At 58.0% G+C, this 57671-nt stretch carries 44 protein-coding genes and 2 pseudogenes (1 of these 46 running past the window's edge); 26 read left to right on the top strand and 20 right to left on the bottom strand.

Annotated elements, in window-relative coordinates; all coding sequences use genetic code 11:
- Window positions 1-2824 carry the 5' portion of an Ig-like domain-containing protein gene (locus GOW56_RS10235; protein WP_254447198.1) on the bottom strand. 1088 nt of this gene lie to the left of the window's left edge, so the window shows 2824 of its 3912 coding nt (coding positions 1-2824); its start codon is at window positions 2822-2824; its stop codon lies off the left edge, out of view.
- A gap of 160 nt (window positions 2825-2984) precedes the next feature.
- Between GOW56_RS10235 and GOW56_RS10230 the strand changes: the two genes are divergently transcribed.
- From GOW56_RS10230 to rfbA, 5 genes are all read left to right on the top strand, one after another.
- On the top strand, window positions 2985-5033 hold the full coding sequence (locus tag GOW56_RS10230; RefSeq protein WP_254447197.1) for a dockerin type I domain-containing protein: 2049 nt from the start codon (window positions 2985-2987) through the stop codon (window positions 5031-5033).
- 377 nt (window positions 5034-5410) lie between these two features.
- Window positions 5411-5980, top strand: coding sequence for a dTDP-4-dehydrorhamnose 3,5-epimerase (gene rfbC / locus GOW56_RS10225; RefSeq protein WP_171169900.1), 570 nt, complete (start codon window positions 5411-5413; stop codon window positions 5978-5980).
- Window positions 5977-7017 (top strand): dTDP-glucose 4,6-dehydratase, encoded by a 1041-nt coding sequence (rfbB, locus tag GOW56_RS10220; protein ID WP_171205800.1) that lies wholly within the window; start codon window positions 5977-5979, stop codon window positions 7015-7017. The genes rfbC and rfbB overlap by 4 nt, the downstream gene beginning before the upstream one ends.
- Window positions 7014-7877: a dTDP-4-dehydrorhamnose reductase gene (gene rfbD / locus GOW56_RS10215; protein ID WP_171205799.1), complete on the top strand. Its 864-nt coding sequence runs from the start codon at window positions 7014-7016 to the stop codon at window positions 7875-7877. The genes rfbB and rfbD overlap by 4 nt, the downstream gene beginning before the upstream one ends.
- Before the next feature lie 18 nt (window positions 7878-7895).
- Window positions 7896-8762: a glucose-1-phosphate thymidylyltransferase RfbA gene (gene rfbA / locus GOW56_RS10210; protein WP_171205798.1), complete on the top strand. Its 867-nt coding sequence runs from the start codon at window positions 7896-7898 to the stop codon at window positions 8760-8762.
- Between the two features lie 107 nt (window positions 8763-8869).
- Here the strand turns inward: rfbA and GOW56_RS10205 are convergent, their stop codons facing one another.
- The gene (locus GOW56_RS10205; RefSeq protein ID WP_171205797.1) at window positions 8870-9721 is read right to left on the bottom strand and encodes a glycosyltransferase family 2 protein; all 852 of its coding nucleotides are present in this window, start codon (window positions 9719-9721) and stop codon (window positions 8870-8872) included.
- 302 nt (window positions 9722-10023) lie between these two features.
- Window positions 10024-11373, bottom strand: a pseudogene (locus GOW56_RS10200) (IS3 family transposase).
- A gap of 283 nt (window positions 11374-11656) precedes the next feature.
- Here GOW56_RS10200 and GOW56_RS10190 point away from each other — a divergent pair.
- Entirely contained in the window at window positions 11657-12727 is a 1071-nt protein-coding gene (locus GOW56_RS10190; protein ID WP_217358817.1) for a glycoside hydrolase family 99-like domain-containing protein, read from the top strand.
- A gap of 81 nt (window positions 12728-12808) precedes the next feature.
- On the opposite strand, the gene GOW56_RS10185 is transcribed toward GOW56_RS10190, so the two are convergent.
- Entirely contained in the window at window positions 12809-13744 is a 936-nt protein-coding gene (locus GOW56_RS10185) for a LysR family transcriptional regulator (protein WP_171205795.1), read from the bottom strand.
- A gap of 103 nt (window positions 13745-13847) precedes the next feature.
- Here GOW56_RS10185 and GOW56_RS10180 point away from each other — a divergent pair, with 103 nt between their 5' ends.
- Complete coding sequence (locus GOW56_RS10180; RefSeq protein ID WP_171117974.1) at window positions 13848-14882, top strand: phosphotransferase family protein; 1035 nt, start codon at window positions 13848-13850, stop codon at window positions 14880-14882.
- Window positions 14883-14893: 11 nt separating this feature from the next.
- Entirely contained in the window at window positions 14894-16135 is a 1242-nt protein-coding gene (locus GOW56_RS10175; protein WP_171205794.1) for an acyl-CoA dehydrogenase family protein, read from the top strand.
- Between the two features lie 87 nt (window positions 16136-16222).
- Here the strand turns inward: GOW56_RS10175 and GOW56_RS10170 are convergent, their stop codons facing one another.
- Window positions 16223-17818, bottom strand: a complete 1596-nt coding sequence (locus GOW56_RS10170) for a GMC family oxidoreductase (protein WP_171205793.1) — start codon at window positions 17816-17818, stop codon at window positions 16223-16225.
- A 109-nt stretch (window positions 17819-17927) separates the two neighbouring features.
- Between GOW56_RS10170 and GOW56_RS10165 the strand changes: the two genes are divergently transcribed.
- The 4 genes from GOW56_RS10165 to GOW56_RS10150 all read left to right on the top strand — a co-directional run bounded on the left by GOW56_RS10165 (window position 17928) and on the right by GOW56_RS10150 (window position 22045).
- Window positions 17928-19166 (top strand): TRAP transporter substrate-binding protein, encoded by a 1239-nt coding sequence (locus tag GOW56_RS10165; RefSeq protein ID WP_152460475.1) that lies wholly within the window; start codon window positions 17928-17930, stop codon window positions 19164-19166.
- Between the two features lie 64 nt (window positions 19167-19230).
- Window positions 19231-19896: a TRAP transporter small permease gene (locus tag GOW56_RS10160; RefSeq protein WP_171205792.1), complete on the top strand. Its 666-nt coding sequence runs from the start codon at window positions 19231-19233 to the stop codon at window positions 19894-19896.
- Complete coding sequence (locus GOW56_RS10155) at window positions 19896-21254, top strand: TRAP transporter large permease (RefSeq protein WP_171205791.1); 1359 nt, start codon at window positions 19896-19898, stop codon at window positions 21252-21254. Before GOW56_RS10160 ends, GOW56_RS10155 begins: the two co-directional genes overlap by 1 nt.
- Before the next feature lie 11 nt (window positions 21255-21265).
- The gene (locus GOW56_RS10150) at window positions 21266-22045 is read left to right on the top strand and encodes an IclR family transcriptional regulator (protein ID WP_171117966.1); all 780 of its coding nucleotides are present in this window, start codon (window positions 21266-21268) and stop codon (window positions 22043-22045) included.
- A gap of 306 nt (window positions 22046-22351) precedes the next feature.
- On the opposite strand, the gene GOW56_RS10145 is transcribed toward GOW56_RS10150, so the two are convergent.
- The 6 genes from GOW56_RS10145 to GOW56_RS10120 all read right to left on the bottom strand — a co-directional run bounded on the left by GOW56_RS10145 (window position 22352) and on the right by GOW56_RS10120 (window position 30971).
- On the bottom strand, window positions 22352-24088 hold the full coding sequence (locus tag GOW56_RS10145) for a Mur ligase family protein (protein ID WP_171205790.1): 1737 nt from the start codon (window positions 24086-24088) through the stop codon (window positions 22352-22354).
- 14 nt (window positions 24089-24102) lie between these two features.
- Window positions 24103-26904 carry a cyanophycin synthetase gene (gene cphA / locus GOW56_RS10140; protein WP_171205789.1) on the bottom strand — a complete coding sequence of 934 codons (2802 nt, stop codon included), beginning with the start codon at window positions 26902-26904 and terminating at the stop codon, window positions 24103-24105.
- A gap of 15 nt (window positions 26905-26919) precedes the next feature.
- Window positions 26920-27813, bottom strand: coding sequence for a cyanophycinase (locus GOW56_RS10135; RefSeq protein WP_171205788.1), 894 nt, complete (start codon window positions 27811-27813; stop codon window positions 26920-26922).
- A gap of 94 nt (window positions 27814-27907) precedes the next feature.
- On the bottom strand, window positions 27908-28075 hold the full coding sequence (locus GOW56_RS10130; RefSeq protein ID WP_171117957.1) for a hypothetical protein: 168 nt from the start codon (window positions 28073-28075) through the stop codon (window positions 27908-27910).
- 274 nt (window positions 28076-28349) lie between these two features.
- Complete coding sequence (locus GOW56_RS10125) at window positions 28350-29846, bottom strand: aldehyde dehydrogenase family protein (RefSeq protein WP_171205965.1); 1497 nt, start codon at window positions 29844-29846, stop codon at window positions 28350-28352.
- 18 nt (window positions 29847-29864) lie between these two features.
- On the bottom strand, window positions 29865-30971 hold the full coding sequence (locus GOW56_RS10120; protein WP_171205787.1) for a saccharopine dehydrogenase family protein: 1107 nt from the start codon (window positions 30969-30971) through the stop codon (window positions 29865-29867).
- 640 nt (window positions 30972-31611) lie between these two features.
- Between GOW56_RS10120 and GOW56_RS10115 the strand changes: the two genes are divergently transcribed.
- From GOW56_RS10115 to GOW56_RS10105, 3 genes are all read left to right on the top strand, one after another.
- A complete protein-coding gene (locus GOW56_RS10115; protein ID WP_171205786.1) occupies window positions 31612-34086 on the top strand; it encodes a CoA transferase in 2475 nt (824 codons plus the stop codon).
- Window positions 34087-34327: 241 nt separating this feature from the next.
- Window positions 34328-35578 (top strand): aminotransferase class V-fold PLP-dependent enzyme, encoded by a 1251-nt coding sequence (locus GOW56_RS10110; protein WP_171205785.1) that lies wholly within the window; start codon window positions 34328-34330, stop codon window positions 35576-35578.
- 28 nt (window positions 35579-35606) lie between these two features.
- Window positions 35607-38024, top strand: coding sequence for an FAD-dependent oxidoreductase (locus tag GOW56_RS10105; protein ID WP_171205784.1), 2418 nt, complete (start codon window positions 35607-35609; stop codon window positions 38022-38024).
- A gap of 61 nt (window positions 38025-38085) precedes the next feature.
- On the opposite strand, the gene GOW56_RS10100 is transcribed toward GOW56_RS10105, so the two are convergent.
- Both GOW56_RS10100 and GOW56_RS10095 read right to left on the bottom strand, forming a co-directional pair.
- Window positions 38086-38703 carry a UbiX family flavin prenyltransferase gene (locus GOW56_RS10100; protein ID WP_152460462.1) on the bottom strand — a complete coding sequence of 206 codons (618 nt, stop codon included), beginning with the start codon at window positions 38701-38703 and terminating at the stop codon, window positions 38086-38088.
- Complete coding sequence (locus GOW56_RS10095; protein ID WP_171205964.1) at window positions 38700-40208, bottom strand: UbiD family decarboxylase; 1509 nt, start codon at window positions 40206-40208, stop codon at window positions 38700-38702. The genes GOW56_RS10100 and GOW56_RS10095 overlap by 4 nt, the downstream gene beginning before the upstream one ends.
- 137 nt (window positions 40209-40345) lie before the next feature.
- On the opposite strand from GOW56_RS10095, the gene GOW56_RS10090 reads away from it, so the two are divergent.
- Genes GOW56_RS10090 through GOW56_RS10080 form a run of 3 tightly spaced genes read left to right on the top strand, consistent with a single transcriptional unit; the run spans window position 40346 to window position 42787 of the window.
- Complete coding sequence (locus GOW56_RS10090; RefSeq protein WP_371807896.1) at window positions 40346-40888, top strand: SCP2 domain-containing protein; 543 nt, start codon at window positions 40346-40348, stop codon at window positions 40886-40888.
- Window positions 40888-41865 carry a peptidase U32 family protein gene (locus GOW56_RS10085; protein ID WP_171205963.1) on the top strand — a complete coding sequence of 326 codons (978 nt, stop codon included), beginning with the start codon at window positions 40888-40890 and terminating at the stop codon, window positions 41863-41865. The genes GOW56_RS10090 and GOW56_RS10085 overlap by 1 nt, the downstream gene beginning before the upstream one ends.
- 4 nt (window positions 41866-41869) lie before the next feature.
- Entirely contained in the window at window positions 41870-42787 is a 918-nt protein-coding gene (locus tag GOW56_RS10080) for a U32 family peptidase (RefSeq protein ID WP_171205782.1), read from the top strand.
- Window positions 42788-42835: 48 nt separating this feature from the next.
- Here the strand turns inward: GOW56_RS10080 and GOW56_RS10075 are convergent, their stop codons facing one another.
- From GOW56_RS10075 to GOW56_RS10065, 3 genes are all read right to left on the bottom strand, one after another.
- Window positions 42836-44104, bottom strand: coding sequence for an MFS transporter (locus tag GOW56_RS10075; protein ID WP_171169859.1), 1269 nt, complete (start codon window positions 44102-44104; stop codon window positions 42836-42838).
- Between the two features lie 178 nt (window positions 44105-44282).
- Entirely contained in the window at window positions 44283-45455 is a 1173-nt protein-coding gene (locus tag GOW56_RS10070) for a diaminopropionate ammonia-lyase (RefSeq protein WP_171205781.1), read from the bottom strand.
- A 14-nt stretch (window positions 45456-45469) separates the two neighbouring features.
- A complete protein-coding gene (locus GOW56_RS10065; RefSeq protein WP_171205780.1) occupies window positions 45470-46612 on the bottom strand; it encodes an amidohydrolase in 1143 nt (380 codons plus the stop codon).
- 109 nt (window positions 46613-46721) lie between these two features.
- On the opposite strand from GOW56_RS10065, the gene GOW56_RS10060 reads away from it, so the two are divergent.
- Window positions 46722-47183 (top strand): Lrp/AsnC family transcriptional regulator, encoded by a 462-nt coding sequence (locus GOW56_RS10060; RefSeq protein WP_171205962.1) that lies wholly within the window; start codon window positions 46722-46724, stop codon window positions 47181-47183.
- A 131-nt stretch (window positions 47184-47314) separates the two neighbouring features.
- Here GOW56_RS10060 and GOW56_RS10055 read toward each other — a convergent pair whose 3' ends face one another.
- From GOW56_RS10055 to GOW56_RS10045, 3 genes and pseudogenes are all read right to left on the bottom strand, one after another.
- Window positions 47315-47779 carry a hypothetical protein gene (locus tag GOW56_RS10055; RefSeq protein ID WP_171205779.1) on the bottom strand — a complete coding sequence of 155 codons (465 nt, stop codon included), beginning with the start codon at window positions 47777-47779 and terminating at the stop codon, window positions 47315-47317.
- 3 nt (window positions 47780-47782) lie between these two features.
- Window positions 47783-48418, bottom strand: a complete 636-nt coding sequence (locus GOW56_RS10050; RefSeq protein ID WP_171205778.1) for a CocE/NonD family hydrolase C-terminal non-catalytic domain-containing protein — start codon at window positions 48416-48418, stop codon at window positions 47783-47785.
- A gap of 140 nt (window positions 48419-48558) precedes the next feature.
- A pseudogene (locus GOW56_RS10045) lies at window positions 48559-50277 on the bottom strand (N-methylproline demethylase).
- Between the two features lie 425 nt (window positions 50278-50702).
- On the opposite strand from GOW56_RS10045, the gene GOW56_RS10035 reads away from it, so the two are divergent.
- Window positions 50703-51047 (top strand): RidA family protein, encoded by a 345-nt coding sequence (locus tag GOW56_RS10035; protein WP_171117928.1) that lies wholly within the window; start codon window positions 50703-50705, stop codon window positions 51045-51047.
- An 80-nt stretch (window positions 51048-51127) separates the two neighbouring features.
- Here the strand turns inward: GOW56_RS10035 and GOW56_RS10030 are convergent, their stop codons facing one another.
- A complete protein-coding gene (locus GOW56_RS10030; protein WP_171205777.1) occupies window positions 51128-52054 on the bottom strand; it encodes a LysR family transcriptional regulator in 927 nt (308 codons plus the stop codon).
- A 157-nt stretch (window positions 52055-52211) separates the two neighbouring features.
- Between GOW56_RS10030 and GOW56_RS10025 the strand changes: the two genes are divergently transcribed.
- The 6 genes from GOW56_RS10025 to GOW56_RS10000 all read left to right on the top strand — a co-directional run bounded on the left by GOW56_RS10025 (window position 52212) and on the right by GOW56_RS10000 (window position 57556).
- Entirely contained in the window at window positions 52212-53228 is a 1017-nt protein-coding gene (locus tag GOW56_RS10025; protein ID WP_171205776.1) for a TRAP transporter substrate-binding protein, read from the top strand.
- A gap of 67 nt (window positions 53229-53295) precedes the next feature.
- The gene (locus GOW56_RS10020; RefSeq protein WP_170347177.1) at window positions 53296-53832 is read left to right on the top strand and encodes a TRAP transporter small permease; all 537 of its coding nucleotides are present in this window, start codon (window positions 53296-53298) and stop codon (window positions 53830-53832) included.
- Window positions 53833-53849: 17 nt separating this feature from the next.
- The gene (locus GOW56_RS10015) at window positions 53850-55190 is read left to right on the top strand and encodes a TRAP transporter large permease (RefSeq protein WP_171205775.1); all 1341 of its coding nucleotides are present in this window, start codon (window positions 53850-53852) and stop codon (window positions 55188-55190) included.
- A gap of 17 nt (window positions 55191-55207) precedes the next feature.
- Window positions 55208-55702: a universal stress protein gene (locus GOW56_RS10010; RefSeq protein ID WP_152460448.1), complete on the top strand. Its 495-nt coding sequence runs from the start codon at window positions 55208-55210 to the stop codon at window positions 55700-55702.
- Window positions 55703-55728: 26 nt separating this feature from the next.
- Window positions 55729-56115 (top strand): nuclear transport factor 2 family protein, encoded by a 387-nt coding sequence (locus GOW56_RS10005; protein WP_217358816.1) that lies wholly within the window; start codon window positions 55729-55731, stop codon window positions 56113-56115.
- A 37-nt stretch (window positions 56116-56152) separates the two neighbouring features.
- A complete protein-coding gene (locus GOW56_RS10000) occupies window positions 56153-57556 on the top strand; it encodes an FAD-binding oxidoreductase (protein WP_171205774.1) in 1404 nt (467 codons plus the stop codon).
- The last annotated feature ends 115 nt before the right edge of the window (window positions 57557-57671 follow it).

Here is a 57671-nt window from a genome sequence, read left to right as displayed (position 1 = left end):
CATCCACCGACTGGCCGATTGACAATCCGGTCGATGACCCGCCGAGAGTAATTCCGGAAGCTTTGGCATCGGCAAGACCAATCGAATTGTTGACCCCGACATCGTTCAACGTCAACAGGGGGCGAAAATCTGTGGAAAGTGAGCTGTTCGCCGCGGCCGAGCTGTTTCCTGCAAGATCGTCAACAGTGGCGGAAATGGTATAGCTCGTTCCGTCAGAGAGCATTCCAAGATCACTTGCTGGAACGGTAACTGCCCACGAACCATTTGATGCAACGCCTGTATAGGTTTGCCCGCCGAATGTGACCGAAACGGGCTGGCCATCTTCAGCCGTGGTCGTGCCTGAGATTGCAAGATCCACGCCCCTCTCGGTCACGTCCAACACGGCACCCACAGGCAGACTGTTTATGGTTATCGAAGGTGCTGTGAAGTCAGTGGCAAAGCTTGTCGTGGTTTGATTGTTGTTTCCCGCCGCGTCCGAGATCGACGCATTGATATTGTAAGTCTCGTTGTCTTGCAGGGCAGACAAATCTGTCACAGTTGCCGTATAGGTCCAAGTGCCCCCGGTTACCGTTGCCGTTCCGGTGATGTCCGTAGTGCCGTCAGCGCGCGTGATTTCGACGGTAACAACTGTTCCTTCCGGCGCATCGGAAGTTCCTGACACCGTCAGGTCGGTTCCTTGTTCAACGGCGTTCATGACGGCCCCGTCGGATACGGTTGAAATTCCGATCGTCGGTGGCGTGAAATCGGTGGTAAAGCTGTTGTTCGCTTGCAGAGCCGGATTCCCGGCAGCGTCCGAGACATCCGCGGTCACGGTGACCGTCGACGCGTCAGATAGACCTGTCAGATCCGAAGCAGGTACAGTTACGCTCCAATTGCCGCCGGAAACCATTGCGCTATGGGACTGCCCGTTCAGACTGACGGTTACGATTTGTCCGTCTTCAGCTGTCGTACTGCCCGAGATGGAAAGATCCGTGGCCCGCTCGGCTGCATTCATGACAGCTCCGTCCGAGAAACTGTCGATGCTGAGCGTCGGCGCGGTCACATCCTTGGAAAATGTCACTCCGGCCTGCGGTGCCGTCACGCCACTGGCGTCGTCGACATCTGCGGTAACAGAGAAGTTGCCTCCATCCGACAAGGACGCCAGATCCCCAGCTGGCACAGTCACGTTCCAGGCCCCGCCGGATACTGTTCCGGAATATGTTTGACCATCGAGGGTTACGGTAACTTGCTGACCTTCCTCAACGTTTGACGTCAGCCCGCTGATGGTCAAGTCGGATCCGGCTTCGGTTGCGTTCAGTACGGAACCAACAGGAAGCGGTGTTATCGAAATGGAAGGACCGGTCAGGTCTACGGGAACCGATACTAGAAGCGGCACTGCCGGATTGCCCGACACGTCCTCGACGGCTACCAGAACAGATGCAGGTACTCCGGTGGAAAGACTGCTCAGATCGGAATTGGGGATCGTTACACTCCAGCTTCCGCCAGAAGCGGTGCCTGTATGCACTTGTCCGTTGAACGTGACGATGATGGTCTGACCATCCTCTGCCGTGGTGGAACCGGTCAAGGCCAGGTCGCCGGCTACGTCGATCAGTTCTATCGAGCCGCCAGCCACGGGATCCAGAGATACAGTTGGTGCAGTGAAATCAGTATCAAAGCTTCCGCTCGCCTGTGGTGCGGGATTTCCCGCCGCGTCGGCAATATCCGCTGTAACGGCAATCGTCGCGCCATCAGGAAGGGCCGAGAGGTCTGCCGCCGGAACGGTGACGCTCCATTGTCCATTGGATACCGTGCCCGAATAGTTTTGCCCGTTCATTGAGACGGTAACGGTCTGCCCGTCTTCTGCATCGGTTGTTCCGGTGACCGTCAGATCCGTTGCCTGTTCGATCGAATTCAAAACAGCGCCATCGGAAAACCCGGTGATCGACAGGGTTGGAGGAATTGTATCAATATCGAACTTGACGGATTCGCTGGACAGTTCCGTGCCTGAATCGTCCAGATGTCTGACTGTCACCGTAGAGACGCCTTGCGGAAGCACATTTGCTTCGGCCGCAGTGAGAGAAATGCTCCAACTGCCGTCATCGTTGGGTGTTACGGTTTTGACCAGCGAACCTATCGTGACCTCGACTGTCGATGTTCCTTCGGGTGCGGCGGCATTGGTAATGGCACTGTTCAATGCCGTTGCCTGAAGTTCGGCCAGGTTCAGGCTGGTATAGCTCGGTTCCGGTTGGGGTTGGGGTTTAGGCGCTGGCGCGACAGGTTCCGGGGAATCGCCGCTGCCGCCACCGCCTCCGCCCGCAGCGGCAGCTGCGCCGGCCAGCCCGAGGCCGCCCAATGCAGCCCCGGCGCCGCTGATTCCGCCAGCTGCTGCGCTGGCTTCAGCTGCGCTGAACTGGGCGATTTCAGCAACCGCCTCTTCCGCGATCATGATTGCGCCGCTGTCCAGGACCTGCACGTTATCCGCCGCCACGATCATCGTCCGACCGTCCGCCATTTTCAGAAGAACATCGCCGTTTTTCAGCAACTTGGCGGAGCGTACACCCGGAATTGTCTCTGCGAACTGGAAGGCGTAAAGCTCTTCGATGGTTGCTTGTGACAAGGCAGGCAAGGCCATCAATGTGGACATGAGGCCGCCAGCCGCGCCGCGACCCGCCCAACGACCAAGCTTACCATTGATCCATTGTTGAACTTGAGATTTGCGATCTCCGTCCGTCGAGTCAGCCGCCGGACGATTGTTGGCCTCAGGTGCTTTGGTCATCTTGCCCTCGCATGTGGTGTCCGCGATCATCGCAACAGGAAAGGATGTGCTGTTTGGCGTTTTGCTCATCTGTCATTCCCATTTGTTGCCGTTGCGATCGGACCTGAAAAAATTGAGTTAAACTGAAACCGAACTTCTCGTTTTCACCACAATTCTGCTTCGGTTTCGGTCTGCTCATCTGGTCATCTTGCCGTAACTGCCAGGGGTGGCGCGGGAGGTGATGGCTGTGATGCTTCAGTTCGAAAGTGTAGTGGCAACGGGGAGCGCGGCGCTCGACTCAGGTATCGGCGATACGGCTTTAAAAACGTTTAACGGGAATACGTATCTCTACACGGTGACCGGCCCGGGTGGCGGCGTCGCGGTCTGGCGGCTGGTCGACGGTGCCCTGCCGCAGCTGGTTGATACCGAGTATTACAGCGGTTCGATCACCTTCCAGGTGGGGCGCAGTGCCACGTCGATAACGCTGGCGGGAACCGAGCAGATTGCGCTCGACATCAACACTGCCACGGGCCTGGTCGGGTATGACGTGAACGCGGACGGAACGATCGGTAACCTGAAGGAAACGGGTGTGCTCAACGGAGGCGGAGATATCTCAGCCATCGTACAGTTTTCACTTGGGTCTTCGGGTGTCCTTGCGATGGCGCATGAGGATACAGGCAATATCGGAACCTACCATGTGAACGCGAACGGGACGCTCAGTCTTGCGGGTTTGATTGCCGGCACAGCGGATGCCATGCAGACGTTGCGGTCGGGTTCGGAACATTTTCTGATCTCAAGTGACGCGGCAACAAACTCTGTCTCGACATATCGCATCGATTCCGGCACCGGCACTTTAACCGAGATCAACAATGATTCGGCGCTCGGAACCCTTGGTGTTTCTACTCCAACGGATGTCGAGACCGTAGAGGCATATGGTAAATCCTGGGTCGTGGTGGCGGGGTCCGGCAGCAACTCTCTCAGTGTTCTTCAATTGAACAGCGATGGTAGTTTGAAGGCGACGGACCATGTGCTTGATACGCTTCATACGCGGTTTGAATCGGTTCAGGATCTGGAGGTCATAGACGTGAACGGTCGGGTCTTTGTGGTTGCAGGCGGCGGCGATGATGGCCTGTCTCTGTTCACTTTGACACCCGAAGGTCAACTTGTTCATATGGACAGTTTCGAGGATACGCTGGCCAGTGGATTGCAGAATGTCGAATCGCTGGCGGTTGCACATGTGGGCGACGAGCTGCAAATTCTCGTGACGTCACAACAGGATGCCGGGGTGAACGTCCTGACGGTCCCGGTCGATGATCTGGGTGTGGTGCGCAAGGGGTTCGGTACCGTGAACGGGAGCGCGTCGGACGATATCCTCAGCGGCGGTATTCTGCACACGACCCTTCTGGGGGGCGCCGGAGACGACATTCTCATCGCGGGGAAGGGTGCGACGACGATGTCGGGTGGTGCAGGGGCCGACATCTTCGTGATGCAGTCCGGTAGTGGTCTGACCACAATAACCGATTTTCAGGCGGGCGTGGATCGTCTGGATATGTTCGACTACCTGCTGTTGCGGTCGCCTCAGCAACTGACCTTTACCAGCACGGCAAACGGGGCTCAGATCGAATATCGTGGCGAGGTCGTGCAGGTCCAATCCGCCTCGGGCGGCGCTTTGACAAGCACGGATATCTTTGGCGCAGGCTTCGCCGGACCGGATCACATCCCGGTAGATTTCGGGGACCTGGGCGGGCAGACACCGGGCAGCTCTGGTGGATTGGTCGGGCAGATTACGGTGGACAGCGAGGCTGCGAATCCGGGGCTGACGGATGCGGAAATCCGGTTCACGCCGGACGGCGGGGGCACGGTATCCGGCACCGCAGATGATCAGGGGCGGTTCGATCTGGAATTGCCCGATGGCACCTTTCCCGGAGTGCTGGACATCACCAAACACTATTCCACGGCGAGCGGAAAGATTGACGCGCTGGACGCCTTGCAAGTGTTGCGCATCTCGGTTGGTCTCGACCCGACATGGGGTCCCGCGACCGCGGAAAACCTGATAGCCGCAGACGTCAACAGGGATGGCACTGTGAACGCCCTGGATGCGCTTGCAATTTTGCAAGTCGCCGTTGGGCAGTCCACGGCCCATGACCCTGAATGGGTATTTCTGGATGAGAACGCGGACCTTTCAGGGATTACCAGGGACAATGTAACCTATCAGACGGGTGTCGACGTCGTGGCGGTGGATGGGGTCATCAACGTGGACATGACCTCCATCCTGTTGGGAAATCTCGAAGCGGCCTGAGCGCCGAAAGATATCTCGGCCAAAGCAGGCTTGTACCTTTTTAAGCAGTAAGGTGTGGATCGGCTTTTGCGGCCAAATTGACACGTCCCAGCCTCAGCGCTCGAATACCGCCCCATGTCGCGGTGCTTTTGGTTTCGACCCAAGCGTTGGCGCGCCTGCGGCTTCACTATCTGTTACATCCCTGTGTTTTCATGCAGAGATGGTCCAATAATTTCAATGAATTCTACCAGAATCGCAACTTGCCTGCGATAATCGCCCGACCTTCGGAACCGATAAGCCGCTCAAATTGCTGATCAGACAACATAGGTCTTGGCGTCGGTGGAGCAAATGTGACATAGCAGGCCGAGACATCAACACATAGATGAAAATTAGTAACAATGGAAATATTGGCGCTTTCCATTCCGGAAGTGAAACTGATCACCCCGAAGCGTTTTGGCGATCATCGCGGGTTTTTTGAGGAAACCTACAATGGCGACAGTTTTGCGGCACAAGGAATTCATACGCAATTCGTTCAGGACAATCATTCCCTTTCGAGCACGGTGAACACGGTACGCGGATTGCATTTTCAGGCTCCGCCAAGGGCGCAGGCCAAGCTGGTGCGCTGCGGTCGTGGGCGGCTGTTTGATGTCGCGGTCGATATCCGCAAAGGCTCGCCCACCTATGGTCGCTGGGTCGGTGAAGAACTGAGTTTCGAAAACGGGCGGATGCTGTTGGTTCCTGCGGGGTTCGCGCATGGGTTCGTGACGTTGGAGCCGGAGACTGAGATCGTCTACAAGTGTTCTGACACTTACGCGCCGGAAACTGAAGGCGCGGTTCGTTGGGACGATCCCGATATCGGCATTGAATGGCCACAGAGCAATTCAGAACCCCAGCTGTCCGAGAAAGATCGGATCGCACCACTTCTGCGCGAAATTGAATCTCCTTTCGTATTCGAGGACACACAATGAAAATTCTGGTTACGGGCGGGGCGGGCTTTATCGGCTCTGCCGTTATCCGTCGCGCGATTGCCGATGGGCATTCGGTCGTCAATGTCGATGCCCTGACCTACGCGGCCTGTCTGGACAATGTTGCCTCTGTCGCGGATGCGCCGGGATACTTTTTTGAACATGCGGATATCCGGGATGCCGCCGCCATGTCGGCGATACTGGACAGGCACCAGCCAGACGCGATCATGCATCTGGCCGCTGAAAGCCATGTTGACCGCTCGATCGATGGCCCGGCTGCGTTCATCGACACGAACCTGACCGGGACCTATGTATTGCTGGAAGCAGCACGCGCCTATTGGCTGGGTGCCGGCCGGCCCGAGCATTTCCGGTTTCATCACATATCAACCGACGAGGTCTTTGGGTCCTTGGGAAAAACCGGGTTTTTCACCGAATACAGCCCATACCAGCCGAACTCACCCTATTCTGCCTCGAAAGCGGGATCGGATCATCTCGTGCGGGCGTGGCGTGAAACATACGGCCTGCCAGTGGTTCTTACAAATTGCTCCAACAACTACGGCCCTTACCAGTTTCCGGAAAAACTGATCCCCGTTGTCATCCTCAGCGCGCTGGCAGGCAAACCGATCCCGATTTACGGGAAAGGCGATAACGTTCGCGACTGGCTGCATGTCGATGACCATGCCGAAGCCCTGTTACTGGTGCTCGAAAAGGGTGAACTGGGCCGCAGCTACAATATCGGTGGCGAGAATGAGATGACCAATCTTGATCTTGTCAGAATGCTGTGTTCGATCCTGGATCGCCTCAAGCCGGGTGAAACGCCCTATGCGGATTTGATCACGTTCGTCGCTGACCGCCCCGGTCACGATCAGCGTTATGCCATCGATCCGACTCGGATTCGCACCGAACTGAACTGGCGTCCTTCCTACACGCCTGAAACCGGGCTGGAACAGACGGTTCAGTGGTATCGGGACAACAGCGCATGGTTGAACGCCTTGCAGGCCCGCAGTGGCGTGGGTGAGCGGCTGGGTGTTGCCAAATGAAGGCGCTGGTGTTCGGCCACGGGGGGCAGGTGGCGACCGAGTTGCGACGTCGCGGACAGGCGCATGGTGTCCTGGTTGAAGCTCTGGATCGCACCGCGGCGGACCTGTCTGACCCGTCGCAATGTGCAGACGCCATCCGGCATACGGATGCGGACGTGATCATCAATGCGGCCGCCTATACGGCGGTGGACCAGGCCGAAGAGGAAAGCGACCTGGCGCAACGGATCAACGGAGATTCACCCGGTGCAATGGCGCGTGCCGCCGCGGCCCGTGACCTGCCTTTTCTGCATGTTTCCACGGATTACGTTTTTGACGGCTCTGGTACGACCCCCTGGAACATCGATGACCCGACCGGGCCCTTGGGGGCCTATGGTCGAACCAAGCTGGACGGCGAACACCAGATCGCAGAGCCTGGCGGTCACTATGCCATTTTGCGCACAAGCTGGGTGTTTTCGGCCCACGGAAAGAACTTTGCAAAGACCATTCTCCGACTGGCAGAAACCCGTGACAAGCTGACCATCGTCGCAGATCAGATCGGTGGGCCAACACCTGCTGCCGACATCGCCGAAACCTTGCTGAAAATGGCCAAGGCTGGCTTCGAAGCCAAAGGGGGGGTGTTTCACTATTCCGGTGTACCCGACGCCAGCTGGGCGGATTTCGCCCGTGAAATTGTTTCTCAATCCGGCTTGTCGGTCGAAATCGAGGATATTCCAACCGAGGCTTACCCAACGCCGGCGCCGCGCCCGCTGAACTCACGTATGGACTGTTCGCGGCTAGAAAATGTGTTCGGAATCCAGAGACCCGACTGGAAAGCCGGACTGGCTGAGATATTGAGCGAGTTGAAGTCAGCGACCAGCTGAACCTTGAAAGGACAGATTATGCAGCGCAAAGGCATTATTCTTGCCGGTGGGTCCGGAACCCGGCTTTACCCGATCACCATGGCGATATCGAAGCAATTGCTGCCGATCTACGACAAGCCGATGATCTTTTACCCGCTGAGTGTTTTGATGCTGTCGCAGATCCGCGAAATCGCGATCATCACCACCCCCCAGGATCAGGATCAGTTTCAGCGCCTGTTGGGAGATGGCAGTCAATACGGTTTGTCCTTGACATGGATCGTACAACCGTCTCCTGACGGTCTGGCGCAGGCTTATACTCTGGCCGAGGATTTTCTGGACGGTGCCCCGTCTGCGTTGATTCTGGGTGACAACATCTTCTTCGGACATGGCCTTACGGACCTGCTGCTCGAGGCGGATCAACTGAAGCGCGGCGGTACGGTTTTTGCGTATCGGGTCGCTGATCCAGAACGCTACGGCGTTGTGGATTTCCAAGGGAACAAAGCCCGCGCGATCGTCGAAAAACCCAAGGTGCCTCCGTCGAACTACGCGGTGACGGGTCTTTATTTTCTGGATGGCGACGCTCCGGCCCGCGCGCATGAGGTCAAACCGTCAGATCGCGGCGAGCTGGAAATCACGTCACTGCTGGAAATGTATCTGGACGAAGGTTTGCTGGATGTGCAGACCATGGGGCGCGGTCTTGCCTGGCTGGATACCGGCACGCACGGGTCTTTGCTGGATGCGGGAAACTTCGTGCGAACGATCACGGAACGTCAGGGTATGCAGACCGGCAGCCTGGATGAAATCGCATGGGCAAATGGCTGGATCGACGACGAGGCTCTTGATATGCGCGCGCGCCTATTCGCCAAGTCCACGTACGGCACCTATCTTAAAGGGCTTCTGAGCTAGGCCGCGAACTGTCTCATGGTTGCGTGTTTAGGCTGGAATTTGCGTGGGCTGTAAGCTGCTTCACGCTTTGTGATCAAGGTCTGAACGGGGCTGGGCGGGCATTCCGGTCATGCCAAAACGCCACGCAAGAAGGCCCATTGTTTGGCGCGTTTTCTCGCTGAAAACAACATAGCCGGAGACATCATTTGCAGTAGCGCCGATGCCAGGGCACGACCAAAGGCCATCGGGACTTCATGCTTGCGGGCGACGTAAACGCGCGATTGCCCCCTATACCAGCCCTTCAGGCCAGCGATGGCTGGGCTTCCTGGCGAGGATTTGCCTCTGGCATGGCGCATCTGAGAGTTGTGAACATAGTATAGTGGCCTGCAAACGGCTTTGAGCCGCAGGCTCAGATCATCGTCCTCATGAATCAGAAAGATTTCGGGATCAAACCCGCCGACCGCTTCGAACGCTTCGCGGCGGACCAGGAAGGCGACGCCGACGAGGACCGGCAATTCAAAGTCGGAATCGGCTGTTTTCCTGGGCAGTGTTTCATTTCGGGGAATGATTACACTGTATCGCATGAAACGAGGTGCCCCCTTCCGGTCCAGAATTGAAGGGTTGAAGGCTGACGCATCCGGATGATTGTCGGCCCCCTCTTTCAACGCGTCCAATGCTCCGGGCAGCAAGTGGGAATCCGGGTTCAGAAATAAAAGCAGTTCCGTTGTTGCCTTGGCGGCACCAAGGTTGCGTGCGCGGCCAAACCCGATGTTGTCTTGGCTTTCGATCAGAGTTGCGCCATGTGTCTCGGCCATTTGCCGAACCGCTTCTATTTCGTCCGAGCCATTGTCGACCAAAATTGTCGGCACGCCCTCTGGGATGGAATTCAGCATCTTCGGCAGTACACCACTGCTGTAGTAACAAACGCTTATGATCGTAATCTGTGACAATCCTGCCTGCCGTACCTGTGGAATGGGCATGATCGTTATTTCCTCGCAAACACAGTTAGGGTCAACCCCGGTTCCAGTACGACGGATCCGGGCTGCTGAATAAGGTCTGTGATCTTTTGCATTCAGCGACGCCAATCTGAGAAACGATTGAATTGGTTTTTCACCGGTGAAGCGAAGGCAAGAAACCGATCATCAAGCGCAGCCAAATGGCAAAGCCGCGTTAGGGGATGCAAAGCCTTTTTTGATCGGAGCGGCAAGATTGTCCGTCATCGAATGAAGTATTCCGATTGAGCCGACGGCGTTTAGGACGGCCTGGCTCATTGATTGCGATCTTACGCGGCGCTCCCGAGGTTGAGCAAGCGTCGCTGTTTCAGTGTTCTTTCCTTGATGGTTCTCCTTTCCTTCAGAATGCCGTCGCTGCGACCGAAGTAGACATCGGCCGGTGTCAGATTGCCGAGACTCTCTTGATAGCGGCGGTGATTGTAGTGGTCGACGAAGGCTCTGATCGCTTCCTCGAGTGCGCCCGGTAGGTAATAGTTCTCCAACAGGATGCGGTTCTTGAGCGTTTGGCGCCACCGCTCGATCTTGCCCTGGGTCTGCGGATGATTTGATGCCCCTCGAACGTGGTCCATTCCTTGATCTTGGAGCCAATCCGCCAGGTCACCAGAGATGTATGATGAGCCGTTGTCGCTGAGCAGCCTCGGTTTTTGTCGGACGGTCGCCGACGAACAGCCTGATGCCTCCAACGCCAGTTCCAGAGTGTCGGTAACATCGTCGGCCTTCATCGTTGTGCAAAGCTTTCATGCCACGATGTAACGGTTGAAGTCGCCCAGGATCGTCGAGAAAAAACCAACCCCAGCCAGTCACCTTTTGTTAGGTGAAGTCGGTCTGCCAAAGTTGGTTCGGTCTCGTAGTCTTGTCATGGAACTCGTCGGCGGCCTTGATCACGTTGAACGCCGGCCCAGTAATCAGATCCTGCTCCTTGAGGATACGATAGACCGAAGGCTCTAACACAAAGTACTTTTTCGTGTCTGTAAAGCGGAATGCCAGCTCGCGGGGCGATAGTTTCGGCTCATCAATAGCGAGGTCAACGATGGCCTTCCGGATCTCGTCAGGGATGCGGTACCAGACCCGGCCGGCGTGTGGACGGCGATCTTCAAGCCCGGCTTCACCAAACGCCTCATAGCGGGCACACCAGCGGTAGAACGTGGTTTTCGGAATGCTCAGCCTCGACAGCGTCCTCTTCGTTGGCAAGTGGGACTGCTCGACAAGTCGGATGATCTCGAGCTTCTCCGTTGCGAGGTATCTCATATGTCGTCGTCCCCATCAGCGAGCATACTTTTTTTGAGTAGGCGGTTTTCCAGGGTGAGGTCGGCAATGGCCTCCTTCAGGGCCGACGCCTCGGCCCGCAGTTCCTTCACTTCGGGGCTCGTCGCTTGCCTGGCTGTGTCGCCTGCCAGCCGCTTCTTTCCGGCCTCCAGGAACTCTTTCGGCCTGGAATAGTACAGGCTCGCGGCAATCCCCTCGTGACGGCAGAGCGCGGCGATGCTCTCCTCGCCGCGCAAACCCTCCAGTACAATGCGGATCTTCTCCTCCGCAGAATGGTGCTTGCGTGTCTTGCGGCGAATGTCCTTGACGACCTGTTCAGCTGTAGTTTTGTCGGTTCCAGCTTTCCGTCTCATCTTCACTTCTAAACGGTTCAGATGAGCCAGAAACCTTCCGTTATGCAAATCCTACAATCAGGCCTACAGGTGCTGATGTCAGACACTATTTGCTGACTGCGGCGTCGAAACTCAGCCCACCTTTGTCGCCACGTACGGCAAGGCGGTTCAGAAATTCAGCCAAGAAAAGAGACCCGAAAGGGGTTGGGACAAACCGGGGCAATCCAACAGGCAGGGTTTTGAAGCCATCGGTCGGGCCGACGAATTCAAACCCTTCGACCCGCCTGCTAAAGCTGAACCAGCAGTGCGGGCGATTGCGCATTACCTGCCGCAATTTCATCCCTTCAAAGAGAATGATGAATGGTGGGGCAAAGGCTTTACCGAATGGTCCAATGTCGGAAAGGCCGTCCCGAATTATCCGGGCCATTACCAACCTCATTGTCCGATTCATCTGGGTTACTACGACTTGCGGTTGCCAGAAATCATGGTCGAACAGGCGCGGATCGCGAAGTCTTACGGGATAGGAGGGTTCTCCTATTACTACTACTGGTTCGGCGGAAAGACCTTGATGGAGCACCCGCTCGAACAAATGTTGGGCAATCCGGAAGTCGACATGCCTTTTTGCCTGACATGGGCAAACGAAAACTGGACGCGCCGCTGGGACGGGCGGGCGCACGACGTTCTTATCGCGCAGAACCATTCGATCGAGGATTCCCTGAACCTTCTGCGTCACATACGCAAATATTTTGATGATCCGCGTTATATTCGGATAGATGGGAAACCGGTTTTCATCGTGTACCGAGCGAACACCATACCGAATATCGAGGAAACAACCGCGGCTTGGCGAAAAGAGGCACAAAGCTGGGGCGACCCGGACCTGTATCTCATAGCTGCCCAGACTTTCGATATCGGCGACCCAGAGAAACTGGGTTTTGACGCTGCTATGGAGTTCCCGCCGCATCAGGTAAAGCGCACCGACATCACGGATGAGATGGGGATCTACAATCCAGAGTTCACAGGAGCCGTTCTGGATTACCAGGCCGTGGTCGAGGCAGAGCTTCAAAAGCCGGAACCCCGGTACAAGCTGTTTCGGTCCTCTACGCTCTCGTGGGACAATACCGCGCGCAATCAGGATGCCCCTCGGATTATGGGGCGGTTCACGATTGATGCCTACAAGCGCTGGACGGAACATTTGTGCCGCCAGGTTCTTGCGCAGGAAAAATACAGTGCCGACGAAAAAATCGTTTTCATAAACGCGTGGAACGAGTGGGCAGAGGGGACGCATCTGGAGCCTGACCGAAGATATGGCTTTGCCTATCTTCAGGCGACCTATGGCGCGTTACCCAAGAAGTCTGAAAGTCAGATCAACACGTGACGCGTCCGACCTTGAGGTTTCGCGGACCTGACGGTTGGCGCCTCCGATATCCTGACGACACAAGTTGCCCGGGGTTCCGTATCAATTCTGATCGACCCTATGATGCTGTTCCGTTTCGTTCGCTCTGACGGTGCGACCTGCGATTTGGTCGAACATCCATTGTACGGCTTCGTCGCCGTCGGACCGGATATGCCGATAAAGGCGAAGTTCGATCGGAGGCACTTCAACCGGCAGCCTCAACATGCGCAGCCCCATTTCACGCGCGCTGCATTCGGTCAGCGTGGCAACCATATCTGTCTTGTGCAGAATATCCCGGATGTTCAGATAACTTTGCATCTGAAGCCCGAGTTTGCGCCGTGCGCCCAGTTTGCGCAGGACGATGTCGACCGGACTCGCCCCCTGAGGCCGTGAGGAAACATGCAGATGTGTCAGCTGAAGATAACGCTCCAGCGTCAATGGGCCCGAACCCAGCGGGTGGTCGGGTCGCATGGCACAGACATAGCGGTCCTTCATGATGGTCCGGCTGATCAGATCCGAACTGTCCGGCATCGGAATGTCCGACGCGATGTCGATCGTGCCCTGCTGCAACGCCTTGCGCGTATCCCGGCGGGGAATGCGCACGAGGCTGAGTTCGACCTGTGGTGCCGTGCGCTGAAACCCGGACAAAAGCCCGGGCAGGATGATGAGGCTGTGAAGATCGACCAAACTGACCCGGAACAGCCGTTTGCTGGTGAACGGGTCGAACCGTTCACCCTGCGCCGATGCGGCTTGCAACTGGTGAAGAGCGGCTGAGATCCTGTCCGAAATGCTCTCTGCCAGGGCCGTGGGCTGCATCCCCGTGCTAGTCTTCACGAAAAGCGGGTCGTTCAGTGTCTTGCGCAACCGGGTCAGGGCGTTGCTGACGGCCGGTTGCGTGATCGACAGGCGTTCGGCAACGCGGGTCAGATTTCGTTCGGTGTAGATGGCGTCAAAAATAACAAAAAGGTTCAGGTCGATCTTGTTGAGCTTGGTCGTCATGTCATTCACCAGATTTATGCCGGCGATCATGCAAGTAAATTTCACAAATGTCATTGGGGGCGGTAAGCTGAATCGTATCCTGGCGGAATACGGAGTTTCATGCATGACCTCATCCGACCTCGAACTCGATACCGAGCGGCTTTCGACATATTTGGGGCGCCATATCGAAGGCTTCGCCGGCCCATTGTCCTATCAAAAGTTTTCGGGTGGGCAGTCGAACCCAACCTATCTGCTGAAGGCCGGTGGTTCGAAATACGTGCTGCGCCGCAAACCGCCAGGTGACCTGTTACCTTCGGCCCATGCGGTGGATCGGGAATATCGTGTTCTGAAGGCACTTCATGGCACTGCGGTTCCGGTCGCCAAACCTTACGTGCTGTGTGAGGACACGGAAGTCATCGGTTCCATGTTCTATGTCATGAGCTTCCAGGAGGGCCGTATCTTCTGGAACCCGGCGCTGCCCGAGTTGGACGTGGCCGACCATCATCCGGTGTTCGACGAAATGATCCGGGTTCTGGCCGCGCTGCATTCGGTTGACACAGGCGCCGTCGGCCTGTCGGACTTCGGCAAGCCGGGAAACTATTTCCAACGCCAGTACAGCCGCTGGACCAAACAGTATCGCGCCGCAGAAACAAGTAATCTTCCCGAGATGGAACAGCTTATGGGCTGGCTGTCCCGCAACCTGCCCGATGGTGACGGTTCGGTCAGTCTGATCCACGGTGACTTTCGCATAGACAATTTTATCTTCGCTTCGGATGCCCCGCAGATCACCGCGGTTCTGGATTGGGAACTTTCGACGCTGGGCCACCCGATGGCTGATCTGGGCTATTTCTGTGTGTGTCTCAGATTGCCGCCCACCGGTCTGATCCGGGGGCTGCAAGGGCTGGATCGCGCTGCTTTGAACATCCCTTCCGAAGCTGAGATGATCGAGCGGTATTGTTCGCTGCGTGACCTGCCGGAGATTGAAAACTGGACTTTCTATCTGGCGTTTTCCTTTTTCCGGATGGCTGCGATTGCACAGGGTGTTTACAGCCGTGCGCTGGCGGGAAACGCATCGAACGAGAACGCAATGGCGTTCAAGGGTCTGGTGGCCCCTCTGGCGCAAATGGCGCTCGACGAAATCGCTGCTGCAACGCACTGAAGAGGATCACAATGGATTTTGCTCCATCGCCACGCGCCACGGAAATGCACGACCGGCTGAAAGCCTTCATGCAGGCGCATATCTATCCGCGCATTCGCGACCACAAGGAGGAAATAGAAGCCGGCAATTTCCCCGTTTCGTTCATGGAAGACCTTAAGTCGCTGGCCCGCGCCGAAGGGCTTTGGAACATGTTCCTGCCCTCTTTGCGGGATGATGAGCCCGGAACGCGGCTCAGCAATCTTGATTACGCACCCCTGGCCGAGCTGATGGGCCAGGTAAGCTGGTCTTCTGAAGTCTTCAACTGCAACGCGCCGGATACCGGAAACATGGAATTGCTGCACATGTTCGCCACGCCCGAGCAGCGCGAAGACTGGTTGGTGCCGCTGTTGAACGGCAAGATCCGCTCGGCCTTTGCCATGACCGAACCCGACGTGGCCAGTTCGGACGCGACCAACATAACGACATCCATCCGGCGCGAGGGTGACGAATACGTCGTCAATGGCCGCAAGTGGTTCATCACCAATGCGTGCCACCCCAATACCAAACTGTTCATCGTCATGGGCAAAACCGACCCGAACGCCGATCGCCATAAACAGCAAAGCATGCTCATCGTTCCAAGGAATACGCCCGGTTTGGAGATCGTGCGCAATCCGACGATCCTGAACATGCAGGATCCCGAAGGCCATGCTGAACTGGTGTTCAGGGACGTGCGCGTCCCGGTCGGCAATCTTCTGGGCGAAGAAGGCAGCGGTTTTGCACTGGCTCAGGCGCGGCTTGGGCCGGGGCGAATTCATCATTGCATGCGCTCGATCGGGGCGGCGGAAATGGCACTGAACCTGATGGTGGAACGTGCTCAGGAACGGAAGACCTTTGGCAAGCAACTCTCGGAACAAGGCGTGATCCGTGAATGGATCGCCAAATCCCGGTTGGAAATTGAACAGGCGCGGCTGTTGACCTTGAAGGCGGCCTGGAAAATAGATCAGGTGGGGGCGAAAAAGGCCTTCCGCGAAATATCCCTGATCAAGGTCGTGGCGCCCCAGGTACATGCAAAGGTTACGGATCGTGCAATGCAGGTTTTTGGCGCAATGGGCATGACACCCGACACGCCATTGGCCGACAGTTACACTTGGGCCCGGGCGTTGCGCTATGCGGATGGACCGGATGAGGTCCATCTTCAGGCTATCGCCAAACAGGAGTTGAAGAATTCCAATTATGGGATGTCGGCGCAGTGGCTGACACCGCCTCTGCGCTAGGGCAGGGATGGCATCACCGGACTTTCTCTGAGATCTGCAAGCCGAGTTGCCCAGTTTTCCTGGGATCCGGATACGCGGCCTGCCGCGCTATGTTCCGGCGGCAAGCAAGTCACTCGCCTTTTCTCCGATCATGATCGCGGGGGCGTTTGTGTTGCCGCTGACGATTTCCGGCATGATCGAACAATCCGCGACCCGCAGGTTTCCGATGCCGTGCACCTTTAGCGCGGGGTCAACGACTGCGGTTTCATTCGTACCCATCGCGCAGGTCCCTGTTGGGTGATAGATCGAAACGGAATTCGACCTGACCCAGTCCAGCGTGCCCTCGTAATCGTCGGTCGAAAGTTGGGATGTCGGGCGGAACTCTTCGGAAATCTTCGATGCCAGCGGATTGTGCTGTGCGATTCTGCGGGCGATGTTCACGCCGTCGACGATGGTTCGGCAATCCGTTTCCGTCGACAGATAGTTCGGAATGATCTTTACATGCTGTGATGGGTCCGGGCCGTTCAGATGCAGTTCACCCCTGCTTTCCGGCCGCAACTGGCACACGGACATGGTAAAGGCGGAAAACGGGTGCACGCCTTCGCCGGGGCTGTCGGCGGACCAAGGCTGTACATGGAATTGAATGTCGGGTGTTTCCACGTCCGGGCGCGTTTTCATGAATCCGGTCGCAAGGCTGGCCGCCATGGTCATCGGACCGGCGCGGAACAAAGCGTATTTGAGCGCGATACGGGCCTGATTGATCAGGCTGCGCACCTCGTCATTCAATGTGGGTTCGTTGCATTTGAAAACGAGACGGGCCTGCAAATGATCCTGTAGTCTTTTGCCGACATTGGGCAAGGCATGGATCGGATCGATGCCGTTTTTCTTCAGGTGGTCTGGGTCGCCGATACCCGACAGCATCAGAATTTGAGGAGAGTTGATTGCACCGCCGGACAGGATGATTTCGCGCCGTACCTTCACGGTTTTCTCATTTCCTGCGCGATCCCGATAGACAAGTCCGGTCGCCTGTTTTCCATCCAGCGTTATGCGTGTCACCAATGCGTTCGTGATGATGTTCAGGTTTTGTCGGTTTCGAATGGGTTTCAGATACGCCACTGCCGAGCTGCACCTGCGCCCATTGCGGGTGGTCAGCTGAAAATACCCTACGCCTTCCTGATCTGCGCCGTTGTAATCCGGATTGAACGGGTATCCGGCGGCTTGCGCTGCCGCGACCCATGCGTCGCAGATCGGTCGCTGAATGCGCATGTTCGACACCGACAGCGGCCCACCGACACCGTGATACGGGTCTTCGCCGCGTTCTTGATCTTCGCTGCGTTTGAACAGAGGCAGCACGTCGTCCCAGCCCCAGCCGACATTCCCCATCTGGCGCCAGCGGTCATAATCCTCTTTTTGGCCGCGCACATAGAGCAGACCGTTCAGAGAGGATGAGCCGCCCAGCACCTTGCCGCGTGGCCAGTCGATCGAACGCCCGTTCAGGCCCGGATCGGGCTCGGTCCTGTAACACCAGTCCACCGAAGGGTTGTGCATGGTTTTGAAATAGCCAACCGGGATGTGGATCCAGGGATTGGTGTCGCGGCCGCCAGCCTCCAACAACGCGACGGTCGTGTTGGGGTCGGCGCTGAGCCGATTGGCGATGACACAGCCCGAAGACCCCGCGCCAACTACCGCATAATCCACTTCCATGACCGCCTCCTCCCAACGTCGTTGAAAAAAACTCTATGCAAGATGCAAGAAATATACTAGCCTTTTTTGATACAAAACGTCTCAATAATTGCGAACAGGGAGGTAAGCAATGGAGATTGGTCGGAAACTGAGTGGTATTTCTCGGCGGGATTTTTTTCGGGTGGCAGGGCGCTATGGCATGAGCTCGACGCTGCTTGCAGCAGGAGGGTTTGGCGGGGCAATGAGCTTGGCCAATCTGGCGCAAGCGGCGGAATCCACGTATGAAAAACGCTTTTCGAAAGAACCGAAGCACACGTTGAAATTTGGTGCGTCGGGCTTCAACACCCGCAACCTGCTGATCGAGCGCGCCGGCGCCATCGAGTTTGCACGCGATCTGGAAGAGCGCACGGATGGCGAGATTCGGATCGAGTTCATCGGCGACAACCAGATCTGCGGACAACTCAGCTGTGTTGAAAAAACCCAGCAGGGAATCGTCGATATCTACGCAGCCTCGACCCAGAATTCGGCCGGCGGTGCGCCTTATCTGAACGTCCTGGACTATGCCTACATGTTCCCCAGCCGGGCGGCGCAGTATCATTTCTTCTACAGCCCCGCCAGCCAGCGCATCCTGCGCGACCCGCTTGAAAAGCGTCACGGTCTGAAATTCCTGTTCACCCATTGTGAACTGCGCGGTCTGCAAATGGGCTCAACCTTTGCCGACAAGCCGACCGTCACCAAGCTGGAAGAGCTGTTCGGGACCAAGAACCGCGTGACGGGCACGCAGCTGGGCCGGATCGCGATGCAACTGCTGAACCTGAACCCTGTTCCGGTGGCATGGGAAGAAACGCTGGATGCGCTCAAGACCGGTCTGATCGATGGTGCGGAAACCTGGGCCTCGGCGGTGGCTTATGCGAACATGGCACCTGTGGTCTCGCAATCGGTGAACCTGAAGTTCTTCTGCGGTACCGAACACACTTCGATGTCTGCCAAAGTATTCGATGGGCTGGGCGGTGAATTGCAGGATGCCGTGATGGAGTCGTCCTACTTCACCCAGGCTCTGATTCAGGGAGCGAACGAGGCGGCACTGCTGAACACTGTCGGATTCTCGGATCCGCAATTGCCGCAAACCATTTTTGCGGAAAACGGTGTGCGCCCTGCCTTCCTGCCGGAGGACCAGATCAAACTGGCCGAAGAAATGTGTGCTCCGAACTACAACCCCGAGCCGTGGGCGCAGTGGCGCGAGCGGCTGAACAAATGGGCCGGTGGCATCGACACATACCAGGAGATCTACGACATCGCGCGCGAGATCCCCGCGGACACGCTGCCGGAAAATGTCGAGCCGCGCCGCTGGTGGAAGGGCGAGGCCTGATTAGACTGCCTGAACCGGCCCGAAGGGGCCGGTTCAATCAATACCCACTGGGAGGACGGGCTTCATGTCACTTTGGGCAGACATTGGCGCAATATTCAGCGCTTTTCTCAGCCAGGATTCGTTTGAGATACAACTCGCTCTGGAATCCGACGCCGCTTGGATCGTTGGTGCGGTCGTTGCCGCGATCGGGGGTTTGCTGGTCATGCTGATCTATCGCAAGGTGCCGTTGATCGAGCGTCAACTGGAACGGTCGGTCATGGTGTACTCTTATCTTGCCATCGCTCTGATCATTTTCTGGGGCGTGATCGACCGGTTTGTCTTCAATGATCAGGAACCCTGGTCCACGACCATTCCTCCGCTTCTGTTTATGGTGATGGCTTGGTTTGGTGCGTCCTACAACGTACGCCTGCGCACGCATCTGAGTTTCAGTGAATTCCGCACTGCCATGCCCCGTGGTGGGCAACTGGCCTGCCTGTTCCTGGACGCCGTGCTGTGGTTCATCTTTGCGGTGATCGTCATCGTGACCACCTCGCGACTGGTGGCGCTTTCGGCCTCGAACTTTCAGATCGTTCTGGGCACGGACAATATCATGCAGTGGTGGTTCCTGCTGGCGGCACCATTGTCATTCTTCTTGATGGTCGGTCGCGTGTTTCAGAACCTCGCGGATGATTTGCACAACTGGAAAACAGGCGAGCCGCTGATCAAGCAGGCCGTGATCGGGGCAGACTGATGACAGACGGAACACTTGTTACACTGATCTCGTTGGGGGTCACCTTTCTGTTCATGCTGGGCGTACCGGTGTTGCTGGTCATCGGTTACTGGGTCATAGGTTGTTCCTTTGTCCTTGGCCTGACGCTGGACAATATGGGGGCCGAACTGCTGAACGTCTTCAACAAGGGCTTCGCCCTGTTGGCGATGCCGCTGTTCATCCTGACCGGAGACCTGATCAACAAATCCGGCATCGCGCGACGGCTCAGTGATTTTGCCTATGCCTGCCTGGGCTGGATACGCGGCGGACTTGCAATGGCGTCGCTGGGGGCCTGCGGGCTGTTCGCGGCGATTTCCGGGTCGAATTCGGCCACGACGGCGACCATTGGGTCGATGCTGCACCCCGAGATGGTAAAGGGCGGCTATGACGAACGGTTCAGCGCCGCGACCGCTGCTGCGGGCGGCACTGTCGGTATCATCATCCCCCCTTCGATCATCTTCATCGTCTATGGCTTTCTGATGAACCTGCCGATTTCCGAATTGTTCGTGGCCGGAATTCTGCCCGGTGCGCTGATGGTCATCGGGATGCAACTGGCGTGCTGGATCATCTGCCGCATGAACGGGTGGGGCTATCTGATCCCACTGCAATTGAACCGGGTGCTGAAAACCGCCTTTGGTGCCTGGCTCGGCTTTTTCGCCATCGGTCTTGTGCTCTGGGGCATTTATACCGGCAAGTTCTCTCCGACAGAGGCCGCCGGCGTGACCGTGGGCTTTTGTGTCATCGCGGGGCTGGTCAGCTACCCGATCAACCGCATCATGGGGGCCCGGAACGATATACCGCCAACCGAAAAGAGCTTCGCTGAAATGTTCGTGGTCGAAGGGTTCACGATCCCAGAGATCCCCTCAATCGTCATCAGGTCTGCCCAGATTACGGGTATCCTGGCCCCGTTGATCGCAATTTCGGTTGTGATGCAGCAGATCCTGTCCCTGCTTGGCGCACAGGAAACAATCGGAAACTTCGTGACCTCCATGGGGGGCTACCATGCGGTTCTGTTCACATCGATGGTGATCGTCTTCTTTTCGGGGATGGTGCTGGAAAGCCTTCCGGTCACCATCATCCTGGCCCCGATCCTTGCGCCGATCGCAGCCTCGGTTGGAATTGATCCAATCCATTTCTCGGTCATCTTCCTGGTCGGGGCGTCCATCGGGTTTATCACACCACCATACGGGCTTAACCTGTATGTCGCTTCAGGCGTGACGGGCGTGCCGTACTTCCGGTTGCTGCGCTATACGGTGCCTTACTTGGTGTCCCTGCTATCCGTCTGGATATTGGTGTCGCTGGTCCCCGAACTGGCCTTGATCCTTCTGCCAAATAACTAGAATGTTGAAGGATGGCCGAGACTGATACTAAAGACAGAGAAACTCAGATTCCCACCAACCTGCGCCTGTTGCTGATCCTTGAAGAGGTGGCACGGCGCGGCGTTGCGGTCAAACCCTCTGATCTGATCGATGCATTGGGATTGGCCAAACCCACCATCCATCGTTTGCTGCAAACGGCAGAGGCAGAAGGGTTCTTGCAACGCGATCTTGACGGACGGTCCTATGGTCCGGGCAGACGATTGCGGCTGTTGTCCGTGAATACCATGTCCGCCGAACACCTGCGGACTGCGCGTCTCGCCATCCTGCGCGGTGTGGCCGACGAAGTGGGCGAAACCTGCAATCTGGCCATCCCGGATCGCGAAGGCATGATCTATCTAGACCGGGTGGAAACCAAATGGCCGTTGCGGATTCAATTGCCGATCGGAACCCAGGTGCCGTTCCACTGCACGGCCAGTGGCAAGATGTACCTTTCCACCTTGCGTCCCAAAACTCTGAACGGGTTTCTGTCAGCCGGAAAGCTGAAAGAGCAGACCGCCCGTTCTTTGACAGAGCCGACGGCTCTGCTGAGCGAAATCAAGATCACCGCCGAGCGGGGATTTTCCACCGACGACGAAGAATTCATGGCGGGCATGGTGGCGATTGCCGTACCGGTGCAGGACGCGCAGGGCAGGCTGGTTGCCACGCTTTCAGTTCATGCCCCGACGCAACGGCATGACGTCGGCAGTCTGAAGTCATTTCTCGACACCTTGCGCCGGGGTGCAGAAAAACTGTCGCTGCTGTTGGGCGAGTAAGTGGCGCACCGGGATAATCGGCAATCGAACAACAACAGGGTTGTGTTATTAGGCCCGGACTGTGTTCCAAAGCTTCATGATCGCCGAATGCCCGCTGAGATCCACCGTGACCTGACAACTCGGGCGATTGGTTTCGCTCAGTTTCCCCAGGCGAGATTGAACGGTGGATTACGTCCTCACAAATATAGAAAACCCATGATCAGGCCGACAGTCATTCGTGGCCGTGATTTCTTGGATGCCACAAACCCATTGCGGGGTTTGTTTGTTTTCCAATAGATCGCCGGGGTACGCCAATAGGTGTCGTACCTAAGCGCCCAGCATCTCAAGAACGGCGTCGCGTTCTGACAGGACAAGCAACAAAGCAAGATCGCCCGGCTCAAGTTGTTTAAGAATCCTGGCCGCGGCCTGAGAAGGGGATTGGGCCCTTTGGATCTGATCAGCGTTGTATCCGTGCTTCAAGGCCGTCCCTTCGATCAGGTCCAGGATTTCTCCCAACGCCCGGCCTCTCAGATAGCCTTCCAGTTCGGCTGCAACGATTACGTCAGGTTGGAATTTCAAAGCCGTCGCGGTGACGTCCCGAATGTCCTGATCCGATCTGTCGCCCGCATGGCTGAGCATGATAAAGCGACGTTTTGCCGGAAGTCCTGACAGCGCATCGCACACGGCAGAGATCGAGTGCGGGTTATGTGCGAAATCTACAAAAACACGGGCGTCATGATAGTTGAACTCGTTGCAGCGCCCCGGATTGTCCTTTGCATCGGGTTTGAAACCGGCCAATCCATCCCGCACTGCCTGAAGGGGTAGGTCCAGCGCCAGAGCAAGGCACATGGCGGCCAAGGCGTTCAGGGTGTTGTATTTCGCCGCCCCGCCCATGGTCACGGGCACGTTTGACACGGCAATCACCGTCTTTTCGGAAGTGCCATCGAAAAACACGATATTTTCCTGCTGCACATAGGCGCAGCATTTGTTGGAATCGCGCGCGTCACGGATCAGATCCGCTTGTGCATCCAAGGAAAACCACCAGATATTTGTCGACGTGTTTTTTGCCTCGGCACGGACATACGCATCATCAGCGTTCAGAACCAGCACGCCACCATCGGTAAGTGTGCGATGCACGGCGAATTTCGCCTGTGCCAGTTCCGGCACGGTATTGACGCCGTACTGTCCCAAATGGTCATTCGCAACATTTGTGACTGCGGCTGCCGAGGCCGCACGCGTTGGCAGGCCACGGCGCAGAATACCCCCGCGGGCCACTTCAAGGCAGGCGATCTCAAGGCGCTTGTCGCGCAGCAGCATCCGGCCGCCACCCGGGCCCGAGTAATCGCCTCGGTCAAGAATGTCGTTGCCGACCCGCACAAACTCGGTCGAGGTCAGCCCTGCAACTTTGCCAGATGCCCGCGCGATCGCCTCAAGCAACCGGGTCGTCGTGGTCTTGCCATTGGTGCCGGTGATGAACGCAACTGGAATGTTGTGAAGGCTGGACCAGTCCACATCACCAGGGGCGGGCAGGGCATCAACCGGCCAGATCTGACTACCTGTACCGTGCCCGATTGAAACCTCATCGTCGTCGCACAGAATATCCACGCCATGCGCCTCGGCCGCAGCGATCAGGTCGATCAGGCGGGGATTGGCTTCTTTGACCATAAAAGCTTTGACATCGGCCACCATTTGATCAAAGTCACCGGGAGTTGCATCCAACAACTCGGCGGCACAGAAGTGCCACGCCGTCTGCACCGCGAAGATCGCCGAATACAGCTGATCCATTGGTGCGGAAATCGCCAGATTTACACCGCCAGTGAATGTGCGATGGGTCAAATCCTGATCCGTCCATCCCAGCGCGTCCAGCACTCGCCGGGCGTTTTTTTCCCACAGGGCCGAGACCGTGGATGGATCAATTCCGGTAAAAAATACATCCATCACCGCGCCGGGTTTGTTCCATAACAGGCCAGGGCCCGTCAGACGCCGGGCGTCGTCGGCCTGAATATGATCAGCGGTCGCGCTTATTATTGTCAGCGCGGTTTCAAGCTCTTCAATCCGGTCCATTCCGGTGCCCTCGCTCAGTCCGCGTCTTCGCTGATTTCACGCGCCAGGCGCACACCGCGCTCGTCCCTGATCAAATTCTGATCGTTTTCGAACATGTCCTCGAAGGATGTGTCGACGGCCGTGGTCTTTGGTGCAACCTCGGCATCTGGGGTTGCACCGTCAGAGCTGAAATAGATGATCTGTTTCCAGCAGCGCGTAGTGTCGTCGCCGAAGATTACCAACAGATCCCCCGGTGCCGCTTGTTGCAGCCCGGCATTTACGGCCTCGACCTCATCCGGGATAACCGTAATGGATGCGTCGTCAACGCCATTGTCAATCAGTGCCTGACGCATCATCCGCGGTACTTCATCATGTCCTCGGCCTCTGCGGCGGTCATCGGCCTTGCAGATGAAATGGTCAAAATGCCCGGCCAGCGCGGCAGCTCCGTCGATGATATCTTCATCGCGCCGGTCGCCGGGCATGGCAACGACACACAATCGGCGACCTTTGATCTCCAATTGATCCGACAACGCGGCCATCGCGTTGAGAGCGGCGGGGTTGTGGCCGTAATCCAGGATGACCTTGAACGGATGTTCGTCATAGACGTTCATGCGCCCCGGCGCCTGGAAATAGCTGGTATCGAAGGTGCGTAACCCATGCCGGATGTTGTCCAGATCGACCCCGAAGCTGTAGGCCATGGCGGCAGCAAACATGGCGTTTTGAACGTTGAAGATCGCTTTGCCTTCCAGTGCGGCGGGGATCAGATGCGACCACAGGACCGGAATGTGAAGCCCGTTGTCATAGATCGTCAGCATGTCTCCATTCATGCCTTTTTCCAGAACAATGGCCTTTCCGCCCGCCTTGATATGTTCCTTGACCAGGCTGTGGCCGGGGTTGGTCGTGACGTAGAAAATCTGATCCGCCCCGGCGTAGTCAGCCATTTTCAGACAATTGATGTCATCAGCATTCAGAACCGCCGTATCCGTCGCGCTTTCCACCACCACGCGTTTCACCACGGCCAGTTCCTCGACTGTGTTTATGCCTCCAAGGCCAAGATGGTCGGCCGAAACGTTAAGGCATGCCGCCACGTTCGAGCGCTGGTATCCCAGACCAGACCGCACAAGCCCGCCGCGCGCGGTTTCCATCACGGCAAAATCAACCATCGGGTCGCGCAAGACGATCTGCGCGGATTTTGGCCCGGTCATGTCACCCTTGACGCTCAGCTTACCATCGACATAGACCCCGTCGGTCGAGGTCATGCCAACGGTTTTGCCGCTGGTCTTCATAATATGGCCCAGCATTCGGGACGTCGTCGTCTTGCCGTTGGTGCCGGTGATCGCGGCGATCGGAATGCGGGTTTCCTCATTGGCTGGAAACAGCATGTCGATCACTTTGCCGGCTACATCGCGCGGTTGTCCTTCGGATGGCGCCACATGCATGCGGAAACCGGGTGCTGCGTTCACTTCGACAATGGCACCGCCGATGTCCTTGTAGGATTTGGTGATGTCATCGATCAGGAAATCGACGCCGCCAACATCCAGCCCAACCGCCATTATGGCTCGTTCCGCCATGTCGCGGTTGTCGGGATGGACCACATCTGTCAGGTCAATCGCAGTGCCGCCGGTCGAAAGATTTGCCGTAGAACGCAGATAGAAAACTTCACCGTCCGGCAAGACGGTCTCTTCGGTTACGCCTGCGGCTTCCATAAGGCGCCTGGCCTGAGTATCGATCTCGAGCATGGTCAGCACTTTTTCATGCCCGATGCCCCGACGCGGGTCTTCGTTCACGATATCGACCAACTCGGCAATCGTGTGCGTACCATCACCGACCACATGGCCTGGAACCCGTTTTGCCACCGCAACAAGCTTGTTGTCCACCACAAGCATCCGGTGATCGAACCCGGTGACAAAGCTCTCTACCAGAATGGCGCGGCTGCGGGAATGTTCCTTTGCTTCGGCGAAGCCAGCCTCGACCTCTTCATCCGAATTCAAATTGATCGAAACGCCCCGCCCATGATTGGCGTTCAATGGTTTGACGACCACCGGATGGCCAATGCGCGCCGCAGCGCGCACAGTTTCGCGTGCGGAATAGACCATGCGCTGCTGTGGAACCGGCAGGCCAAGATCGTTCAGCAGGTTGTGGGTATCTTCCTTATCGCAGGAAATCTCGACCGAGATATGTTTGGTCTCGGATGTAATCGTCGCCTGAATGCGTTTCTGGTATTTGCCGTGCCCGAATTGCACCAGCGAGCCAGAGTTGAGTCTGATCCAGGGAATGTCGCGTTCTTGCGCCGCCTTGACCAGCGACCCGGTCGACGGGCCGAATTCCTTGCGCTGTGCGCGCAGAACAAAGCTGCGCAGTTCGTCGTCCCAGTTAAAGTCCGGGTCGAAATCGTAATCCACCAGATCTTTCAGGGATTGAGGCAACAGATTCATCAGCAACCGCATTGCCAGCTTCCCTGCGTCCAGCCCAACGTCGCGCTGACGGTATTCATACACCATGTTGTACTGGCCCGGCTCACCTGTGCCGCGTGTCCGGCCAAAGGTCACGTCAGTGCCCGCTACGTTCTGAACCTCGATGGCACAATGTTCCAGAACGTGACCCAGCCACGTGCCTTCGTCTTCACGCAGACGGCGGATGAAACCTCCGGGTTCGCGGTAGGAACAGCCATGCTCCGCAAGGCCAGGAAGCGCTTCGATCAGCGCGTCGATAAACTCGGAACCAATTTTTGCCGATGGCCACTCTTCCAGAATACCCAGGTCGATGACGTGGCGAATAACGGGGAAACTTGCCCAGACATTCGGGCCGACAAAGACATTGGTCGAGATTATTTTCATGAGGCTCCCCGTTGGTTAGCTTTTGTTCCCCCCGTTTGCGGCCTCTTCCCCGGAAAAATCCGGCAAGGTGCAGAACGCCAGATGCTCATCCGGCGGAAAAGCCTGGCGAGCCGTCAGGTCATAACGGCACCCTTCACCCAGAACGTCAAGCCGAAGTCCCAGAAGGCTAAGCGCTTCGCCCCGCCGGGCATCCCACATTGATGAATGAGTCAACTGGCTGGCATCCACGACAGTAACCGAGCCGCTGCCGATGACTTCAAAGACATTGTCGGGCCCAATGAAGGCGGCCGTATCTTCGTCAATTCCCAAACCAATCAAAAATGGGTTGAAAGATGAAGCCGTTAGCAGGCGACCCAGACGGTTACGCTGGGTGAAATGTTGATCGATGATGACGGCATTGGTCAGGCCCATACCTGGTGCAAGTGTAATGTTGCCTTCCGCCGGAGCCGAGTTGCTGCTGCCACCGGCAACCATGTGTTCAGACATGATCGAAGCACCCGCCGAAGTTCCGGCAACCGGAACACCGGCTGCATTCCGCCGGCGGATTTTTTGGGCGACCAGAGTTCCCCCAAGAATCGCTGACAGGCGCAACTGGTTTCCACCTGTCATGAAAACTCCGGTCGCTCGATCAAGCATCTCGACATACTCGGGGTTGTCGCAATCCGCCCTGCGCGAGATAGGCAGGAACTCTACTTTGCCCGCACCCAGTTCGGAAAAGATACGGTTATAATCGGGCCCGGTTTCTTCCAGCATCGAGGCTGTCGGGATCACGACGATGTCGGCATCGCTGCCGCCAGAAAGCTCAACGAACTTGCGATGGATCTGCATTTCCTTGACGCGATCTTCGCCGCCCCCGATCGGGATAATGAACCCGCGTGGGGTCTCTGCATCAATGGGTGCAGGGCACATGTCTTAACTACCTTCCGGTGCTGAAGCGGGCAGTCATCGGGGACCGCGCGGACGCTTTGAACTGTTCATGCATGCCACGTCGGGCTATCGGGCTTTAGCGGACATGTTGCTCCCCCCCGGCCATCACATGCCGTACAGCAAGGTTTTCGTCAAGAACCACCAGATCGGCGTCCAATCCCGCCTTCAGACGCCGTTTGCTATACGGTTCTAGCACATCGGCCACGTTCGAGATGAACAGCCCCAGCGCACCGAACAGGGTCATTCCCCGATCTATGAGGTGGCGCAAAGCCTCGGAGGGTCTCCTACCGAAACGCGTCGGATGGCCATCATGGAAACGATACGCGCGTTGCCGCCGCCCTGGCGACATTCACGACAACCCATCTGCATCGAAACGACCGCCGCAGCGTCTACATCGAAACCCGCGGCCTGAACACTGCTTCAACATATAGGAAAAAACAAACACCCGGGACTGGTCGTCCCGGGTGGTGTTTTTGCGGGCTATTCAAGTTTTTTGCCCGACAACTATCCAGCGACACTCAGATGTCGAATTTGACGCCCTGGGCCAGTGGAAGTTCGGCAGAGTAATTCACGGTGTTGGTCTGTCGGCGCATATAGGCTTTCCACGCGTCCGAACCGCTTTCGCGCCCGCCGCCGGTTTCCTTCTCTCCGCCAAAGGCGCCACCGATCTCTGCCCCTGAGGGCCCGATATTGACGTTGGCAATTCCGCAATCGGATCCGGCTGCGGACAGGAACTGCTCGGCCTCGCGCATGTTCAGGGTAAACACGCAGGATGAAAGGCCTTGCGGTACGTCATTCTGAAGCTCTACCGCGTCGTCGAAATCGTCATAGCCCATGACGTATAGGATCGGCGCAAAGGTTTCGGTTTTCACGGTCACGGTCTGACCCGGCATTTCGACAATCGCAGGTTCCATGTATATGCCTGCCGGAACGCCTTCGGTAACGCGGTTGCCGCCGAACACCGAACCGCCTTCCGCTTCGGCCGCTTTCAAAGCCGCGGTCATCGCCGCGCCCGCCGCTTCGTCCACAAGCGGTCCAACCAACGTGCCGTCTGTCAGAGGATTGCCGATGGGCAGACCCGAATAGGCTTTTTTCAGACGGCTCACCAGTTCTTCGCGGATCGAGTTGTGCACGATCAGGCGACGCAGCGTGGTGCAGCGTTGACCGGCGGTACCAACTGCCGAAAAGACAATCGCGCGCACAGCCATCTCCAAATCAGCCGAAGGGCCGACGATCATTGCGTTGTTGCCACCCAGTTCCAGAATGCACTTGCCAAAGCGCTGTGCGACGATGGGGGCGACAGCACGGCCCATGCGGGTCGATCCCGTGGCCGAGATCACCGGAACATCTTCACTGGCCACCAGTCTTTCTCCCAGATCGGCGCCACCGATAAGCGTTTGCAGAAGACCGTCCGGCGCATCGCCAAACCGGGCCAGGGCGCGTTCGAAAACCTTTTGACAGGCCAGCGCCGTCAGCGGGGTTTTTTCGGACGGTTTCCAGATCACCGGATCACCGCATACGAGGGCCAGAGCAGCATTCCACGACCAAACCGCGACAGGGAAATTGAACGCGGAAATCACACCAACCGGGCCAGCAGGATGCCAGGTTTCCATCATCCGGTGGCCTGGACGTTCGGACGCGATGGTCAGACCATAAAGCTGACGCGACAGGCCGACGGCAAAGTCACAGATGTCGATCATCTCCTGCACTTCGCCCAGACCTTCCGAGGTGATCTTGCCTGCTTCCCAACTGACCAGAGCACCCAGATCATCCTTGGCCGCGCGCAGCTCTTCACCCAACAGGCGGATCAGTTCACCCCGGCGCGGGGCGGGGACCACGCGCCATTCCCTGAACGCGGCCTTTGCACGGGAAAAGATGGCGTCCATGTCCGAGATCGGCGTCTCGTGCACTTCGGCCAGCAGGCTTCCGTCAATCGGCGACGTGACCTTGAGCGTGCCGCCTTTGAGTTGGGCCTCGGTCAGATCCAGGTTTGCAAGCGTGGTTTGGGCTGTCATTACGATGTCTTTCATATCTCAGGCCGCCTTGTTCTGTTCGGTGACGTCGCCAGCGCGATACAGCTGGCCAAACTCAGTGTTGAGGAAATCGTCCAGCTTGACCTGTTCCTGCCGGACAAAGCCTTTCGAGGGCAGCGCTCCGATCCGCATCAGATCGACCACCCCCAGCACGCCTGCGGCGGTCGTGACCTGAATGGCGCTCCAGACCTGTCCATTGATGGTGCGGGCAAAGGATTTGTTGATCAGGGACTTTTCGCGCAGCACGCCATCAATGACGCCTTTTGCGGTGCAATATACCAGTACCACGTCCTGATCGGTGCGGGGCAGGGCGGCCTCGAATATCTCTTTCAGCAGGTCGCGGCGGCGTTCCAGTCCCAGATCGTTCAAAAGCAGCTTCAGGATATCGCAATGACCCGGATAGCGGATCGAGCGATAGGACACATCCCGCGCCTTGCCCTCCAGCGTTTCCGGCAACGTGCCCAGACCGCCAGAGGTATTGAAGCATTCGTATTCCACGCCGTCATGGCCCAGAATTTCGTAGTTCTCCAACGGCGCGGTCTTGACCAGCTTGCCGTTCACGATGGCATCGCATGGGTTGCAATATTCGTTGATCAACCCGTCGGTGGACCAGGTCAGGTTGTATTTCAGCGCGTTGGTCGGATAAAGCGGCAATGCCCCCACCCGCATGTGCAGGCTGTCAATCTCGTCAAACTCCGCCGCCAGCGACGCTCCGGCGATGCCGACAAAACCTGGCGCCAGACCGCATTGCGGCATAAACGCAGTTGCGCTGTCCCCGGCCAGTTCACGTACCGCATTCGTGGCCGCAACATCTTCGGTCAGGTCGAAATAATGCGCCCCCGCCGCTTTGGACGCTTTGGCGATCGAAGGGGTCAAGAAGAACGGCGCTGCCGAGATGACTGCGTCGAAACCGGTCAGTTCCCGGGCCAGCCCGTCCGCGTCATTGGCATCGATCTGTCTGGTTCCAATGCCCATCTTCGAGATATCACCAAGCGCTTTCAGATCGTGATCAGCGACCGTCACAGAGTAATTCCGCGACCCTTTCAACAGGGTTGCAATCATCTGTCCGATCTTTCCAGCGCCGACAACGCACACATTCCAGGACATAAAGATCTCCGCTGTTTCCCATCCTGTTCCAAGCGTGACGCGCGGCCACGACAATTCATAGGTGCCAATTTGACGAATTGATGTATGTGGCCGTCATATTGGCGGAAAATGAGATATTTTATCGGAAGCGCAATTGCCGGCCATGTGTCGCGACAGGTCCTGCCACGTGCCAACGTGGCCCTTGGCCGATTGCGCCGTGACCTTTTGTCTTGTGGCGCCCGACACTTGGGAAGCTCCACGTTCTTAAGCGATTCCAATAACTTGTTTTCTGACTGCCGGGCGCAACAGTCCGGTGATCTTGCAAGGCGACTGATCCGCTTCCATCCGGGCCTCGGAGCGCTTCCAAGTATGCGTCACACGCGGAATTTTGAGCGATGTTTCTCGTTTGCGACATGGCTTGGTCAAATCGAGCAACTTCTTGGCATAGCTCGGCTGCATGGTACGCCCAGCGGTCGCCGGAGAAGGCTGTGAAGCTTGGTCGTGGCCGCCTTGTCGCGTGTTGAACAAGGGCAGGTGTTGCATTGATCGCGTTATGTCCCAAGCCTGAAAACTCCGCCTGTTCCGAGAAGGGCGTTGTGACCTCTTGCCAGCAAGCGGCTTCGCAACAAACACACCAAACACCCCGGGAGGGTCACAACGAATGACTGCAAGGCCGCTCGATCATATTCGTGTCCTCGATTTTGGCCAGTATCTGGCTGGTCCACTGGTTGGCATGATGCTTGCTGATTTGGGGGCAGAGGTGATCCGCATCGACCCGCCCGGTGGCCCGCGATTGAAAGAACCGGCCACAGACATGCTGTCACGCGGCAAAACCGCCGTGACGATCGACCTCAAATCCGAAGGGGGTTTGCAGGTCGCGCGCGAATTTGTGGCGCGGGCTGACGTGGTGATCGAGAACTTCCGGCCCGGCGTGATGGAGAGGCTGGGCCTGGGTCCGAAAGCTCTGCGCGACATAAATCCGCGCATCGTGTCATTGTCATTGCCGGGGTTTGCCTCAACCGATCCCGCACTGGCTGATCTTCCGGCGTGGGAAGCCGTGATCGCGGCCCGCACCGGGCAATTCACGGATATGGGGCTGAACCGGCGCCTGATGGGCATCAACCCATCCTTTTCACCTTTGACGCTGGCATCCGCCTATGGCGCTTCGTTCGGCGCGATGGCCTTGCAGTTCGCTTTGGCTGCACGTGACCGGACCGGAGGCGATCACATCGAGGTGCCTCTGGCTTCGGCCTTGCTGGAAGGGTTGGTGTATAACTGTGAGCAGATTGAGGACTATCCCGAACGCTACAAGTCCCCTCGCGAAGTGGAACTTGACAGGCGCGCAGCCGAAGGCTTGCCAACGGATCTGAGCTTTGCGGAACTGGAAGAGTTCCTGGACCCTTTCTATAGAACTTATACCTGCGCCGACGGGCGTGGGTTCTATGTGGTGGCGGGCAGTGTGAAAACACATCCCCGACGGGTGTTGGAGACGCTTGGCCTCAAAGACCTTGCCGATCAATTGCCGGACTTCGACGCCTATCTCGATACCGCAGACTGGCCGGATGAATGGTCGCTGCGCAACTACCCCGTCGGCGCAAGGGATCGCGCGCGTGTGTCCAACGCGATGAAAAAGGCCTTTCTGACAAGGCCCTCTCATGAGTGGGAAGCCCTTTTCGGGTCTGCCAAGGCGCCCGGAACGGCGCAACGGTTCAGCAAGGAATGGCTGGCCGATCCGCACGCTTTGGCCTCGGGTCTGGTGTTGGAGGTAGAGGACCCGCGTCATGGGAAGATGAAGCAGATGGGAAATGTTGCGTGGCTTGCGGATGATGGCGCTGCGCTGGTCAAAAAACCGGGCCCCGTTCCCGATGACGCACCCGTTTCAGCGATCCTTGCCGAACCGCCGCGCAGCGGACCGCCAGCCGCGAGCGGCCAGGGCTGGCTGGAGGGGCTGAAGGTGCTGGACCTGACCAACGTGATCGCCGGTCCGACGATCGGGTCCACGCTGGCGCGATTTGGCGCTCAGGTGACATCCGTTCAGCCGACAGAGCCATCAGTCGATCCGTGGAACACCGTGGTTTTCGGTCTGCACGCACATCGTGGAAAACAAAGCGTTTTGCTAAACCTGAGCTCGGATGACGGGAAGCGGGCGTTGCGACGGCTCATCGACTCCTCGGATGTCATCACCATGAACGGCACGGATGAGCAGCGCGATGCCCTGGGGTTGAGCGCGGAAGAGCTGGCGGCGATCAACCCCCGCCTCATACTGGTGCAACTCGATGCCTTTGGCGGTCCTGCGCGCGGACCCAAATCGGACCATCTGGGGTATGACGATCTGGCGCAGGCGGCGACAGGGGTCATGGTGCGTTTTGGCGGTGGCATGGCCACGCCCGAAGAACATGCGCATTTCGGTACCATTGACGTTCTGACCGGCTATTGCGCATGTGTTGCGCTTGGTGCGGCCCTGCTGAGATTGCAGAAAACCGGCAAAGGCGGGATTGCGCGGGCGGCGTTGGCGGCGGCCGGCAACCTCATTCAGGCGCAGTTGATGTATGATTTCGAAGGCCGCGCGCCCTTTGACGAACCAGCCGGGCGCGCAGCTATGGGGTGGGGACCATTCTACCATTGTTACCGCGCGGCGGACGGGTGGATGTTCTTTGCCGCACCCACCGAACAACGCGAAGCCCTGCGCCGTGTCTCGGACTTCGCCAGCGTGGCCGATACACCGGAGAAGGAATTGCCGGATGCGCTTGCGGATCATATTGCAAGGCAACCTGTTGATTACTGGCAAAAGGCGTTTTCCGGTTCCGCCAGCACTGTCATGCCTCTGGGATCGCTGCATGACACGCGCGACGCCGTGTTGCAGCCGGAAAGTGCCGGGAATATCGACCTGACGCGGGGAACGTTCAGCGTCATTCGGCATGACATGCATCCTATGGGCCGGTGGTGCGATCTGGTTGCGCCAAACGCTGTGCGACCCGAACGCGCCCGGATCGTCATTCCCGGACCGATGCCGAAATACGGCGCGGATACACGCAGCATTCTGCGAAGCGTCGGTTATGCAGATGAGGATATCGACGCGATGATCTCTGCTGGATCGGCCGCCGAAAGCTGGTCGGAAAAGTACTTGCCCGAGTAGTCGACCAGCCACAGATGGCTCGGAAATCAAGAAGATATGCCATCCGCCGCCGCAGGCACGGGGTCCCCGGCCCGGCGAAGGGTGGTATCCGTCGTGATAAGCTTTGGGCTGGCACCCGCGCGACTTGCACAGAATATTCTACCGCTTTGCCACAGTTTTTTTTGCATGTCTTGCGGCAAGAACCGTCCTAGGGTCGGCAAAGCACAGCTTTGCACACACAACGAAACAAGAACCACTGACCATGAGCCAAATATCAGAGAGCCTGCTGAACCAAATCCGCAGCCGCTTTGCCCAGATCGATCATTGCCCCGAACAGGGTGAGCGGATCTTTTTCGAGAATGCCGGAGGCGCACTGACATTGAATTCAGTGTTGGAAAGTTCGGTTCGTTACGCCGCCATCCCGGACAACCAGGGGCGCGACAATCCGGGATCCCATGCGCTGGTCGCCACGATCAACGCGGCCAAGGCGGATATGCGGGATTTCATGAACGCACCCGGCGGGCAGTTCTTTGTGGGTGAAAGCGGTACAGAGCTGTTGTTCCGGCTGATCATGAACGCATGTCTGGGAACGGGTCCGGGCGTTGTGCTGGGATCAACATTGGAACACCCGGCGACGCGTTCGGCCTGTGATCGTTGGGCCCGCATTTCCGGGCAAACCCACGTTTTGGTGCCCCATGATGACGCCACCGGTACCGTCTCGGCCGAAGCCTATGCCGTGGCCGTGACACCGGATACCAAAGTGGCGACGATCCTGCATACCTCGCCGGTGACGGGAATGGGCGTTGACGTCGCTGCCGTTTCTCAGGCCATCCGCGCCGTGGCTCCGGATTGTTTCATCATCGTCGATGGCATTCAGCACGCAGCGCATGGCCGGATCGATCTGACCGCCTATGACGTCGATGGTTATGTGATTTCGCCCTACAAGGTGTTTTCGCGTCATGGCTACGGCGTGGCGTGGATTTCTGATCGCTTGACCGCGCTGGAGCACAACGCCTTGCTGGATGGCCCCGCGGACAACTGGGAAATGGGCACGCGCGACACCGGAGCTTATGCCACGATGTCCGACGTCGTATCCTATTTCGAATGGCTGGGCAGTCAGGTCAGCGATGCCGAAGACCGGCGCGGCAAGTTTCTGGCGGCGGGTGATGCGATCTATGCGCAGGAAAAGGCGCTGACCGACGCGATGATCCACGGCACCGGCAACCTGAGCGGCCTGGCCGAGATGGAAAAAGTCACCATTCTGGGCGGGGCCGACAACCCGGCACGAGAAGGTCTGGTATCGCTGCGTGTCGAAGGCGTGGCCTCGTCCGAGGTCGTCAAACGGCTGAACGAACACGGTATCCGCACGCATCTGCGCAAGGCGGATCACTATTCCGGCAATATCCTGACACCCCTTGGCTATGATGCCTGTGTGCGGGTCTCGATGTGTCACTACAACTCGATCGGCGAAGTCGCCAAATTCCTTGCCGTCATGAAAGAAATCGCCGCCTGAGCCGCGCCATATCCAAGGACATTCCCTCATGAAAACCCATGCACAAGCTGTTGTCATCGGCGGCGGCCTTGCCGGTACGTCGATTCTGTATCACCTTGCCAAGCTTGGCTGGACGGATTCCATCCTGCTGGAACGCGACGAGTTGACCAGCGGATCGACCTGGCACGCGGCGGCCAACATCCACGGTCTGCATGACAACAACAACATCACCCGCATCCAGCACTATACGATGAACCTGTACAAGGAGCTGGAGAAGGAAACCGGCCAAAGCTGTGGTGTGTTCCAGCCCGGATCGCTCTATCTGGCCCAGACCGAAGAGCGCGAGCAACAGCTGCGCCTGCAAGAGGCGAAGGCCCGGTTTTATGGGCTGAATTTTCATGAGGTCAGCCGGGAAGAGGCCAAAGAGCTGCACCCGCTGGCGCAGTTCGATGACATCCGCTGCATCATGTACGAACCTGATGGCGGCAATGTGGACCCGTCCGGCGTACCGCATGCCTATGCCGCCGGGGCCCGCGCGATGGGGGCCACCATCGAACGGTTCCGCCCGGTGATCGCCACGGAACAGCAACCCGATGGCAGTTGGATCGTTCGTACGCCCAAGGGTGACATTCATGCCCAATGGGTGGTCAACGCCGCGGGCCTCTGGGGGCGCGAGGTGGCGGCGCTGGCAGGCTTGACCCTGCCGCTGCAACCGACCGAACATCAGTATTTCGTGACCGAAAGCATCGACGAAGTGGCCAGCCTGGGCCGCCGTCTGCCGTCAATCGCCGACCGGGACGGCGAGTATTACTTCCGACAAGAGGGCAACGGCCTGCTGATCGGGGCCTATGAGAAAGACATGAAGTTCTGGGCCGAAGACGGCACGCCGCTCGACTTTGCGCATGATCTGTTTCCCGACGATCTGGACCGGATCATGGAAAACGTGATCCGCGCCACCGAACGCGTGCCCGTTGCCGCCACAGCCGGGGTGAAACGGGTAATCAACGGCCCGATGATCTGGTCGCCCGATGCCAACATGCTGTGGGGGCCGGTGCCCGAACTGAAGAACTATTTCCTCTGCGGCGGTCTGATCCCCGGCTTCTCGCAATCCGGCGGGCTGGGGCTGCTGGCGGCGCAATGGATGATCGAGGGTGAGCCGCAATATGACATGTTCGCCTGGGATCTCGCCCGCTTTGGCGACTGGGCCGACAAGAAGTTCACCAAGGCGCGGGTCGAAGACGCCTATACCCATCGCTTCAAAATCCACTTCCCGAATGAAGAACGCAGCGCAGGCCGCCCGGCCCGTGTGCGCCCCGCCTACGAGATGCAGAAACAGATGGGCTGTGTCTTTGGTCTCAACTGTGGTTGGGAACACCCTTTGTGGTTTGCAGATGAACCCGGCACCGAAGAGACCGCTGGCTTTACCCGTCAGAACTGGTTCGATCCGGTCGGGCGCGAGGTTCAGATGCTGCGCGACAGCGTGGGCGTGATCGACATCTCGAACTTCGCCAATTACGTGATCAAGGGGCCTGGCGCCTATGACTGGCTGGACCGCCTGGTGGCCAATCGCGTGCCGACCGAAATTGGGCGCAGCTGCCTGACGCCGCTGATCTCGGTCCGCGGTGGCGTGGCGGGGGATTTCACCATCACCAAGCTGGCGGAAGACGAATATATGATGATTGGCTCCGGCATGGCTGAACGCTATCATCAGCGCTTCTTTCAGATGGTGGAAATGCCTCAGGGCACAACTCTTGAAGTCGCAACGGACCGCATTGCCGGGTTCAACATCGCCGGCCCAAAATCACGCGAGGCATTGGCGCGCCTGACCAATGCAGACCTTTCCAACGAAGCGTTCCGCTTCATGCGGTCCCGGAAGATCACCGTTGCAGGTGTTGATTGCGTGGCCATCCGGGTCAGCTTTACCGGCGATCTGGGTTGGGAACTGCACTGCGCCGAAACCGATCAGGTCGCGCTTTACTCTGCATTGCTCGAAGCCGCCGAAGACTGCGGTGGCGGCCCCGTGGGTGGACGGGCGCTTGGGTCGCTGCGCATCGAAAAGGGTTATGGGTCCTGGGGACGGGAGTATTCTCAGGAATACTGGCCGCAAGAGGTCGGGCTGACGGGTCTGATCAAGCTGGACAAGGATTTCCTGCACAAAGACGCCTATCTGTCCATCAAGGACAAAGCACCGCGCGAGGTTCTGTCCGTCTTTGAACTGGACGTGACCGAAGATGCCGACGCCACTGGCAGTGAGCCTATCTTTACACCTGATGGTGCGCCCGTGGGCCGTGTCACATCGGGTGCGTACGGGTATTCAGTCGGGAAATCTTTGGCATTGGGTTTCCGCAACCCCGACGTGGTGCAGCCAGGGGATGAAGTGGTGATCCAGGTGATTGGCAAACCGCACAAGGCTCGGGTGCTGGCAGAAGCGCCGTTCGATCCACTGGGCGGCAGGTTGCGCGGCTGAAGCAACCGGCCCGCCGGATCAAGGTTTTCCCGAGGCCACAGATCTCATCCGCGATCTGTGGCTATGGGATGTGCAATTTGCTTTCGAATCGTTCGACAGGGTTCGCCTTGGTTTCGGGATGCCACTGTTTCGCGGCCGGTTCGCAAACCTTCAGACAATCAACCGCGCGCGCTGCGATCTGATCCGCGATTTCGGTTATGTTGAGGGGGTTCAAATAGAAGGCTGGCACAGGGGGCAGGATGATGGCTCCCATTTCTGCTGCGGCCGTCATATTGCGCAAATGAGCAAGTGTCAGCGGCGCTTCTCGTGTCAGCAGTACCAGTGGGCGTCGTTCCTTGAGCTGCACGCCCGCCGCGCGTGTCAGCAGGTTGTCGTCCAGGCCATGCGCAATCGCACCCAGTGAGCGCATGGAACAGGGCGCGACGATCATCCCGGATACCGGTACCGAACCGGATGCTATACTGGCCCCGATATCGGCGGGCGCGTGATGACGGCTTGCCGACTGCCGCAGTTCCTTCAGGGCATCCGGGCCGCATTCCTGCGCAAGCGTCAGACGGGCGGCGGGGCTGACGACCAGGTCGATTTCGATATCCGCTGATGTCAGATGTCGTGCCACCGCAAGGCTCAAAACCGCACCGGAAGCGCCTGACACGCCTAAGACTACTCGGGTTTTCGTCATGTTCTCAGCTCTGGCATCAATCTGTCTATCAGGTCTTCCGCAAATGCGTGATCAACCTTTTCGGTGCGCATGACCGTCCCCCATTCCCGCCCTGTTTCACTGCCTGTTTTTGTCGTGGCGTCGATGCCAAGCTTTCCGGCCAGACCAGGTTCGGGTGAGGCGAAATCCAGATAATCCATGGGTGTCCTGTCCAGGATCATCACATCACGGCCCGGGTCCATTCGCGTGGCAAGTGCCCAGGCGATATCGTCCCAGTTTCGGGGGTCGATATCGGCATCTACCGCAACGATCATCTTCGTATAGCTGAATTGCGGCAGCATCCCCCAAAGCGCCATCATCACACGCCGGGCCTGGCCCGGATATCGCTTGTCGATGGCGACGATGGCGATGCGATAGGAACAGGCGGCAGGCGGCAGCCAAAGGTCGTGTATTTCGGGGATCTGAGCGCGAATGGTCGGCAAGGCCAGGCGATTGAACACTTCGCCAATGATGGCAGGTTCGTCAGGCGGGCGTCCGGTATAGGTCGACAGATACAGCGACGCCTCGCAATGGGTCACGGCCGTGACATGCATCACCGGAAACGGCTCGGCGGGATTGTAGTACCCGGTGTGATCCCCGAACGGGCCTTCGGGTGCTGTCTCGCTTGGCGACACCCAGCCTTCCAGGACGATCTCGGCATCTGCCGGTACAAGCAGAGGGACGGATTTGGCCGGAACCAACCGCGGCCGGTTCTGGTTCAGGGCCCCGGCAAATGTCAGTTCAGACACCATTTCGGGCAGTGGCAGAGCCGCCGACAACAAGGTCGCGGGATTCGCGCCCAGAACGATTGCGACCGGCGTCTTTTCACCGTGCTGCGCCCAACTGCGATGATGAGCGGCCCCGCCGCGATGTGGCAACCAGCGCATGATCAGACGGTTCCGGTCCAGCACCTGAACGCGATAGACGCCGGCGTTGTAGGTCTGTGCCGCGTCGGGTTCGCTGCCACGCGGCCGGGTGATGACCACAGGCCAGGTGATCAGGGGCCCCGCGTCCCGGGGCCAGTGTGTCTGGATCGGCAGCGCTGAAAGATCAACATCGGCTTCGCAGTTGCAAACCTGCTGAACAGCGGCGGCTTTGACCTGCTTCGGCCGTGTGGACAATGCGGCCTTCAGCATCGGCCACCGGGACAGCGCATCCCGCAACCCGCCCGGCGGCGTCGGGGCCCGAAGCGCGGCCAGAAAAGCGCCCAGATCATCCAGCCCATCGGAAGAAACGCCCAGCCCGGCGGCGACGCGTTCCGAAGTTCCGAACAGGTTGACCACAACCGGTATGTCGCATTGCCCCGAGGGCACGCCCGTCGGTGTGTCGAATTGCAACACGGGCCCATTGGCCTCTAACACGGCGCGGTGGACAGCGGTCATTTGATGGCGCACGGAAACCGGTTCGGCGATGCGCCTGAACTGCCCTGTTTCTTCACACCATTTCAGAAAATGTCGAAGGCTGGGATATGGCGGCAGAGTGCGAATGGGTTTGCTCCGGCGGTGGTGCCCACCCTCTAGCAGCGAAAGAGACCGGTCGAATTGACAACCGTCAAGTCCCGGGCGCCGGGGCGGCTTTAGGAAGGCTGCACCGGTTCACTTTGTTGAGACAGCAGGAGGTCTGTTTGTCCGATCCCCGAAACCCGATACCGCGTTGCCCTGCCGCTTTGGCCGCGGCCCTGCGGTTTGTTCCGCTTGCACCTTTGTCGCTGTCACTGACGGCGTTTTCCCGCAAAATAACCAAGAAACACCCCGACTTGCTCAACCGGCTCGGTGAATACAGCCGGGCAGCCTTTGTGCTTGATCCAACGGATCTGCCCGTTGTCCTTCTGCTTGAACCGAATGACGGCGCACCGAGAATAAGACTTAGCCGAAGGCGCGTGGAAGGGGCCGCGCGAATTTCCGGCCCACTGGCCGCGCTGTTGGGGCTGGTGCATGGTGCGTTTGACGGTGACGCCCTGTTCTTTTCGCGCGATCTGGTGATTGAGGGCGACACAGCCGCGGCACTGGCGCTGCGCAACGCAATTGACGACGCAGAGCTGGACCTCGCGCACGAGGCCGCAGCCCTTTCCGGCCCGCTTGCACGCCCGCTGAAGCAGATCATCGCCTTTGCAGAGCGTCGGACCGGTCTGTGCCTGACCCGACCCGAGGACGCGATCCTATGGTAATGGAAATCGTTTGCCCGGCGGGAACGCCCGCGGCCCTGCGTGCAGCCGTCAAGGCCGGGGCTCACACGGTCTATTGTGGCTTCAATGACGAAACCAATGCGCGGAACTTTCCGGGGCTCAACTTTGACCGCGCTGAAATGCGGGCCGGAATTTCCTTTGCCCATGGTTACGGATCGAAGGTGTTGATTGCAATCAATACCTTCCCGCAGGCGGGCAACGAAGGGATCTGGAAACAAGCCGTGGCGGATGCCGAAATCTGCGGTGCAGATGCTGTCATTCTCGCCGATCTGGGCTTGCTGGACTACGCGGCGCGACATCATCCCAAGCTGCGCAGACATCTGTCCGTGCAGGCCGCGGCGGCCAATGCTGACGTGATCAATTTCTATGCTGAAACTTTCGGTGTGAAGCGGGTGGTCTTGCCGCGCGTTTTGTCCGTGCCGGAAATTGCCGCGATCAACTCTGAAACCGACGTCGAAACCGAAGTCTTCGTGTTCGGCGGTCTTTGCGTCATGGCCGAGGGGCGATGCTCGCTGTCCTCTTATGCCACCGGGTTGTCTCCAAACATGAACGGTGTCTGTTCTCCTGCCAGCCATGTGCAGTATCAAGAAGAACAGGGCGCGTTGAACACGCGCCTTGGCGGGTACCTGATCCACCGGGTCGAACGGGATGAGCCCGCACCGTATCCGACTTTGTGCAAAGGGTGTTTTTCCGCAGGTGAAAAAACCGGGCACCTGTTCGAGGATCCCGTCAGTCTGAACGCAGAACGGCTGATCCCGCAATTGCAAAAGGCAGGTGTGACAGCCTTGAAGATCGAAGGGCGCCAGCGGTCAAAATCCTATGTCGCACAGGTCGTTCGGAATTTTCGCGCCGCGGTCGATGCGCTGGAGTCAGGCCAGCCGATGCCCGAAGGTATGCTTGCGCGATTGTCGGAAGGGCAGGCCATGACGACCGGCGCTTACAAAAAGACGTGGAGGTGATCCGATGGGACTGACAGTAGGTCCGAACCAGTTCTTCTGGCCCACCGAAACCTGGGCTGCATTTTACGATGATCTGGCCCGATCGCCCGTCGACCGCGTCGTGCTTGGGGAACTGGTCTGTTCCAAGCGCTTGCCGTTTTACCAGGATCGTATCCCCGCGGCGATTTCCCGGCTGGTGGAGGCGGGCAAAGACGTTGCGCTGACAAGCCTGGCCCTTGTGACCCTGAAACGCGAGCGCAAACTCACCGCTGAGCTTGCAGAAATGGGCGTCATGGTCGAGATCAACGATCTGACCGCGCTGGCACATTTGCCCGGAACCTGCACGTTTGCCGTTGGCCCGTTGGTAAATGTCTACAACGAAGGCACTTTGAGATGGTTGGCTGCTCGGGGTGCGCGCCGGGTTTGTCTTCCGCCGGAATTGCCCATCGCTTCGGTCAAAACGCTGGCGCAAGCTGCCTCGGACTTGGGCGTCGAGATCGAAATATGGGGGCATGGCAGGTTGCCACTGGCTATTTCCGGGCGCTGTTACCACGCGCGATTGCATGGGCGCAGCAAGGACAATTGCCAGTTTGCCTGCGAAGACGATCCGGACGGGTTGGACGTTCTGACCGGCGACGGCAAGCCCTTTATGGCCATGAACGGTGTGCAGACCCTGTCAGACAGCCATGCCTGTACGGATCATCAGATCGACCTTCTGAAACAGGCTGGCATCTCGGCGTTGCGTCTGTCGCCGCAATCTGGCGGATTCCGTCAGCTGTGCGAACTGTATCGAAAACGTATCGACGGTGATCTTCCCCAAGGAGAAGTGGAGCGCGCCCTGCGTGGCGCTGATCCTGATATTCGGTTGAGCGACGGATTTCTGACGGGGTCCTGCGGTGCAGAATGGTCCGGTGCTTCAAAGGCGGCTTCGATCTCGGTTTGATCGCGGCATCGGCACGACGTCCGTCGCGCCGGACACGAATGAAAAAGCCTATGCTTTGAACCCTTGGGATGAGTCCGGGTTTGTCCGGGATTCTTCCTCTTGAACCCAGGTTTCGGCCTGCAAGACCCCGGGTTGCCCGGTGCCGATAATCCCCACGACCTGCACATCGCCGGTGTCGGTGGGCGCGGCCACCTGAACGCGCCGGATCAATGCGAAAAGGGCGACCGCAATACCGATAGCCGCCAGAAGAAACGGAAGACCGCGCCCGCCGAACAATGAGATAGAGTTCGGCCCCAGCATGGTTCCCACCAGCAGGCCGACATTCAGCAGCAGCACCATCGTGCCACTGGCGGGAACGATCTGAGACAGCTTGAGCTGATCATTGGCATGCGCCGTCAGGATCGAATACGCGGGATACAGCCCGATTGCGATCAGTACAAAACCATAGACGATATGAGACGGAGACGTATCGATGGCCATCCAAAGACTGGACAGGGTCGTAACGACTCCCAGCCCGATGACGACATAGCGTCTGTCGGTGTGATCAGACAGCCAGCCGACGGGGTATTGCACCACCGCACCGGCGATCAGCGCCGCCACCAGCGCCCCTGACGCCTGCGCCGTCGTAAAGCCGTTTTGCAACGCATAAAGCGGCAACGAGATATAGGACGCCGCGACACCGATACTGACCAGAACGATTCCGATGACTGCGATGGGCGAAACCTTGTAAAGCACCGGAACCGACATGCGTTCCGGCGCGGCATATTCCGGCGCCTTGTTGCCCGACAGAAGAAGCGGCACGATCGAAAGCGAAATCAGGATGGAAACAAGCCCGAACAGCAGGTTCCCGGTAGGGTCGGGAAAGCCTACTATGGCGGTGCCAAGCGCCGGGCCGGCAAGCTGGATAATGAAGTATAGCGACAGAACCTGAGCGCGCATGTTGTTCTCGGATTTCGCGTTCAGCCAGCTTTCGGTGATGACGTAAAGTCCTGGGTAACAAAACCCGCCCAACAGACGCATCACGCTCCAGCTGATCGCGTCGCTGGTCAGCAGATGCACGATGGCCGCAATCGAAACCAGCGAGGCGAGGGCCGAAAATGCCCGAATATGCCCGACATTTTCAACCAGCCTCGGGGCAAGTGCCGTCCCCGCAAGCGCGCCCAAAGGATAGCTTGCCTGCATGACGGAAATCGTGAAGTCACTAAAGCCCAGACTGGCCCCCCGGATCGTCAGCAACGTCGCCAACAGACCGTTGGCAACCATCAGCATGAACATTCCCAGGAACAGTGCCCAGTTTTCGTTTAACGCGCGTATCATGGCCAACCGCTACTGATGCGGGTCTGGCCTGTATACAACTCCTACGACATCGGGATGTCGTTTGATGGAACTTCTCCGTTGCAGGCCACTATGTCGGATTCAACCGTCCCAAGGCCCATTGAAACTGGGCTTTGGGCTGAGCTGATTGGCCTCGGTGCCCGCAGGAATTGCGGCTGAGCTACACGTCGCCTTGTATGATCCGGGCATAGATATCGGGATCCGTCACACCTTCGGAACCGATCGTCAAAACCCGAGACTGCGGCGTCAATCCAAGCTTCTGAAAAAGCTCGGGGCTGTTGGCTGCTTCGATCAATGCAGCCAATCCGGCAACGCCGCTCTCTCCGGCTTCGATCGCCGGATCACTGCCATGCGGACGCGCCAGACGACGGACGGTGGGCGGTATCAGTTGATCGTCGATTGCCAGAAAGTCCGAGGCTTCGCTGCGCAAAACCTCCCACGCCATCGGTGACGGCACCCCGCAGGACAAACCCGCCATGATGGTTTCCTCGTCGATATCTACGGACGCGGCTTGCCCCTGCCTTGCGCTTTCGAACAAACACGCCGCCAGATGCGGTTCCACGACCACGACGCGCGGCGCGGCATCACCCCAGGCCTGACGCAAAGCTGCCGCAACTGCCGCGGCAAGCCCTCCAACTCCACCTTGCAGGAAGACATGCGTCGGTGCCGCGTCCATTGCATTCACGACTTCCTTGACCATGACGCCATAGCCCGACATCACGTCGCGCGGCGGGTCGGTGTAGCCTGGCCAGGATGTGTCCGAAACCACGAACCAGCCGTTCTCGTCGGCTTCCCGCCGACACTGATCCACCGAGGCGTCATAGTCTCCATCGATGCGCACGACGTCGGCCCCCAGATCGCGCATGGCCTGCGCGCGGCCTTCACTGACCTCGGCGTGAATGTAGATCCGGCAAGGCGCGCCGAACCGCTTGCACCCCCACGCGAGAGATCGACCGTGGTTGCCATCGGTCGCCGAAACAAGCGTGATACTGGCAACCATGTCGGCGCAGCGGCCAGTACGGATATCTTCCAATGACACATCCTGACCGGTGCGGCGCGATATTTCACGTTGCAGAACACGCAAGGCGGCAAAGGCCCCCCCCAATGCCTTGAAACTGCCAAGCCCAAACCGGGGACCTTCATCCTTGTAGTGGACCTCCGCGACGCCGATCTCGGCTGCCAACGCGGGCAAGGAATGCAACGGCGTGGGCGCATACCCCTCCCATTGGGTGATTTCCCTTGCTGCGCGATCGAAATCCCGTCGTGGCAAAACGGTTTCGGCAGCGGGGCCGAAGCTCGGCCTGCCTGCCTGATGGGCGATGTTTTCCGTCATGGTCGTGTGTCCTGTCAGGGTTTCAGTGGCAGGCGCTGCCGCACCAGCTCTGCCCAGAATTCTGCACCCAGCGGGAGCAGTTCGTCGTTGAAATCGTAATCAGCCGAGTGCAGCGGTTGGCCATTTGATCCTTCGGTCCCGTTGCCGATAAGCAGTAAACACCCGGGCACAACGGCAGCAAATTCGGCAAAATCTTCAGAAAAAGACATGGCAGGGCGGTCTCCGTCCACCTCAAGACCCATGGCCGAAGCCGCTGCAACGACATGCGATGCGGCATCGGCATCATTGTTTGCCTCGATGAATTCGGTACGGAAATCCACGCTCACCTCGACGCCATGGCTTTCGGCCACACCGGTTGCGATCTGGCGCATATTGCGCTCGATCAGCCTGCGATCTGCCGGTGACATGGCCCGCGCGTCACCTTTCAGAACAGTGCGCCCCGGAAGCACATTGCGCTGTCCGTCGGTGATGAACTCGGTCACTGACACCACGGCGCCGGAAGAAGGTGCAAGCTTGCGTGAAACGATGGTTTGCAGGGCCAATACCAGTTCCGCGGCAGGCGTGATCGTTTCGCGCCCGACATGGGGCATCGAGGCATGACCGCCCTGACCGGTAATCGTGATCTCGAACAGACTTTCACTGCAACAGATGACACCAGCGCGGGTGGAAACCCGCCCGACAGGCTCGCCCGGAAGATTGTGCGCGCCGTAAACCTCTTCAATCGGGAAGGTCTGCAAAACCCCTTCATCGATCATCGCCCTTGCCCCAAGCCCATGCTCTTCGTTGGGCTGGAACAAGAAGACAACCGTGCCGTCAAACGCCGGATCCTTGGCCAGCAATTCGGCGGCCCCAAGCAGCATCACCGTGTGGCCATCATGGCCACAGGCATGCATGACACCTTCGTTCTGCGACGTGTGCGCAAACGTGTTGACCTCGGTGATCGGCAGCGCGTCGAAATCCGCGCGCAGCCCGATGGCGCGATTGCCGTTGCCCGCCTTCAACACGCCCACGACACCGACCCCTTCAAACACCTCGATGCCCAGGTTGCGCAGATGCTCGGCAATCCGGGCCTTGGTCCGAACTTCCTGAAATCCAAGCTCGGGGTTGCGATGAAACTCGTGGCGCAACGCACGCAGGCGTTCTGTCAATGCTGTCACGGCAAAACTTCCCCTTCGACGTGTTGCTTCAAATGTGCGAAACAAGTTTATTGCAAGAGACCTGAAAAAAGGGCTCTAGTTGGTGGCCAGCGATGCAAGTTTCTTTCACATGACGCAATTGGATGACTTTGACCGCGCGATCCTGCGGATTTTGCAACAAGACAACAGAACCACGCAACACAAGATTGGCGAGGCCGTAAATCTGTCCGCACCCTCGGTGCAGCGCCGTATCCGCCGGATGGAGGCCGAGGGCGTGATACGAGCCAATGTGGCCGTCGTTGACCCGGCGGCCGTTGGTCTTCAGCTTACCATCTTCGTTGAACTTGAACTGGTCAGCGAAACCCCGGACGAGATTGATGCCGTCAAGAAATCCCTGCTGAATGCTCCGGAAGTCCAGCAATGCTTTTACGTGACCGGAGAGGTTGATTTCATGATTGTCGTGGTCGTCGAAAGCATGGCGGATTACGAAGATTTCACCCGCAGGATGTTCTTTGAAAACGGAAATATCCGAAAGTTCAGAACCTTCGTTTCCATGGATACCATCAAATCCGGCAGTGCTTTGGGGTTCTGACCGGCACATGGTGCAACGACAGACCCGTCCAGACTTGTCCGCGCAGGTCTGGACCATTCGGTTGGGTTGACAGGACTGCAAAGGCAAGTCCCGCCACGGGTCTCAGCGCCGCTGTTCCAAGGTGTTTTCAACTACATTCCATTGCGCGGAATGACATGCGCGTTCTCTTCTTCAAAGATCAGTTCTTCTCCCGACCAAGCCTTCAGGCGCGAGATCAAATGAAACTCGGGGGCCGTTGCCCGTTGTTCGGAATAGGTCCAGATCCTGGCCGCCCAATCTTCTCGGTCGAAACCGGCGGTCTGCTCCATCGTGGCAACAGCCGAAAGCGGATCACCCGGAAGGATTGTATATCTTCGATCCGACACGTCGCTGAGCACCGTCCCAATATCGCCCAGGCGGAAATCTCCCACCGGCCCGAAAACGCCCCCATCCAGAAAAAACTTGTGTGTCACCTTGCCATTGGTCAGGTCCGTGTGGACCGAGCGTTCCATCGAGCCCGAGCGCACCTTGGTCTTTCTTGCGGCCTCACCGGACGCTGCCGGTTCCGGCAGCGGGCGGGGTTCCGTTGTGTCAACGCCTGGGTTGCGGATGGGCAAATGCTACTGAGATTGACCCGGACGGATCGTGAGCGTCACAGGTTCGGGGTCGGGCCAGAGTACGGGCCAATACGCCGAAGCGATCTGCAAAACGATGCGATGACCCGGCGGAACCCGATATCCTGTTCCATACATCGGGACGGTTACAGCCATCTCCTCGCCGGGTGTGATCGGTGTGGGTTCTGTATCGCTGATGCGGTGGTTGAGGTTGCAGAAGCCCCTTGCAATCAGCGTCTGCGCACCGTTCGGGGCTTCGTCCACCAGCAATGCAACGACAAAGCCCTGAACCTGATCTGCTGACACTTTCAGATCGACCGACGGTCGCCCCAGGATATCAAGTGCGTCTTCAAGTGGCGCCGCTTTGAACTGCAACGCGCCTGCGGCGTCGATCCGTCCGTCTGCTGGCATGTCTCCGGGTATGGCGAAAGAGCATATATCACCTGTGGCCGCCCAGAAGCCATGCGGCGAGCAAATCGCAAGCTCTACTGCGGAAATGGCGTCAGACTCAAGCGTCTGCTGATTCAGCCACAGGGACGTGTTGGTGATATTCGGTGACGGCCAGAACGCGGCACCGTCCAACCGCTCGCGCCACATGTCAAGCCAGCGGTCCGCGCCGACAATCTCTGGGTCAGGTGGCATGGCGTTATACAGTTGTATGATCGAACCTCACCAGAAATTGTTGTTGGCCAGGCATCCGCTGCAAAAGTGGACGTCCTCGCGCCACCGGTCGTCCGTGCCCATCACCGGTGCGATCGCCTTCAACGCATATTCCGGTGGCGTCACCACCGAAGGCCAAGGCACAGCGTGTCATAGACTGCCGCGTGTATGTTGCGTGAAAAAACGGCGTCTCCGATCCGGCAAAGATCAAAACCGGCATTCGGGTCCACCTGCGGAAACACGTCACCCGAATTGGCGACCAAAGCGTCGTGATCCACACGGCCACGATTTCGCGAAAGCGGCTTGAGTTGGAAATAGAGATCATCCAGAGGCAAGGTGCCCTGATTGACAATCACCTGATCATACATGCGCTTTTCAACAAGATCCGAGTAATCCGTTCCAATCGCCGCTTCCAGTTGATTGCCTGAACGTACCAGCGATTTCAGCGTCCGGGTTACGGTGAACACCGCCCCCGTTTTTTGCAGCGCCCGCATATATGGCACCAGAGTCATGCCCATGATCTCGGGCACAAAGCTGCGGTCGCGGGTCATGATCTCAACCTGCGCACCGGATTCGGCGATGATTTCTGCCGCCATCAGGGCCGGGTGGTCGCCCGCATCATCGTAGATCAGGACAATTTCGCGGGGGGGCACGTCTGCGGACAGGATGTCCCACGCCGAAATCGCCAGACCTTTGCCGGTTTCCAATATTGTCTTCTCGGGCAAGCCTCCGGTTGCGATCACGACCATATCAGGGGAAAGGGCTGTTACGTCCTCGGCCTCTGCAAACGTGTTGAACTGGAACCTGACGTCACGCGCAGCACATTGCGCCATGCGCCAGTCGATGATCTCGTCCTTCTCGGCCCGGTGCCGGGATTGCGCGGCCAGACGCACCTGACCGCCAGGTTCAGGGGCCGCTTCCAAAACGGCAACATCATGCGCGACCCGCGCCGCTTCAAGCCCTCCGGGCCCGGCGCCGACGACGACCGTCCGGCGGCGGGAATTGGCCGCGGGAATCACATCCGTCATGGCCGGATCCGTATGAATGCCCCCGCGAATGACTTTCAGGAAACCGACCTGACCGCTGTCGCGCAGCCGCCGGGCGATTTCCAGCCCGTCTTCTTCGGTGATGCCGCCTTTTTCAACCTCATCCGCGGTATAGCGGACGCCAACGATGAAATCCTGCCCGACACGGTCGCGGATCGCATCCAGAACCATGAAGCCGAACCGCAACCGATTGTCGAAACTGCCGCCTTAGGGCGCGTCCATCTTATTGGTCAGCGGCGACCAGAACTGATCGATCAGGTGGCTATAGGCTTGCAATTCGATTCCGTCGAGACCCGCGGCCTTCATACGCTCGGCTGCATCGGCGTAGTCGCTCACGATCCGTTCGATATCATGGTCTTCCATCTTCTTCGCAAAAGCCCGATGGGCCGGTTCACGATAATGCGACGAAGAGACCGACGGCAGCCAATCGCCCTTGTTCCAACCCGTGCGCCGCCCCAGATGGGTCAATTGAATCATCACTGCGCAACCATGAGCATGGCAGGCGTCGGTCAATTCAGCCATCCAGCGCACGACCTCGTCCTTTTAGGCAAGGACGTTGTTGAACACCGGCGGGCTGTCGCGGCTGACGGTGGCGGAACCAGCCGTCATGGTCATGGCAACACCAGCTTTAGCGCGTATCTCATGATAGGCGCGATACCGCTCTTTCGGCATGCCGTCTTCGGGGTAGGCGGGTTCATGACTGGTCGTCATGATCCTGTTCTTCAGCGTCAGATGTTTCAGCTGATAGGGTTGCAGCAGCACATCGCGTGACCACCCGTCCTTTTTTGAAACCATTTTCGTCAGTCGACCAACTTCGCTGTCCTGCATCGGACATGCAAAAAAGCAGCGTTTCGGCAGTGCCGGGTGGCATATGGCGCTCCGATATTGGGGCGAGCGGAGGAGCTCTTGGCCGATTGAAAGCAGACTGGGAAATCTCCGTAAAACGCCTTGTGAACCAAGGCCGCGATGTTTCACCAAATGTGTTGGCCGAAGAGTGCAAGACAGGAAAGAAAAAGCATCGGTGAAAACGTCCTATCCGCAAGGCGCTGGCAACCGCTTATCACGTCTCCGAGCACCGGACATAAGCGTGCTATTAGGCTGAAAGCCCTCGCGCAGCAGGCTGGCAATTATTCGATGATTGAAGGTCCGGGCTGGCGGTTGGCGTCGTTTCGCTCTATCGCCCAACCGGAACATACCCATCGAAACAGGAGACAGCAGTTGTGACCATTACTCGGATCGAGACCGGCAAACGCATGAGCCGCATCGTCAAACATAACGGAACCGCCTATCTGTGCGGTCAGGTTTCCGATGCTGCAACCGTTGCGGATCAAACCCGTGACATCCTTGCCAAGATCGAGGACCTTCTGGCCAAGGCCGGCAGCGACAAGACGCGCATCCTACAATGTGTGATCTGGCTGTCGGACATGGCCGACTTTGCCGAAATGAACGCGGTCTGGGATGCCTGGGTGCCAGAGGGCCACGCCCCGGCCCGTGCCTGTGGCGAGGCGAAACTGGCTCGTGATGTTCTGAAGGTCGAAATGATCGTTACCGCAGCCTGCGATTGATCCGCCCGGCCGCGCGCCATGCACTGATTTCAGACACGGGCGGGTTTGGGCCTGGGAAACAAGACGCCCTGTCCGCGTTCCTACTGTACCTGAGAATGCACCTTTACCAAAGTTTCCAGAAACAGCTTGGCCACGCGTGTTGGCGCAGGTTGTTTTCTGGCTACGGCCGCGAAACGGGTTCGGTATTTGATCTCTTTGGGCAGGACCTGTTTCATAAGCCCCTGTTCGACAAATTCCTGCGCCAGATGATCGGGAAGAAACCCAAGGTAGCGACCTGACAGTATCAGAATGACAAGGGCTTGTTCGTTCTGCACTTTGGCCGCACGTCGAAACCCCAGTTGTTGACCAACGATGAGATTTGGAGAGTTCACATTCAGGCCGGCATAGTTGAACTTGCGAAGAACACTCAGCTTCAATTCTGGATCCGACCGGTCAAACAGCGGGTGTTCCTGCCCACAGTACAAGAACATGTTTTCCCCATAGAGCGGTGTGTAATCCAGGCTTGCCGATGGTCTGTGCAAAGCGATGATGCCGACATCCAGATGCCCGCTGATGACCATTGTCTCAATCACGTTGGGGGGTTCCAGCGACAGCTCGATGTGAACCGCCGGTGCGGCCTCATTGAACTTGTGAATGGTGCGGGCAAGTTGGGCTTCGGGGTTGGTTGTACATTGATCGAAAAGAGCCACGCGAATACTGCCGGCCAGTTGTTGTTTGACTTCGTTGACCTCGGTTCTGAACTGCGCCACGGAAATAAGCAGGTCTTCCGCCGCGGCCAGCACCTTCTCGCCGTCTTCCGTCAGTGAAAACCCTGACGGCCCCCGGTTGCACAGCTTCAGGCCAAGCCTCAGTTCCAGATCAGACAAGTGTTTCGAGATCGTCGATTTTCCAATGTTCAGCTCGATCTCGGCGGCCGTGATACCACCACTTTCTGCGACGGTTTTGAACACGCGCAGCAGACGGATGTCCGTGTCGCCAATCCGGGTATCAAGTTTGTTCTGACTCATATCGTATGTTTGAGATTAATGAAACCTTTCGCGCAAATATTAACAACGACGAAACCATTTTGGCAAGTTAGCTTCGTGTCGCCGAGGTAGAATCGGACTGGCCTATTTCTCCCCAGGTCAGCGCGCACCTCGAAACACGACAAATGGGAGGAAATCCATGTCATTTATCAAAAAGCTTGGCACTTTCAGCGCAGCCGTTTCCGTTGCCGCACTGATGGTTGCAGGCACGGCCGAGGCGAAGAATTTCAAGATCGCTGTCGGCGACAGCGCCGGCAGCGCACAAGAGGCGCTGGGGCTCGCTTTCGTGAAAGCGCTCGAAGAAAAATCAGGTGGTGAGCACACCGCGACACTGTTCCTGAACGGTCAGCTCGGTTCCGAGCAGGACACCGTGAACGAAGCGGCCATCGGCACGCTCGATATGTCTTTGCTGGCAATCAACAACATCACGCCATTCTCGCCCTCGGTCGGCGTTTTCACTCTGCCCTATGTTATTCTCAGCCTGGAAGATGCCGAAAAACTGACCCAGGGTCCAATCGGTCAGGAACTGATCGAAAACACCATCCGTGATGCCGGCGTCCGCATCATCGGCTGGACGTATACCGGTTTCCGCCGTCTGACGAACTCGAAGAAGCCGGTCAAATCGGTTGCGGACTTGCAGGATCTGATCATCCGCGTTCCCAAGAACGAAATCATGATCGAAACCTACAAGGCATGGGGCATCAACCCGACCCCGATGGCCTGGTCCGAAACCTTCACCGGCCTGCAGACCAAAGTGGTTGACGGTCAGGACAACCCTTACCTGACCATCAATGCGATGAAGTTCTACGAGGTTCAGGACCACGTCACCAACCTGCGTTACATCTTCTCGATCGAACCGCTGATCATCTCGGAAGCCATCTTCCAGGACCTGTCCGAAGAGGAACAGCAGATGATCCTGGAAGCAGGGCAGGAAGCCACTCAGGTCTCGGCACAGTTCCTGCGTGATTCAGAGGCCGCCATCAAAGAAGAGCTGACGGCCAAGGGAATGGCAATCATCGACCCCGAGAACGACGAAGCCGAGTTCATTCAACTGGCAACCGAAGCCGTATGGCCGCAGTTCTACGAGTCCATTGGTGGTGTCGAGAAGCTGAATGCAGTTCTCGAAGCCATCGGCCGCGAGCCGGTCCAGCAATAATCGCCCCAGAGCGATAGCGGGAGGAGCGCTGCGGCGCTCTTCTCAATTCAGGGAGGAGTGAAACCACATGTTCTGGAAATTTCTGGACAACATAGAAAGTATCATCTGCCGGATCCTCTTATCCGGCTTCGTCTGCCTTTTGTTCGTGCAGATCATCGCGCGCGAAGTCTTCGGCTTTTCGATCAGCTGGATCGAAGAACTTTCGGTCTACATGTTCGTGTGGTTCGTCTATTTCGGCGCAAGTTACGCCGCTCTGAAAGGCGCGCATAACCGGGTGACGTTCCAGTTCAAGTTCCTGCCTGAGGGGGCGATCAAGTACATCGAAGCTTTTGCCGATCTCTTCTGGCTCTTCTTCAATGTCTACTTCCTGTATCTGGCGACAGATTTTGTCTTCAACAAGATGAACAAATTCTGGAAGTCCCAGACCCTGGGTATCGAGATGAAATACATCTACATGGTGCTGCCCATCGCCTTTGCGCTGATGACCGTCCGCATCATTCAGGTGAACTACCGCCGCCTTATCAAGGGCGAAGATATTCACGATCCCGATCAGATCGACCTCGACGAAATCAAAGCTGCGACTGAAGCAGCAAAGAAATCCTAAGGGCAGGGGGATAAACCATGGAATCCGAAATCGTCACAATCCTGTTTGGGTCTTTCCTGTTTCTGCTGCTCATTGGCGCGCCGATCACGGTGGCGCTGGGTGTGGCTTCGCTGGTCTCATTCCTTTATCTGGACGAGAACCCGATCAAGTTCGTGCAGATTGCCTTCACCTCAGTCGGTTCGTTCCCGCTGATGGCTCTGCCCGCGTTTATTCTTGCCGGCGCTTTGATGGAAGCCGCCGGTATCTCGAAACGCCTGATCAATGTTGCCGAAAGCCTGGCCGGTCCTTTCACCGGCGGTATTTCGGCTGCGACGGTCATGGCATGTCTTTTCTTCGGCGCCATTTCGGGCTCGGGCCCGGCAACAACCGCGGCCGTTGGGATGTTGATGATCCCTGCGATGATCGACCGCGGCTATGAGCGCGGCTATGCCTCGGCGATCACTGCGTCCTCTGGCGGCCTTGGGATTATCATTCCTCCCTCTATCCCGATGGTGATCTTCGGCATTGCCGCGCTCGGTATGGCGCCGCCGCCGGAAGCCGTGGAAAAGTTCGGTACGTTCCAGTCGGTTTCAATCTCGAAACTGTTCATCGCCGGATTCGTCCCGGCCTTCCTGATCGCTACCAGCCTGCTGATCCTGAACTTCTTCATGTCGAAAAAGCGCGGCTACAAAGGCGTTTCCGAAGGTTGGTCGATCCGTCACGTGGGTTGCGAAATGTATCGCGGATTCTGGTCGCTGATGGCGCCGCTGGTGATCCTGGGCGGTATCTATACCGGGTTCTTCACCCCGACCGAGGCGGCAATCGTGGCGATTTTCTACACCCTGTTCGTGGGCGTGGTTATCTACCGCGAACTGACCTGGCAGTCGCTGTTCCAGTCGCTCGAGGCCACCACATGGCTGACTGGGCGTGTCCTGCTGATCCTGTTCACCGCGACGGTGTTTGGCCGACTGCTGGTGGAAAACCAGATCCCGGCGATCATCGCGGATTCGATGCTCAGCTTCACGGACAACCTCTATGTCATCTGGACGCTGATCATCTTCTTCCTGCTGTTCGTCGGCATGTTCATGGAGACGCTGGCCACCATCCTGATCCTGGTTCCGGTGATGCTGCCGGTGGCCTATTCGGTGGGTATCGACCCGATCCACTTCGGCGTGGTGATGGTCTGCACGCTGGGTATCGGTTTCCAGACGCCGCCGCTGGGCGAAAACCTGTTCATCGCGTCAGGTATCTCGAACATCACGATCGAACAGATCTCGTTGCGTGCGCTGCCCTTTGCGGCCGCCAACACGATCGCGATCTTCATCATCGCCTTCTTCCCTGAACTGTCGCTGTGGCTTCCACGGCTGTTCGGCTACTGACCCGAAAGGATGACGACATGAAACAACTGGTCACAAACATCCTCTTTGCCACTGACCTGTCCGAAAACTCGGGTCACGCCATGCGCCATGCCGCCAGCATCGCGCAGGCCACGGGGGCTGAAATTCACGTGCTGCATGTGAATGAGCCACTATCGGACGATGCCAAGATCACGATGGAGATCTTCATCCTGAATGAAGAGACTCGCAAAACCGCCGCTGCGCGCCGTCACGAGATGGTGCGCAAGGTTCTGGCCGAACGGCAAGCCAAGTTCTGGGCTCAGTTCGATGGTGACGATGAGAGAATTCGCGATCAGGTCACTTCGGTCGAGGTCACAGATGGCCACCCGGCCGAAGTGATCCTGCGCCGCTCGGTCGAACTGGGCTGTGATCTGATCGTGCTGGGCGCGCATGATCACGGCTTTTCGCATACGTTTCTGGGCACCGTCGCAAAGCGTGTTTTGCGGCGCTCCAAGATACCGACACTGATCGTTCCGAACCCGGACGAAACGTAACAACCCCACTGACAAGGAAGTACAAAATGAGCAAAACCCTGACCGCGCAGGACCTGGCGGACACGTTCGGCGCGTTCAACCGCCACGACATCGACGGCGTGATGACCCACTTCGCCGACGACTGCGTGTTCTACACCGTGGCCGGTGACGAGAAATACGGCAACAAGATTGAAGGAGCAGAGGCTATCGCCGCCGCGTTTTCAGGCGTCTGGGCAGGCATGAAGGACGCCCATTGGGATCACCACGGCCACTTTGTCCACGGTGATCGCGCCGTGTCGGAATGGACGTTTTCGGGAACCGATGCAGACGGCATGCGGATCGAAGCGGAAGGTGCGGATCTGTTCACCCTGCGTGACGGGAAAATCGTCGTAAAACAGGCGCTTCGCAAAACGCGCCCCATGTTCAAGGCCTGATCCGCCGCACTGCGCGCAGCTTCGGAGAAAAACAAGAATGGTGGACAACAGCATCCCGCGTCATTGGCCCAAGGCCAGCTATGACCCGAAATATGACCCCATCATCGATGCGGGTCCTGGTCACAATCGCGACCACGCGCCCACATACTGGATCGGAACGGCCGGTACGTCCCCGGCCGATGATGGTCCAGTGTCCAGCGATATGGATGCCGATGTGGTGGTGATCGGGTCGGGTTATACCGGCCTGTCCACCGCCATTCACCTTGCCAGGGAACACGGAATCCAGGCGGTTGTTCTTGAAGCGAATACCGTGGCCTGGGGATGCTCGACGCGCAATGGCGGGCAGGCCCAGATCTCATCCGGGCGGCTGAAACGGTCGCAATGGATTCAGCGCTGGGGCACGGATGTGGCCAAGGGCATGCACGCCGAAGTCACCGAAGCTTTCGAGTTGTTCAACGATCTCATCGCGTCGGATGACATCGACTGCGAACCGCAGCCGGGTGGCCATTACTATATCGCGCACCGTGAAAAGATCATGCCGTCGCTCAAGAAAGAGTGCAAGCTGCTGAACGACGTGTTCGGCTACGGCTCGCGTATCATTTCCCGGGACGAACTGCATGAAAACCACGTGCGCGACATGGAAGCCGCAGGCGCGATGTGGGAGCCGGACGGAACGTGTATCCACGCCGGCAAGCTGGCTTTTGGCTATGTCAACATGGCGCGCAGGCTGGGTGTGAAAATCCATACCGGCAGCCCGGTCATGGGGTGGCAAACCAAGGACAGAGTGCATCATCTGCGTACGCCGGGCGGTATTGTGCGCGCGAAATCGGTGGCCTTGGCAACGGCCGGTTATACACCCCCGGGGCTCAACAACCGCACCAGGCACCGCTTGATGCCGATCCTGTCAAATTCGATGGTGACACGGCCTCTGACCCGGGCCGAGTTGGACGAATGCGGTATTCAGACCAGATCCCCCCTGACCGACACGCGCACGCTGCGCCACTATTACCGCCTGTTGCCGGACAATCGGATGCAGATCGGCAGCCGCAGCGCCGTGACAGGGCGTGATGCCGAGAACGGCAAACATCTGGACTTGCTGAAAAAGGGACTTGCCCGCAAGTTCCCGGCGCTCGAGGATATCAACCTCGACTACTCCTGGTGGGGTTGGGTTGATGTCAGCCACGACATGATGCCGCGCATTTTTCGGCCCGATCCAGATCAGAGCGTGTTCTACGCCATGGGCTACGGCGGCAATGGCGTCATGTACTCGGCGCAGGCCGGACGACGCATGGCGCAGTTGGTTGCCGGCCAGAAGGACAAGGCGTTTGAACTGCCGATCTTCACCTCCCCATTGCCGAGCCATGGCATCCTGACGCCTTTCCGCCGACTGGGACAGCGTATGGCGTATGTCGGCTACTACCTCAAAGACGAAATACTGTAACTCACAGGGGCTTCGGCGCCCTGAAAAGACAAGGAAGAACTCAGATGAAGATGACGACGGAAGAGGCGTTTGTTAAGGTTTTGCAGATGCACGGGATTGAGCATGCGTTCGGGAT

This window comes from Ruegeria sp. HKCCA0235A, from assembly GCF_013033235.1.
GTDB lineage: Bacteria > Pseudomonadota > Alphaproteobacteria > Rhodobacterales > Rhodobacteraceae > Ruegeria.
Note: the sequence above shows the minus strand (reverse complement) of the source record. Positions and strands in the feature narration are given on the sequence as shown.

Coding starts and splice junctions, on each gene's coding strand:
- GOW56_RS10205 (WP_171205797.1), bottom strand. CDS start 9,721: ATGCCCATTCCACAGGTACGGCAGGCAGGATTGTCACAGATTACGATC.
- GOW56_RS10185 (WP_171205795.1), bottom strand. CDS start 13,744: ATGACGACCAAGCTCAACAAGATCGACCTGAACCTTTTTGTTATTTTT.
- GOW56_RS10145 (WP_171205790.1), bottom strand. CDS start 24,088: ATGGACCGGATTGAAGAGCTTGAAACCGCGCTGACAATAATAAGCGCG.
- GOW56_RS10110 (WP_171205785.1), top strand. CDS start 34,328: ATGAGCCAAATATCAGAGAGCCTGCTGAACCAAATCCGCAGCCGCTTT.
- rfbB (WP_171205800.1), top strand. CDS start 5,977: ATGAAAATTCTGGTTACGGGCGGGGCGGGCTTTATCGGCTCTGCCGTT.
- GOW56_RS10080 (WP_171205782.1), top strand. CDS start 41,870: ATGGGACTGACAGTAGGTCCGAACCAGTTCTTCTGGCCCACCGAAACC.
- GOW56_RS10010 (WP_152460448.1), top strand. CDS start 55,208: ATGAAACAACTGGTCACAAACATCCTCTTTGCCACTGACCTGTCCGAA.
- GOW56_RS10050 (WP_171205778.1), bottom strand. CDS start 48,418: ATGCCACCTGACCCAGAGATTGTCGGCGCGGACCGCTGGCTTGACATG.
- GOW56_RS10230 (WP_254447197.1), top strand. CDS start 2,985: ATGCTTCAGTTCGAAAGTGTAGTGGCAACGGGGAGCGCGGCGCTCGAC.
- GOW56_RS10100 (WP_152460462.1), bottom strand. CDS start 38,703: ATGACGAAAACCCGAGTAGTCTTAGGCGTGTCAGGCGCTTCCGGTGCG.
- rfbC (WP_171169900.1), top strand. CDS start 5,411: ATGGAAATATTGGCGCTTTCCATTCCGGAAGTGAAACTGATCACCCCG.
- GOW56_RS10025 (WP_171205776.1), top strand. CDS start 52,212: ATGTCATTTATCAAAAAGCTTGGCACTTTCAGCGCAGCCGTTTCCGTT.
- GOW56_RS10180 (WP_171117974.1), top strand. CDS start 13,848: ATGACCTCATCCGACCTCGAACTCGATACCGAGCGGCTTTCGACATAT.
- GOW56_RS10135 (WP_171205788.1), bottom strand. CDS start 27,813: ATGTGCCCTGCACCCATTGATGCAGAGACCCCACGCGGGTTCATTATC.
- GOW56_RS10085 (WP_171205963.1), top strand. CDS start 40,888: ATGGAAATCGTTTGCCCGGCGGGAACGCCCGCGGCCCTGCGTGCAGCC.
- GOW56_RS10020 (WP_170347177.1), top strand. CDS start 53,296: ATGTTCTGGAAATTTCTGGACAACATAGAAAGTATCATCTGCCGGATC.
- GOW56_RS10030 (WP_171205777.1), bottom strand. CDS start 52,054: ATGAGTCAGAACAAACTTGATACCCGGATTGGCGACACGGACATCCGT.
- GOW56_RS10070 (WP_171205781.1), bottom strand. CDS start 45,455: ATGACGGAAAACATCGCCCATCAGGCAGGCAGGCCGAGCTTCGGCCCC.
- GOW56_RS10060 (WP_171205962.1), top strand. CDS start 46,722: ATGACGCAATTGGATGACTTTGACCGCGCGATCCTGCGGATTTTGCAA.
- GOW56_RS10170 (WP_171205793.1), bottom strand. CDS start 17,818: ATGGAAGTGGATTATGCGGTAGTTGGCGCGGGGTCTTCGGGCTGTGTC.
- rfbD (WP_171205799.1), top strand. CDS start 7,014: ATGAAGGCGCTGGTGTTCGGCCACGGGGGGCAGGTGGCGACCGAGTTG.
- GOW56_RS10000 (WP_171205774.1), top strand. CDS start 56,153: ATGGTGGACAACAGCATCCCGCGTCATTGGCCCAAGGCCAGCTATGAC.
- GOW56_RS10130 (WP_171117957.1), bottom strand. CDS start 28,075: ATGACCCTGTTCGGTGCGCTGGGGCTGTTCATCTCGAACGTGGCCGAT.
- GOW56_RS10115 (WP_171205786.1), top strand. CDS start 31,612: ATGACTGCAAGGCCGCTCGATCATATTCGTGTCCTCGATTTTGGCCAG.
- GOW56_RS10075 (WP_171169859.1), bottom strand. CDS start 44,104: ATGATACGCGCGTTAAACGAAAACTGGGCACTGTTCCTGGGAATGTTC.
- GOW56_RS10105 (WP_171205784.1), top strand. CDS start 35,607: ATGAAAACCCATGCACAAGCTGTTGTCATCGGCGGCGGCCTTGCCGGT.
- GOW56_RS10120 (WP_171205787.1), bottom strand. CDS start 30,971: ATGTCCTGGAATGTGTGCGTTGTCGGCGCTGGAAAGATCGGACAGATG.
- GOW56_RS10125 (WP_171205965.1), bottom strand. CDS start 29,846: ATGACAGCCCAAACCACGCTTGCAAACCTGGATCTGACCGAGGCCCAA.
- GOW56_RS10150 (WP_171117966.1), top strand. CDS start 21,266: ATGGCCGAGACTGATACTAAAGACAGAGAAACTCAGATTCCCACCAAC.
- GOW56_RS10165 (WP_152460475.1), top strand. CDS start 17,928: ATGGAGATTGGTCGGAAACTGAGTGGTATTTCTCGGCGGGATTTTTTT.
- GOW56_RS10160 (WP_171205792.1), top strand. CDS start 19,231: ATGTCACTTTGGGCAGACATTGGCGCAATATTCAGCGCTTTTCTCAGC.
- GOW56_RS10155 (WP_171205791.1), top strand. CDS start 19,896: ATGACAGACGGAACACTTGTTACACTGATCTCGTTGGGGGTCACCTTT.
- GOW56_RS10015 (WP_171205775.1), top strand. CDS start 53,850: ATGGAATCCGAAATCGTCACAATCCTGTTTGGGTCTTTCCTGTTTCTG.
- cphA (WP_171205789.1), bottom strand. CDS start 26,904: ATGAAAATAATCTCGACCAATGTCTTTGTCGGCCCGAATGTCTGGGCA.
- rfbA (WP_171205798.1), top strand. CDS start 7,896: ATGCAGCGCAAAGGCATTATTCTTGCCGGTGGGTCCGGAACCCGGCTT.
- GOW56_RS10005 (WP_217358816.1), top strand. CDS start 55,729: ATGAGCAAAACCCTGACCGCGCAGGACCTGGCGGACACGTTCGGCGCG.
- GOW56_RS10175 (WP_171205794.1), top strand. CDS start 14,894: ATGGATTTTGCTCCATCGCCACGCGCCACGGAAATGCACGACCGGCTG.